The 57024-nt window shown below is 69.2% G+C and carries 48 protein-coding genes, 1 tRNA gene and 2 rRNA genes (1 of these 51 only partly in view); 19 read left to right on the top strand and 32 right to left on the bottom strand.

All coding sequences use genetic code 11. The features are described 5' to 3' along the window. Positions 1 to 282, bottom strand: partial view of a tRNA (adenosine(37)-N6)-dimethylallyltransferase MiaA gene (gene miaA / locus ACZ3H8_RS00255; RefSeq protein WP_467395707.1) — the beginning only. 657 nt of this gene lie to the left of the window's left edge; only the first 282 of its 939 coding nucleotides appear in the window; the start codon lies at positions 280 to 282; the stop codon falls past the left edge of the window. A 182-nt stretch (positions 283 to 464) separates the two neighbouring features. Between miaA and ACZ3H8_RS00250 the strand changes: the two genes are divergently transcribed. After that, entirely contained in the window at positions 465 to 731 is a 267-nt protein-coding gene (locus ACZ3H8_RS00250) for a hypothetical protein (RefSeq protein WP_467395705.1), read from the top strand. Between the two features lie 19 nt (positions 732 to 750). Further along, on the top strand, positions 751 to 987 hold the full coding sequence (locus tag ACZ3H8_RS00245) for an antitoxin (RefSeq protein WP_467395703.1): 237 nt from the start codon (positions 751 to 753) through the stop codon (positions 985 to 987). A gap of 92 nt (positions 988 to 1079) precedes the next feature. On the opposite strand, the gene ACZ3H8_RS00240 is transcribed toward ACZ3H8_RS00245, so the two are convergent. From ACZ3H8_RS00240 to ACZ3H8_RS00200, 9 genes are all read right to left on the bottom strand, one after another. Further along, complete coding sequence (locus ACZ3H8_RS00240) at positions 1080 to 1787, bottom strand: class III extradiol dioxygenase subunit B-like domain-containing protein (RefSeq protein ID WP_467395701.1); 708 nt, start codon at positions 1785 to 1787, stop codon at positions 1080 to 1082. Positions 1788 to 1876: 89 nt separating this feature from the next. Further along, positions 1877 to 3370 carry a tRNA (N6-isopentenyl adenosine(37)-C2)-methylthiotransferase MiaB gene (miaB, locus tag ACZ3H8_RS00235; protein ID WP_467397858.1) on the bottom strand — a complete coding sequence of 498 codons (1494 nt, stop codon included), beginning with the start codon at positions 3368 to 3370 and terminating at the stop codon, positions 1877 to 1879. A gap of 73 nt (positions 3371 to 3443) precedes the next feature. Further along, positions 3444 to 4064: a GTP-binding protein gene (locus ACZ3H8_RS00230; protein WP_307660710.1), complete on the bottom strand. Its 621-nt coding sequence runs from the start codon at positions 4062 to 4064 to the stop codon at positions 3444 to 3446. Next, positions 4045 to 4419 carry a DUF742 domain-containing protein gene (locus ACZ3H8_RS00225; RefSeq protein ID WP_467395697.1) on the bottom strand — a complete coding sequence of 125 codons (375 nt, stop codon included), beginning with the start codon at positions 4417 to 4419 and terminating at the stop codon, positions 4045 to 4047. Before ACZ3H8_RS00225 ends, ACZ3H8_RS00230 begins: the two co-directional genes overlap by 20 nt. Next, complete coding sequence (locus ACZ3H8_RS00220; protein WP_467395695.1) at positions 4412 to 4843, bottom strand: roadblock/LC7 domain-containing protein; 432 nt, start codon at positions 4841 to 4843, stop codon at positions 4412 to 4414. Before ACZ3H8_RS00220 ends, ACZ3H8_RS00225 begins: the two co-directional genes overlap by 8 nt. Positions 4844 to 4879: 36 nt before the next feature. Continuing rightward, a complete protein-coding gene (locus ACZ3H8_RS00215; protein WP_467395693.1) occupies positions 4880 to 7270 on the bottom strand; it encodes a sensor histidine kinase in 2391 nt (796 codons plus the stop codon). A gap of 283 nt (positions 7271 to 7553) precedes the next feature. After that, entirely contained in the window at positions 7554 to 8738 is a 1185-nt protein-coding gene (locus ACZ3H8_RS00210; RefSeq protein WP_467395691.1) for an NAD(P)/FAD-dependent oxidoreductase, read from the bottom strand. Positions 8739 to 8866: 128 nt separating this feature from the next. After that, positions 8867 to 10459 (bottom strand): amino acid adenylation domain-containing protein, encoded by a 1593-nt coding sequence (locus ACZ3H8_RS00205; protein ID WP_467395689.1) that lies wholly within the window; start codon positions 10457 to 10459, stop codon positions 8867 to 8869. Further along, complete coding sequence (locus ACZ3H8_RS00200; protein WP_467395687.1) at positions 10456 to 12414, bottom strand: type I polyketide synthase; 1959 nt, start codon at positions 12412 to 12414, stop codon at positions 10456 to 10458. The genes ACZ3H8_RS00205 and ACZ3H8_RS00200 overlap by 4 nt, the downstream gene beginning before the upstream one ends. A gap of 944 nt (positions 12415 to 13358) precedes the next feature. Between ACZ3H8_RS00200 and ACZ3H8_RS00195 the strand changes: the two genes are divergently transcribed. Together ACZ3H8_RS00195 and ACZ3H8_RS00190 are read left to right on the top strand one after the other, a co-directional pair. Continuing rightward, the gene (locus ACZ3H8_RS00195) at positions 13359 to 14387 is read left to right on the top strand and encodes a GAF domain-containing protein (RefSeq protein WP_467395685.1); all 1029 of its coding nucleotides are present in this window, start codon (positions 13359 to 13361) and stop codon (positions 14385 to 14387) included. Between the two features lie 153 nt (positions 14388 to 14540). Next, positions 14541 to 15539 (top strand): TAXI family TRAP transporter solute-binding subunit, encoded by a 999-nt coding sequence (locus ACZ3H8_RS00190; protein WP_467395683.1) that lies wholly within the window; start codon positions 14541 to 14543, stop codon positions 15537 to 15539. Here the strand turns inward: ACZ3H8_RS00190 and ACZ3H8_RS00185 are convergent. Together ACZ3H8_RS00185 and ACZ3H8_RS00180 are read right to left on the bottom strand one after the other, a co-directional pair. Then, entirely contained in the window at positions 15529 to 16926 is a 1398-nt protein-coding gene (locus tag ACZ3H8_RS00185; protein ID WP_467395681.1) for a sensor histidine kinase, read from the bottom strand. The two genes, ACZ3H8_RS00190 and ACZ3H8_RS00185, sit on opposite strands and share 11 nt — an antisense overlap. A 15-nt stretch (positions 16927 to 16941) precedes the next feature. Continuing rightward, positions 16942 to 17649, bottom strand: coding sequence for a response regulator transcription factor (locus ACZ3H8_RS00180; protein ID WP_356225786.1), 708 nt, complete (start codon positions 17647 to 17649; stop codon positions 16942 to 16944). A 264-nt stretch (positions 17650 to 17913) separates the two neighbouring features. On the opposite strand from ACZ3H8_RS00180, the gene ACZ3H8_RS00175 reads away from it, so the two are divergent. From ACZ3H8_RS00175 to ACZ3H8_RS00140, 8 genes are all read left to right on the top strand, one after another. Further along, complete coding sequence (locus ACZ3H8_RS00175; protein WP_467395678.1) at positions 17914 to 18699, top strand: amino acid ABC transporter ATP-binding protein; 786 nt, start codon at positions 17914 to 17916, stop codon at positions 18697 to 18699. 57 nt (positions 18700 to 18756) lie between these two features. Continuing rightward, a complete protein-coding gene (locus ACZ3H8_RS00170) occupies positions 18757 to 19587 on the top strand; it encodes a glutamate ABC transporter substrate-binding protein (protein WP_467395676.1) in 831 nt (276 codons plus the stop codon). 74 nt (positions 19588 to 19661) lie between these two features. Next, a complete protein-coding gene (locus ACZ3H8_RS00165) occupies positions 19662 to 20336 on the top strand; it encodes an amino acid ABC transporter permease (RefSeq protein ID WP_307660723.1) in 675 nt (224 codons plus the stop codon). After that, positions 20333 to 21214 carry an amino acid ABC transporter permease gene (locus ACZ3H8_RS00160; RefSeq protein WP_467395673.1) on the top strand — a complete coding sequence of 294 codons (882 nt, stop codon included), beginning with the start codon at positions 20333 to 20335 and terminating at the stop codon, positions 21212 to 21214. The genes ACZ3H8_RS00165 and ACZ3H8_RS00160 overlap by 4 nt, the downstream gene beginning before the upstream one ends. A gap of 171 nt (positions 21215 to 21385) precedes the next feature. Then, the gene (locus ACZ3H8_RS00155) at positions 21386 to 22981 is read left to right on the top strand and encodes an FAD-dependent monooxygenase (RefSeq protein ID WP_467395671.1); all 1596 of its coding nucleotides are present in this window, start codon (positions 21386 to 21388) and stop codon (positions 22979 to 22981) included. A 32-nt stretch (positions 22982 to 23013) separates the two neighbouring features. Beyond that, entirely contained in the window at positions 23014 to 23100 is an 87-nt protein-coding gene (locus ACZ3H8_RS00150; protein WP_311605579.1) for a putative leader peptide, read from the top strand. Between the two features lie 70 nt (positions 23101 to 23170). Then, positions 23171 to 23737, top strand: coding sequence for a cupin domain-containing protein (locus ACZ3H8_RS00145; RefSeq protein ID WP_467395669.1), 567 nt, complete (start codon positions 23171 to 23173; stop codon positions 23735 to 23737). Then, positions 23734 to 24123 carry a rhodanese-like domain-containing protein gene (locus ACZ3H8_RS00140; RefSeq protein ID WP_467395667.1) on the top strand — a complete coding sequence of 130 codons (390 nt, stop codon included), beginning with the start codon at positions 23734 to 23736 and terminating at the stop codon, positions 24121 to 24123. The genes ACZ3H8_RS00145 and ACZ3H8_RS00140 overlap by 4 nt, the downstream gene beginning before the upstream one ends. 349 nt (positions 24124 to 24472) lie before the next feature. On the opposite strand, the gene recX is transcribed toward ACZ3H8_RS00140, so the two are convergent. Next, complete coding sequence (recX, locus tag ACZ3H8_RS00135; protein ID WP_467395665.1) at positions 24473 to 25045, bottom strand: recombination regulator RecX; 573 nt, start codon at positions 25043 to 25045, stop codon at positions 24473 to 24475. Positions 25046 to 25048: 3 nt separating this feature from the next. Further along, positions 25049 to 26176: a recombinase RecA gene (gene recA / locus ACZ3H8_RS00130; protein WP_467395663.1), complete on the bottom strand. Its 1128-nt coding sequence runs from the start codon at positions 26174 to 26176 to the stop codon at positions 25049 to 25051. A 281-nt stretch (positions 26177 to 26457) separates the two neighbouring features. Between recA and ACZ3H8_RS00125 the strand changes: the two genes are divergently transcribed. Beyond that, positions 26458 to 26814, top strand: coding sequence for a DUF805 domain-containing protein (locus ACZ3H8_RS00125; protein WP_467397856.1), 357 nt, complete (start codon positions 26458 to 26460; stop codon positions 26812 to 26814). 134 nt (positions 26815 to 26948) lie between these two features. Here the strand turns inward: ACZ3H8_RS00125 and ACZ3H8_RS00120 are convergent, their stop codons facing one another. Then, positions 26949 to 28196 (bottom strand): AI-2E family transporter, encoded by a 1248-nt coding sequence (locus tag ACZ3H8_RS00120; protein WP_467395660.1) that lies wholly within the window; start codon positions 28194 to 28196, stop codon positions 26949 to 26951. Positions 28197 to 28220: 24 nt separating this feature from the next. Beyond that, a complete protein-coding gene (locus ACZ3H8_RS00115; protein WP_307660730.1) occupies positions 28221 to 28415 on the bottom strand; it encodes a DUF3046 domain-containing protein in 195 nt (64 codons plus the stop codon). A 79-nt stretch (positions 28416 to 28494) separates the two neighbouring features. On the opposite strand from ACZ3H8_RS00115, the gene ACZ3H8_RS00110 reads away from it, so the two are divergent. Continuing rightward, positions 28495 to 29430, top strand: a complete 936-nt coding sequence (locus tag ACZ3H8_RS00110) for a hypothetical protein (RefSeq protein WP_467395656.1) — start codon at positions 28495 to 28497, stop codon at positions 29428 to 29430. A gap of 22 nt (positions 29431 to 29452) precedes the next feature. Here ACZ3H8_RS00110 and ACZ3H8_RS00105 read toward each other — a convergent pair whose 3' ends face one another. From ACZ3H8_RS00105 to ACZ3H8_RS00095, 3 genes are read right to left on the bottom strand one after another with little or no spacing between them, the layout of a single operon-like run. Continuing rightward, positions 29453 to 29761: an AzlD domain-containing protein gene (locus tag ACZ3H8_RS00105; protein WP_467395654.1), complete on the bottom strand. Its 309-nt coding sequence runs from the start codon at positions 29759 to 29761 to the stop codon at positions 29453 to 29455. Continuing rightward, positions 29758 to 30552 (bottom strand): AzlC family ABC transporter permease, encoded by a 795-nt coding sequence (locus ACZ3H8_RS00100; protein ID WP_467395652.1) that lies wholly within the window; start codon positions 30550 to 30552, stop codon positions 29758 to 29760. The genes ACZ3H8_RS00105 and ACZ3H8_RS00100 overlap by 4 nt, the downstream gene beginning before the upstream one ends. A 10-nt stretch (positions 30553 to 30562) precedes the next feature. After that, complete coding sequence (locus ACZ3H8_RS00095; RefSeq protein ID WP_467395650.1) at positions 30563 to 31423, bottom strand: AraC family transcriptional regulator; 861 nt, start codon at positions 31421 to 31423, stop codon at positions 30563 to 30565. A gap of 92 nt (positions 31424 to 31515) precedes the next feature. Here ACZ3H8_RS00095 and ACZ3H8_RS00090 point away from each other — a divergent pair, with 92 nt between their 5' ends. The 3 genes from ACZ3H8_RS00090 (at position 31516) to ACZ3H8_RS00080 (ending at position 37958) form a co-directional block, all read left to right on the top strand. Further along, on the top strand, positions 31516 to 36135 hold the full coding sequence (locus ACZ3H8_RS00090) for an ATP-dependent helicase (protein WP_467395648.1): 4620 nt from the start codon (positions 31516 to 31518) through the stop codon (positions 36133 to 36135). A 195-nt stretch (positions 36136 to 36330) separates the two neighbouring features. Then, positions 36331 to 37152, top strand: coding sequence for an Fpg/Nei family DNA glycosylase (locus ACZ3H8_RS00085; RefSeq protein ID WP_467395647.1), 822 nt, complete (start codon positions 36331 to 36333; stop codon positions 37150 to 37152). Positions 37153 to 37184: 32 nt separating this feature from the next. Then, a complete protein-coding gene (locus tag ACZ3H8_RS00080; RefSeq protein WP_467395645.1) occupies positions 37185 to 37958 on the top strand; it encodes an SDR family NAD(P)-dependent oxidoreductase in 774 nt (257 codons plus the stop codon). On the opposite strand, the gene ACZ3H8_RS00075 is transcribed toward ACZ3H8_RS00080, so the two are convergent. The 10 genes from ACZ3H8_RS00075 to ACZ3H8_RS00030 form a co-directional block, all read right to left on the bottom strand. Continuing rightward, complete coding sequence (locus ACZ3H8_RS00075; protein WP_467395643.1) at positions 37906 to 38160, bottom strand: hypothetical protein; 255 nt, start codon at positions 38158 to 38160, stop codon at positions 37906 to 37908. The two genes, ACZ3H8_RS00080 and ACZ3H8_RS00075, sit on opposite strands and share 53 nt — an antisense overlap. Before the next feature lie 146 nt (positions 38161 to 38306). Continuing rightward, complete coding sequence (locus tag ACZ3H8_RS00070) at positions 38307 to 38777, bottom strand: Dps family protein (protein ID WP_467395641.1); 471 nt, start codon at positions 38775 to 38777, stop codon at positions 38307 to 38309. A 155-nt stretch (positions 38778 to 38932) separates the two neighbouring features. Further along, a complete protein-coding gene (locus ACZ3H8_RS00065) occupies positions 38933 to 39316 on the bottom strand; it encodes a helix-turn-helix domain-containing protein (RefSeq protein ID WP_019889909.1) in 384 nt (127 codons plus the stop codon). A gap of 109 nt (positions 39317 to 39425) precedes the next feature. Beyond that, entirely contained in the window at positions 39426 to 39935 is a 510-nt protein-coding gene (locus ACZ3H8_RS00060) for a CinA family protein (RefSeq protein WP_467395636.1), read from the bottom strand. After that, a complete protein-coding gene (pgsA, locus tag ACZ3H8_RS00055) occupies positions 39932 to 40630 on the bottom strand; it encodes a CDP-diacylglycerol--glycerol-3-phosphate 3-phosphatidyltransferase (RefSeq protein WP_467395634.1) in 699 nt (232 codons plus the stop codon). Before pgsA ends, ACZ3H8_RS00060 begins: the two co-directional genes overlap by 4 nt. Next, a complete protein-coding gene (gene rimO, locus ACZ3H8_RS00050) occupies positions 40627 to 42090 on the bottom strand; it encodes a 30S ribosomal protein S12 methylthiotransferase RimO (protein ID WP_398990853.1) in 1464 nt (487 codons plus the stop codon). Before rimO ends, pgsA begins: the two co-directional genes overlap by 4 nt. Before the next feature lie 72 nt (positions 42091 to 42162). After that, complete coding sequence (locus tag ACZ3H8_RS00045; protein WP_467397854.1) at positions 42163 to 43029, bottom strand: helix-turn-helix domain-containing protein; 867 nt, start codon at positions 43027 to 43029, stop codon at positions 42163 to 42165. A 188-nt stretch (positions 43030 to 43217) separates the two neighbouring features. After that, positions 43218 to 45965: a DNA translocase FtsK gene (locus ACZ3H8_RS00040; protein ID WP_467395630.1), complete on the bottom strand. Its 2748-nt coding sequence runs from the start codon at positions 45963 to 45965 to the stop codon at positions 43218 to 43220. A 136-nt stretch (positions 45966 to 46101) separates the two neighbouring features. Then, a complete protein-coding gene (locus ACZ3H8_RS00035) occupies positions 46102 to 46788 on the bottom strand; it encodes a response regulator (protein ID WP_467395628.1) in 687 nt (228 codons plus the stop codon). 244 nt (positions 46789 to 47032) lie between these two features. Continuing rightward, positions 47033 to 52510 (bottom strand): HAMP domain-containing protein, encoded by a 5478-nt coding sequence (locus ACZ3H8_RS00030; protein ID WP_467397851.1) that lies wholly within the window; start codon positions 52508 to 52510, stop codon positions 47033 to 47035. A 282-nt stretch (positions 52511 to 52792) separates the two neighbouring features. Here ACZ3H8_RS00030 and ACZ3H8_RS00025 point away from each other — a divergent pair, with 282 nt between their 5' ends. Further along, complete coding sequence (locus tag ACZ3H8_RS00025; RefSeq protein WP_467395626.1) at positions 52793 to 55447, top strand: SpoIIE family protein phosphatase; 2655 nt, start codon at positions 52793 to 52795, stop codon at positions 55445 to 55447. Positions 55448 to 55494: 47 nt separating this feature from the next. Here the strand turns inward: ACZ3H8_RS00025 and ACZ3H8_RS00020 are convergent. Further along, positions 55495 to 55567 (bottom strand) — tRNA-Thr (locus tag ACZ3H8_RS00020). A 515-nt stretch (positions 55568 to 56082) separates the two neighbouring features. Between ACZ3H8_RS00020 and ACZ3H8_RS00015 the strand changes: the two genes are divergently transcribed. Continuing rightward, positions 56083 to 56400 carry a hypothetical protein gene (locus ACZ3H8_RS00015; RefSeq protein ID WP_467395624.1) on the top strand — a complete coding sequence of 106 codons (318 nt, stop codon included), beginning with the start codon at positions 56083 to 56085 and terminating at the stop codon, positions 56398 to 56400. 53 nt (positions 56401 to 56453) lie between these two features. Here the strand turns inward: ACZ3H8_RS00015 and rrf are convergent. Together rrf and ACZ3H8_RS00005 are read right to left on the bottom strand one after the other, a co-directional pair. Then, a 5S ribosomal RNA gene (gene rrf / locus ACZ3H8_RS00010) occupies positions 56454 to 56570 on the bottom strand. 86 nt (positions 56571 to 56656) lie between these two features. Further along, positions 56657 to 57024: ribosomal RNA gene (locus ACZ3H8_RS00005) — 23S ribosomal RNA — on the bottom strand; the annotation flags it as partial.

Genomic DNA, 57024 nt, shown 5'->3' with positions numbered 1-57024 from the left:
GAGAAGGCGGTCGATCTCCGCTCTGGCCAGCTTCTGGTACTCGGCGACGCTCGCGGTCTCGGTGACGTCCCAGATGTCGAGGAGCTGGTGCGGGATCCCGCCGCGCTCGTCGGCCGTCAGCTTTGCGGTGCCAATATCCATCCCTCGGTAGAGCTGCATGGAGTCGGCGTTGACGACTTCGCCGCCCAACCGCCGGGCGAGGAAAACGCCCAGATCGGACTTTCCGGCCGCGGTAGGACCGACAACTGCGATGACCCGCGAGGCGGGAGCTGCGCTTCTCACTGTCACAGTCTCGCAAACCCACGGACGTGTCCCCGAACGAGCGAGGTGACGACACAAGGGCGGGTTCGTTGCCTGTTGCGAGGTTCCGAACGCCGGTTTCTCGACCGGTGCCCGCGGGCGGCGCAATGGGACGCTCGGGGCGACGCGGAACTTCGCCCTCACGAGTAGGCTATGGAGTAGATATGGGCGTTTTTTCACGGTTTCGTCGTAAGTCCAAGACGGCCGCCGAGGCGTCAACCGAGGAGGCGGCCGCCAGTACTCTGACGGCCGACTCCCCGGTTGAGTGCGGTTCCGAGGCCGAGGCGTCGACGGATGCTGCGGAGGAGGTCACCGAAGCTGCGGAGGCCGAGGGCTCCGAGACCGCTGCCGCCGAAGGCGTGGAGATTCCGAAGCAGCAGTCGGCCGAGGAGGCGGCGGACAACGAAGCCGGCGAGGGCGCCCGCAAATAGTCCCGAGGGAAGGTGGCCCATGGGCTTCATGGACACGTTGAAGGCCAAGCTCGCCCCGGCCAAGGACAAGGTCTCTGACCTCGCGCAGCAGCACGGGGGCAAGATCGAGCACGGTCTGGAAAAGGCCGCGAAGACGGTCGACACAAAGACCAAGGGCAAGTACAGCAGCAAGATCGAGTCTGGCACCGGCAAGGCCAAGGAGGCCCTGGACCGCATTGCCCACAAGGACGACGGCACTACGCCGCCGGCTTCCTGACATTCACCGACGGAAGGCCGCGGAACAACTCGTTCCGCGGCCTTCCGCCGTCGCGGTCCGCCGCTAAAGAATCCGCCGCCGGCCGGGATCCGCTACGACCAGGCGGCCACGAAGTAGCCGACGCCGTACGGGGCGTCCTCGTAGAGCAGCTGCCCGGCCAGGCCCGCCCCCTCGGCGGCTCCCGCGAGCACCTGCCAGGGAGCCCGGCCCGCCGCCTTGAGTTCGTACGCCAGTGACTCGTCCAGCGCCTTGAGCGCATCGACATCGGCCGCACCCAGTGCCCGGGCGGCCTCCCGGTCGAAGCCGGCCGCCCGCTCGTCCAGATAGCCGGGGGCTTTCAGCGTGCGGCACGCACTGCCGTCGCCCATCACCAGCAGGGCGACGCGCTCCGCCCGGGCGCCCAGTTCCCGCCCGACGGCCAGGCAGCGGTCACCGGCGAGGTGATCGCCGACGCCGAGACCCTCCACCGGGGCATCCGCCCACTGCGCGCGGCCGAGCAGCCAGGCGGCGACTGCCAGGGACGGCGGCAGCGGCCGCTCCTGGTCCGCGCCCACTCCGAGCCGTACGTCGATGTCCACACCGAAGCCATGGAAGGACCCGGTCGCGCCCGCGAGGTGCGGGCCGCGGCCGTCCTGCTCGGCGGGTCCGACCACGAACAGCAAGTCGGGCCGGGCGGCGGCGAGCACCCCCAGGGCGTCGGCGCACGCGCTCCGCGCCGCGTCGAGTTCGGGCGCGGCTCCCGCGGCGACGTCGGGCACGAGCAGCGGCGGGCAGGGGCACACGGCGGCGGCGACAAGCATGATCGCCAGCCTAATGCGTGGTCAGGCGTGCGTCCGTGTTCAGGTCCGGGCCCGGATGAAGTGCCTGCGTCCCCCGCCGCGCCCGTCCGTCAGTCGCAGCCGCACCCCGGTGCCGCGGCCACCGGCAGCGGCTCCGGCACACCGATCCTGGGCAGTCCCAGCATCACTCCGGCCGGCTTCCCGGCCTCGGCGGCGTTGCGCTTCTCCCACGCGTCGCCGGCGCGGGTGCGTCGTACGGACTTCGCGGCGCCCTCCGCCAGCAGGTGGTGCGGGGCGGCGTAGGTGATCTCGACGGTCACCACATCGCCCGGGCGCACGTCCTCGTCCGGCTTCGTGAAGTGGACGAGACGGTTGTCCGGGGCGCGCCCCGACAACCGGTGCGTGGCGCCGTCCTTGCGGCCCTCGCCCTCGGCGACCATGACCTCCAGCATCCGGCCGACCTGCTTCTTGTTCTCCTCCCAGGAGATCTCCTCCTGGAGGGCGACGAGGCGCATATAGCGCTCCTGGACGACCTCCTTGGGGATCTGGCCGTCCATCTCCGCCGCCGGGGTGCCGGGGCGCTTGGAGTACTGGAACGTGAACGCGTTCGCGAAGCGGGCCTCGCGCACGGCATGCATGGTCTGCTCGAAGTCCTCCTCGGTCTCGCCGGGGAAGCCCACGATGATGTCGGTGGAGATGGCGGCGTGCGGAATCGCGGCGCGCACCTTCTCGATGATCCCGAGGAAGCGCTCCTGCCGGTACGAGCGGCGCATCGCCTTCAGGATCGGGTCCGAGCCCGACTGGAGCGGCATGTGCAGCTGCGGCATGACGTTCGGCGTCTCGGCCATCGCGGCGATCACGTCGTCCGTGAAGTCGCGCGGGTGCGGCGAGGTGAAGCGGACCCGCTCCAGGCCCGCGATCTTTCCGCAGGCGCGCAGCAGCTTGCTGAATGCCTCGCGGTCGCCGATGTCGGAGCCGTACGCGTTGACGTTCTGGCCGAGCAGCGTGATCTCGGAGACGCCCTCGGCGACGAGTGCCTCGACCTCGGCCAGGATGTCACCGGGCCTGCGGTCCTTCTCCTTGCCGCGCAGCGCCGGGACGATGCAGAAGGTGCAGGTGTTGTTGCAGCCGACCGAGATGGAGACCCACGCGGCGTACGCGGACTCACGGCGGGTCGGCAGCGTCGAGGGGAAGGCCTCGAGCGACTCCGCGATCTCGACCTGCGCCTCTTCCTGGATACGGGCGCGCTCCAGCAGCACCGGCAGCTTCCCGATGTTGTGCGTGCCGAAGACGACGTCGACCCACGGTGCCTTGGAGACGATGGTGTCGCGGTCCTTCTGGGCCAGGCAGCCGCCGACGGCAATCTGCATTCCGGGCCGCCTGGTCTTCATCGGCGCGAGCCTGCCGAGATTGCCGTACAGCTTGTTGTCGGCGTTCTCCCGGACCGCGCAGGTGTTGAAGACGACGACGTCGGCGTCACCGTCGGCGCCCTCGGGCGCGCGGACATAGCCGGCGTCCTCCAGCAGGCCCGACAGCCGCTCGGAATCGTGAACGTTCATCTGGCACCCGTAGGTGCGCACCTCGTACGTTTTCAAACCGTCCACTACTCCGCCAACCACGTCGTTACCGCTCACCCGTCCAGGGTAAGGGCTCCGGTCGGGCCGCAATGCTGAAGACCTACGCCGGCCTCCATGCCGCCCGGTCAGCGGCCGGCACAGGCGTCAGGCGAGCGGATGCCTGCGCTCGCGCCACCTCCAGCAGGGCAAGGAGCACCGTCTTACTGGAGCTGCGATCGCGGACGTCACACAGGATGACGGGTGTGGTGGGTTCGAGGGCCAGTGCCTGTCGCACCTGCTGGCTCGTGCATTCCCGTCTGCCGTCGAAGCAATTGACGCCCACGGCGAAGGGGATTCCACGCTCCTCGAAGAAATCCACTGAGGCGAAGGAGGAATCCAGACGTCGGGTATCAGCGAGTACCACAGCTCCCAGGGCGCCGAGAGCCAAGTCGTCCCACATGAACCAGAAGCGATCCTGGCCGGGGGTTCCGAACAGGTAGAGCACCAGCTCCGGGGCGATGGTGATCCGGCCGAAGTCCATGGCGACGGTGGTCGAATACTTGCCTTCCACACCCGCCAGATCGTCGATCCCCAGGCTCGCCTCGGTGATGCGCTCCTCGGTCTCCAGTGGGGGCACCTCGCTCACTGAGCCCACCATGGTGGTCTTGCCCACGCCGAAGCCGCCCGCAATCAGGATCTTCACTGCTGTCGGCATGATCGGCTCAGAGCTGACGGATACCATCCATCACCCTTTCGATGAGTTCCACGCTCGGTTTGTCCGCCTCCGCAGGCGGCGCCTGGACCAAAATCATCGAGTCGTTCAGTAAGTCCCCGCAGAGAACTTTCACCACGCTCACCGGAAGATCCAGGTGGGCAGCTATCTCAGCGACTGCCACCGCGCGATCCCGGCAGAAATGCAGGATTTCGGCTGACTCCGGCTCCAAGGGTTCCTGGTTGACCTCATGAAGGGACCGTGTGACAACCAGCGTGATCAGCGTGAAAGTGTGCTGACTGTGGCGGGTACGTCCGCCGGTAATGGCGTATGGCCGGACGTGACGTCCGGCCCCTTCATCGTCGAACCATCGCGAGTCAGGCATCCTGAATGTAACCGCGGGGGGAGGCCTGCACGCGGGGCGCGGCGCTGAGGTACTTGCCTACCTGTTTGACGAGCGTGCCCATCTCGAAGGCCATCATCCCGACATCCACTTCCTCGGAAGCGATCGCGGCAAGGCGTGCTCCCCTGCCGGCGGCGGTGACAAAGAGGAATGCTTTTTCCATCTGGATGACCGTCTGCTGAACCTCTCCGCCATGGAAGTGGCGCGCAGCGCCACGGGCGAGGCTGTGCATCCCCGATCCGACCGCGGACAGGTGCTCGGCGTCGTCCCGGCCGAGGCCCTTCGATTTGCCGATAAGGAGCCCGTCCCCGGACAGCACGATGGCGCAGCGAATCTCTGGAATCTGGTCCACGAGGCTGTCCAGGAGCCAGTCCAGCTGGGGAGCGGCGTGTACCTGCTCAGTCATTACTGAATGTTCCCTCACAGTTAGTTGGCGCTGCGGCTAGTTGGCGCTGCGGCCACGCGACTCCGCCTGACTGTCCACACCGGCCGACTCGTCGGCCTCAGCGATCTGGGCCCGCTTCATCCCCTGTTGGATGGCCATCATGGTGCGGGCTGACTCGCCGGGGGAGATAGCGCCGGTCTCGCCCTCGTCATCCTGCTGGGTTTGCGCATGCGCCGCCTCCTTGCGCAACTGCTGCGCGAGGCTCGCTCCTCGTGTCCTTTGTGGAAGGACACGAGGGGTCACCAGTGGTGGGGATGCATCCTGTGCGTCCTCATACGTGGCGGGTTCGGGATGCCGGACTTCGGGATCGGGATGCTCTTGGGGAGGCGTCCACTCCGGCGGCGCTGGAGCCTGCGCTCCCGGGTGAGCTGATGCGGCCGGCAACAGACCTGCACCTCCATACTCGGGATACCCGTGGTGGTCTTGGAGTTGAGCCTGCACGGTGGCGTCTGCGCTGCCGCCCAGTGCGCCCGCCGCCGAGGCTGCTGAGGCTGCTGATTTGAGCTGCTCCAGCAGCGGGGAATCGTGCTCCTCAAGCAGGGCTGCGGGAAGAAGCACGATGGCGAGGGTCCCGCCGTAGACGGACTCGCGCAGTTCCACCTTGATCTTGTGTCGCTCCGCGAGCCGGGCCACCACGAAGTGCCCGAGGCGCGGGTCCGCGCCCAGCGTCATCATGTCGAGCTCGGGCGGGTGCGCGAGAAGCTGGTTGGCGCCGACGCGGTGGTCCTCCGGCATTCCGAGCCCGTGGTCCTCGACATGGAGCGCCAGGCCCCTGGCGACCTTCGTTGCGCTGACGAACACCTGGGTGTCCGGCGGGGAGAAGCTCGTGCCGTTCTCGATGAGCTCAGCGAGCAGGTGGGTGACGTCGGCGACGGCCCGGCCGGCGAGAGATACCCGTCGGCCCGGGGGGAGGTTCTTCACCTTGACCCGGGTGTAGTGCTCAGTCTCCGCCACCGCGCTGCGCATCACGTCAGTGATGGAAACAGCAGCGGTCATGCGGCGGGTGGGCGGGGATCCGCCGAGGATCACGAGGTTTTCCGAGTGGCGCCGCACGCGGGTGGCGAGGTGATCGACCTTGAAGATGTCCTTCAGCAGGTCCGAGTCTTCGTGTTTGCGCTCGAGGTCGTCCAGGAGGGAGATGAGCCGGTGGATCAGGGTTTGGGTGCGGCGGATGAGCTTGGAGAAGACCTTTTCCGTTCCCTCGCGGCCGAGGGACTGATGGACGACCGTGTCCACGGCGACGCGTGCCAGGTGGTCGATTGCCGCATCGAGCCGTTCCAACTCGTCTGTGGCGTGGTGCCTGCGAGGTAGAAGTGCGGTCGGGTCGACTTGTTCTCCTCGCTCGAGTTGGGCGACGAGCTGGGGCAGCCGGGTGCCGGCCAGGTCCTCGGTCTTCTGCTGGAGCTGGGAGAGCCGGCTGATCACCGAGCGCCAGACACGCAGGGCCAGCGCCCCGACGACAGCCAGGGCGGCCAGAGTGGCGATGGAGCCCAGGATCAGGCCCAGCAAGAGACCGTCGGCTCGTTCCTTGCCGGTGTGGGCCAGGTTCTCGAGGGAGTCCGAGTTCAGCTTCTGCAGATCGTTGACGACGGTGTCGGCGGCGTCTGGCCACGCTGTGGCCTGGTTGGGCAGTTTCGTGCCGCCGCTGATCGCAACAGCGTCTTCGATCGATGCCAGTGAGGTCCATCGGGGGCTGTCGGTGATGCTTGCATAGGCGGTGGCATCGTCTGCGAGGAGGTCACGGGCGTCCAGGCCGTTGCCGGCTTCTCGCTGGATCGCCAGGTACTGGCTGAACTGAGCGCGGGGCGTGGAGGCCATGCGGCCGGACGGCAGTGCGGCGGAGATCAACGCGTCCTCGCGCGAGAGCATCTCGGTGACCTGCACCAGGGACGTCGCGGCGACGGCGTGCGCGGTGCGCCCCTCGTCGGTACGTGTGGCATCGGTGAGCAGGCCGGCGCCGTCAGCGATGGAGTCCGTGAAGTACTGGAAGGCGTCGGCGCTGGTGAGGGTGCGATCGTCGATCGCATCGCGACGCTTGGACAACGTGTCCAGCGAGTCGTTCAGCTCCTTGGCCCGGCTCTTCAACGCCGTGGTGTCCAGCCCGGAGGGGGACATCCGGCGGAACTCCTCGACGGCAGCGTCGGTACTGCTTCGGGCGTCGTCCAGGGCGGCGCGAGAGGAGCTGGTGCGTGTGGCCTGCCAGGCAGCGGTGAGCCGGCGCTCGTCCTGCAGACGGGCCAGCACGCCGTGGGCAGGCCGGACCGTGGACACGACCCGGTCCACATCGGCACGCAGCTGGATTTGCTCGTCGACAAGCCCGGTCGCCGTGTAGCTCCACAGTCCGGTGAGGAAGAGCGCCGGAACGACAAGGGGTAGGGCAAACGACAATCGGAGAGATCTGCGAGGGGCGGACCTATGACTTGTCCGCCGGTCGCGGGTGCCTGGCATCTGATTCCTCGTACGGCAGCGAAACAATGATGGCAGTAAGGGATGGTTCGAAATGCCCAACTTCCCCCCGCACGCGACGCCCTGACTCACAGTCACCAGAGGTCGGCGGTCGGTGGAACCGTACCAGGATCATGCCGCACCCTTCATAAAAATGCTCCGGTCGGGTGAATCTTCTAGGGCATCGTGCGTGGTCGGAGCCCCCGAACGCTCCTGAGGGATCTGGTTAGAGGAGGGCGATCAGCTTTGGGGTGTAAAGGGCGCTGACAGTCTCAATTCCGGCGACCATGTCGAAATAGATCGCTGTGAGGTCCGGGTCCGTCTCTACTGCGCGCAGCAGTGAGAGCCGCTGCTCGTGCTGTGCCAGTTGCGCCACCGCCAGCGTCGACTCGTAGGCCGGAGCGAGCGAGGTGTCTCGGTCCTCGGCGTAGTCCAGGAGTGCTTGGTCGAGCCGCTGCGGGTCGCCGCCGAGTCGGTCGCCCACACGCCGCGCGAGGGATTCTGCCTGTAGGAACGCGTCGCTGATCCCGCGTGCGGTGATGGAGTCCTTGTGGTGTCCGGCGTCGCCCACCAGGGCCCAGCCGGGGCCGGTTGCCTGCCGGAAGAAGTTCTGCTGGTCACCTGTGCCGCGCAGACGTTCGATGCGGCGTTTTCCCTGGAGCCGCTCGTACAGCGCCGGCGCGGTGGTGCGTATCTGTCCCAGGTAGGCGTGGCGCGTGTCGGTGCGGACTTCTTCGAATCGGGACTGCGGGAAGTAGGCCAGGACGAGGGTCGCGTCGTCGTTGGTCGGTACGGCGGCCACCCAACTCGAGGGTTTCTCATACAGTTCGAGGGCGGCCGGCACGTCTTCCCAGTACCCGTAGTAGGCGCAGGTCAGTTTCGGGTCCTGAACGGTGTAGCGCGCCCGGCTGAGCCTGGCGACCGTGGAGCGCATTCCGTCCGCGCCGATCACCAGGTGGGCTCGTTCGCTGAAGGAGCTGCCGCGGTGCTTGCCCTCCACGCCAATGACGCGTCCGGTGTCGTCGCGCAGGAGGCGGGTCACCGAGGTCCGGTCGCGGAAGTCGACGCCGGCCGCGACGGCTGCGTCCACCAGGATGGCGTCCAGGACGTGGCGGCGGGGGGCGTATCCGGCGCGCTGTCCCTCGACGCCTCGGGCGCAGCCTTCGAGGCGGATGTCGGCCACTTCGTAGACCGCGCGGTCAAGGGGCGGGCAGCCTGAGGCGCGTACGGTCTCGAGCAGGCCCCAGCGGGCGAGCGCCGCGACGCCGGGTTGGTGGATGAGGTGGGTGGAGAGGGTGTCGGAAGGGAATGCCGCCCGGTCGAGCATGAGTACCCGGCATCCCGCGCGGGCGAGCAGCATGGCTGTGGGAGCTCCGGCGCAACGCGCCCCTACCACGATGGCGTCGAACATGTGCGTGCCTCACAGACATCGGGACTGGGTGGGAGCCGCGATGCCGCGTGGGGGGGGCAGCCTCGGGCGACAGCTCCGGACGAGGGACGGGACGTGCGCCTATGTGTGTGGACATTCCGGCATTGGATTCAGTGACGGCGCCCGAGTTCGGCGAGCAGGGCGTGCCGGTCGATCTTGCCATTCGGGTTGAGCGGCAGTTCGTCGAGGATGACGATCCGGCGCGGGAGCATGTACGGCGGCAGGCTGTCGCCCAGTGCGGAATACAGCTGCTGGGTGGCACACTCGGCGCCGCTGACCGCGGCCTCCAGTTCCGGCTCGCCGTCAGAAGCGTGCACAGCGAGGACGATCGCGTCGCGTACGCCGGGCTGCTCCCTGAGCATGGACTCGATCTCCCCCAGTTCGATCCGGTGGCCTCGGATCTTGACCTGGTGATCGGTCCGTCCCAGGTGGACCAGGTGGCCGTCGTGCATGGTGGCCCGGTCTCCGGTGCGGTACCAGTGCTGATCGGTCAGCGACGTGGCTCCGGTGTGGATTGGGGTCTCCCGTGCTCGAGCGGAGCCGAGAGCTTGGGGAAGGACGGCGACGCTGTCGTCGAAGGGCAGGAACCGGCCATCGTTGTTGGCCGGTTCCAGGTAGCCGGGGAACCGCTGCGGACCGCGGATGCAGAGCTCGCCGGTCTCGGCCGGCCTGCCGTTCTCGTCCAGCAGGAGGAGATCCAATGTCGGGTAGCAAGTCCCGATCGGCAGCGTCCCGTTGGCTGTTTTCGGCCAGTCCGCCCGGCTGCGAGGCAGCCGATAGGCGGTGCAGGAGATGGTGAGCTCCGTCGGGCCGTAGAGGACTTCCAGAGTGCTTCTCGGCGCGGCCGCCTGCCATTCCTGCGCCGCCGCCAGGGGCAGCGGTTCGCCGCCGAACACGCTCCAGCGCAGGGTGGGCATGCTGTTGGGCGCCAGCGTGCCCAGGCGTGAGGCGAAGGTGATCAGTGACGGCACCGAGAACCAGTGGGTGAGCCGCTGGTCATTGATCGTTTTCACCGGTGACAGGAGTTGGCTGCGCCTCGGCACCACCAGCGTGCCTCCGGATGCCCAGGCGACGAACAGGTCGTGCACGGAGCCGTCGAAGGTGAGGTCGAAGGTCTGAGAGAGTCGGCTGCCCGGCCCGACGTCGTACCGGGACGCCACGTGGCCGAGATAGGCGGAGAGGTTGCGGTGCAGGATCGGCACTCCCTTGGGGGTGCCGGTCGACCCGGACGTGAAGATGATGTACGCGACATCGTCCGGGTTCGCTTCCGGGTGGGGCAGCTCGGGGGGCGGCTCGGTTGTGAGGGCGTCCAGCTCCTTGGGGCCCGCCACGAGCAGTGGGATCCCGAGGTCGGCGCAGGCTTCGGGGGTGTCTGCCAGGGCCAGCTCCAGACCCGCGGCCTTGGCAATGTGGGCGGTGCGGGCGGGCGGGTGCTCCGGGTTGAGGGGCACGATGGCCGCGCCAGTCCGCAGGATGGCGAGGTAGCCGGCGTACGCGGTCACCGAGCGGCTTGCCAGCAGCCCCACACGCCGGGGCGTCTCGCCGCCGTTGGCTGCGACCAGCCGGGCCGCGAGCCGCTCCGCCAGGTCGCGCAGTTCGCCGTAGGTCAGTCGCTCCTCGCCCACTTCCAGGGCGGTGCAGTCGTGGCCGAAGGTGTCGGCGGAGCGGGCGAACCATGCATACGCGGTCTGCGGATTACTCATGACGCGTGTGCCTCCAGTGCGTGGACCCACTCGCGCAGCGCGCCGACCGTGCGCAGCCGGCCGAAGTCCTCGGGGTCGACGTCGCGGCCGGACTTCTTGGACAGCTGCACGATGAGCCGCAGCTTCGCCAGCGAGTCGATCCCGATCGCGTCGAGCGTGGAGCCGTCGTCGAAGGGGGTGCGCGCGTGCTCGCGCAGCACCCAGGAAGCCAGGTCGCCGCCGTCCTCGTCCCAATCCTCGCCGGGCCAGTAGCGCTTTGTCTGCCAGGGATAGCCGGGCAGCGGCACGAAGCGGCCATGCTCCCCGAACACCTCGTCCCAGGCCACCGTCTCGCCCTTGCTGTAGCGGTCCGCGGCCTCGGCCAGTACCGCGGGAGTCGGGCCTGATGCCGGTGTTCCTCCGGTCCCGCTGAGCGCGGCTGCCATCTCCTGATGGGAGGACCCGATGACCGCCAGGCGCTGTTCGTGATGATGACGGCGGGTGGCTGCGCTGTAGCAGATGTCGCGAAGGGACAACGTGGCGCCTTGCCCGTCGGGACCGAGGTAGGCGGTGTAGGAACGGGCCAGGGCGTCCAGGGCTGCGGGGGTGCGGGCGGAGAGCACCAGTACGTACGGTGCGCCGCTCGCCGCTGCCGTGGCGTCGGCCGGGCGGGTGTCGCCCTGTCGGATCACCACGTGCGCGTTGAGGGACGAGGAGCCCTGCCCGGAGATCCCGGCGATGGCCGGCCGGTCGCGGTCGGGCAGGTCATAGAGCTTCCCTGGTATCACCAGGGGCAGCTCGTCCCAGGTGATCCGGGGATGTGGGGTGTTGAGATGGAGGCTGGGCGGGATCTGGCCGTGTTCCAGGCACAGCACGGCTTTGATCAGTCCGGCCATGCCGCCGGCGGCCTCCGCGTGGCCGATATTCGTCTTGATCGAGCCGACCAGCAGCGGTCTGTCCGATGGCCGGCCCTCACCCAGGACCTCGCCCAGTGCGCTGATCTCCAGCGGGTCGAGTGTGGGTGAGCCGACCCCGTGCGCCTCTACGTAGTCCACATCGGCCGGGGCCACCCCGGCATCCTCGTACGCCCACCGGAGCGCCTCGACCTGTCCGGTCATCGACGGGTTCAGCAGCGAGTCGCTCGTGCGGCCGTCGTTGCTGACCGCGCTGCCCTGGATGACGGCTCGTATTCGGTCGCCGTCGGCCAGGGCGTCGGCGAGAGGCTTGAGGACGACGACACCCACTCCGTCGCTCGGCGCGTGGCCGTCAGCGCTCGCGTCGCCGAACTTGCTCCGGCCGTCGGCAGCCAGGGCCCCGGCCTGCGTCATCATGACGCCCTCATCCGGGCGGAGCTTGAGGTTCACACCCGCGGCCAGCGCGAGGGGACTCTCGCGTGCGCGCAGGCTCTGCACGGCACTGTGGACGGCCACCAGCGAGGAGGAGCAGGCCGTGTCCACCACAACGCTGGGGCCGCGGAAGTCGAAGACGTAGGACAGGCGGGCCGGCAGCAGCGAGCGGAAGTTGTTGAACTGCGAGGGCGTCACTGCTTCCAGGCCCTCGCGGAACTGGATCTCCAGGTAGTCCGAGCGGGCGTTGCCGACGAAGACCCCGGTCCGGCTGCCGGCCAGCTCGTCGGGTCGCTGGCCCGCGTCTTCCAGGGCGTCCCAGGCCGTCATCAGCAGCAGCCGTTGCTGCGGGTCGAGTTCCACCGCCTCGGTGGAGGACATCTCGAAGAACTCCGCGTCGAACTCCGCCACTCCGTCCACGTAACCCGCGCGACGGCTGCCGATCATCCCTGGCCCCGGCTGTGGGGAGTAGAGGGCGTCCACGTCGTAGCGTTCAGGCGGTGTCTCGCTTGTGGCGTCCACACCGTCTCGGAGCAATTCCCACAGCTCATCGGTCCCTGATGCGCCAGGAAGCCGGCAGGCCATGCCGATCACTGCCACCGACCGTGCGTCCACGTCCGACCTGTTCATCAGAACACTCCTTCGATGCTTTCCCGATGTCCGTGTGCGTTGGTGCAGTTCACGTTGCTCCATGGCGCTCCCCAGAGCGTCGGCCATGGATCTCTCTGAGCTGTCTGCCACGCGCCATACCGCTGGAAGCCCCCCGGATCCAGGCGGTTGAGAACGGGTCACTGGGTGAAACGAGCCCTGACGTCATCGTGCAGGGCTCGATACTCGAGCAGGCAAGTCGACTGTCGTGGTGCCTCACCGACCGGCACAGGCGCCGCCCGCGGGCGCTGAAGTCCCCGCCCAGCACGCAACTTGAGGCGCCGTCCATAACTCAGTCGATGGGTGGTGGCGGCGGATGCGGCACCGTGCTCCTGCGGGCAGCGCCGACGTGTGTACGGCATGCGGCGTGACCACGAGGGCGCCGGCTCCGGATCGCGGCGTCAACCCCGCAGCGGCGGATCTTGGCGTGACATCGTGCAGAGCACCATGGCCGACAGGGCGCTGCTGCCAACGCCTGCGGCAGTACGCCCACAGCCCGAACTGCACTTGACCCACGGCGCTGTACCCCTCCCCGAAGTCACTCGGCACAACTCCATTCCATCCACGGGCCTCGACGGGAGAGCGCCCACCACCTGCCCCCCTGCGCCGGACGCCCGAACCTGGGTTCGCAGTCCGATACCGCGTAAGAGCGCACACTCCATCGCCGCAAACAAGCCTGCCCACCGCACGATTGTCATATGCACAACCGTTTCTGCTCGTCCCGGCATCAAGGATTGGCGGGAAGTGATCGCCCGAGGTTGAAACCTTGCCCAGTTTGAACAGGATCCAGGATTGGGCATCTGCAGGCACCCGCCAGGACCGGGGGCGGCCACGCGGGCGCCGAGGCGATGTCGGTGTGACAAGTGATACAGAAATGATTCCAGTGCGGCAATCCTCAGCTCCCGGATCTGATTTCATCTGGAAACATGGATCCCCTGACATCTGATCAGACCCGGCTCGCGGGCGAGCAGCGGAGACTTCGGCTGCAGGTTCTCGGCCTCAACAGCGTTGAGGCCGAGGCCACGTTCGACCGTGTCGCGCGGCTTGCGGCCAGCTTCACTCAGGCACCCCTGGCCATGGTCAACTTCATCAACGACGAGCGACAGATGTTCCGCGGCATGTACGTCCCACCCACCTCGCCCGACGACAAGGCGAACACCGATGGCCGCGGCATCGTCTTCGACCTCAGCGACATCGCCCGCGAAGCGCCCAGTGACTACGGCTTCTGCCCCCATGTGGTGGCCCAGGGGTCCCAGCTGGCCCTGGACGATGTCTTCGACTACCCGCGGTTCAGAGGCAACCCACTGGTCAACGACATGGGCGTTCGTTCCTACCTCGGCACCCCGCTCCGGGACAACACCGGCATGATCCTCGGCACCGTGTGCGTGGCCGACATGGTGGCCCGTACCTGGGATCGCAAGCTCAAGGAGGGCATGCAGGAACTCACCGAGACCCTGCTGTCGGACTTCAAGTTGCGTGACAGCCTGCTCGCCCAGCAGCAGGAGCTGTTCGCCGTCTTCGACGGCGCCCCCTTCCCCATCATGCTCACCGAAGGACCGAACCACCTGCTGCGCTACGCCAACGGCAAGCAGGGCGCGGCTTTCGGCATGGTCCCGCAGTTCAGCCCAGGGCGGCAGGTCCTGACCGGGCTCGAAGCCATCGGTGTCTTCAACGCGATGGACGAGGCCTTCCACACCGGTCAGACCACCACGCTTCCCCGGGCGTCGATCAGCACGTACGACTCCCCCTCACCCCAGGACTTCAGCTTCCTCTGCACTCCGGTGCGGACGTCACCCAACGCACCGGTCAGCGGAGTACTGACGGTGGCCATGAACGCCGGCCAGCAGTTTTATCCCGGCAATGAGCAGCGGGTATTCGCGGCCAATGTCCAGGAGCGGTTCGAGCAGCTGGGCTCAAGCGGCTTCCGGGGGACAATCCCGGGCCAACGAGGATAAAACACCGAAAACGTACGGTAACCCCTCACCGTCGACCGTGCTTCCCGGCCGCGCCACGCGGCCGGGAAGCAACGTCGCCACCCAGAGGCGCCCGCGCCCCTTCCGCGCGGCAGGGCCTGGCCATTACGGCCGGTGAGCTGGCAGGATCGCGCCATGCTCTCGTCCCTGTCCCGCATCAGCCGCCGCCGTGCCCTCCAGGGCTCGGCGGTCGCACTGGCGCTGTTCGGGCTGCTGATGTGGTGGCTGCTACCGATCGGGAATTCGTCGCCGAGCGGCGCCCTGACCTTCAGCACGGGATCACAGAATGGCGTCTATCAGCGGTACGGCGTGCTGCTGGAGGAGGCGCTCGCCCGCGATCTGCCGGACGTGACGATCGACCTGAAGACCAGCGAGGGCTCGCAGCAGAATCTCGCGCGGGTGGCGGTCGGCGAGGCAGACTTCACCATCGCCACGGCCGACGCGGTCGCCAAGTACATACGGGACAAAAAGCCCGGAGCCGACCGGCTGCGCGGCTGCGCAAGGCTGTACGACGACTATGTCCAGCTGGTCGTCCCCAGGGGTTCCCCCGTGCTGTCGGTGCGTGATCTGCGAGGCAAGCGGGTGGGCATCGGGCAGGAGGGTTCCGGTGTGCGGCTGACCGCCGATCGGCTGCTGAAGGCCGCGGGGATCGACCCGAAGCGGGACATCAAACCGCTCGCCGCCGGGATCGACACTGTGCCGGGGCGGCTGGAGGCACGCGAGCTGGACGCGTTCTTCTGGTCGGGAGGCCTGCCCACGGCGGCCGTCGAGGAGCTGTCCGAGCGCTTCCAGATCCGGCTGGTGTCGCTGGAGGCCGACCTCATCGACAAGCTGCACGCCCCCGGCGAGGCGACCAGCTACTACCGCTCCGCCGTGATGCCCGCCGACGCCTACCGGGAGGCGCAGAACGGGGAGCCCGTGCCGACGGTGGCAGTGGCGAATCTGCTGGTCACGACCGACCGGATGGACCCGGCGATGACCGAAGGCTTCACCCGTACGGTGATCAAGAGCCGCGACCGGATCGGCAACACGGTGCACCCGGCGCAGCTGGTGGATCTGCGGACCGCTGTCTACACGGACCCGCTGCCGCTGCACGAAGGCGCGAGGCGCTACTACCGCTCGGTCAAGCCGTAGGGGACGTACGCGGGACGGTGACGGTCACCCGCAGACCCTGCGGTTCGTGGTGGGCGTACGCGATCGAGCCACCGCCCGCCGCCAGCAGGGCGCGCGAGATGGACAGGCCGAGCCCCGAGCCCTTGACGTTCTGGTGGCGGCCGCTGCGCCAGAAGCGGTCGCCGATACGAGCCAGTTCCTCATCGGTCAGGCCCGGGCCGCCATCGGTGATCACGATGGTGGAGCTCTCGCCGTTCGAGGCGACCGAGACGGTGACCTCCTCGCCCTGCGGTGTGAACTTCAGGGCGTTGTCGATCACCGCGTCGAGGGCACTGGAGAGCGCGACCGGGTCGGACCAGGCGGTGACCGCGGCCCTGTGCTCGGTCAGCCGGACGCCCTTCTCATCCGCGAGTGGACGCCAGGCCGCGACGCGCTCGGCCGCCAGTGCGCCAATGTCGGTGAGCTGGAGGTCGGCGGCGGCATGCTCGGCCAGCGCCAGGTCCAGCAGGTCGTCGAGGACCTGGGCGAGGCGCTTGCCCTCGGTGCGGACCGAGGCGATCTCCTCGTTCCCTTCGGGGAGTTCGAGTGCGAGGAGCTCGATACGCAGCAGCAGTGCGGCGAGCGGGTTGCGCAGTTGGTGGGAGGCGTCGGCGACGAACGCCCGCTGCTGTTCCAGTACTTCTTCGACGTTGTCCGCCATCTCGTTGAACGAGCGAGCCAGGCGTCTGAGTTCCGGCGGGCCGCCGGCAGCCGCCACGCGCGAGTTCATCTGCCCGGTGGCGATGTCGTGGGTGGCCGCGTCCAGAATCCGTACGGGCCGCAGCACCCAGCCCGTGAGGCGGAAGGCGGCGCCGACGGCCACCAGCATCGCCGCGCACTCGCCTGCCGCTATCAGCAGCCAGTTCCGCAGTACGAGTGAGCGCAGCTGGCTGGTGGGCGAGTCGGTGAACACGACGGCGACGACGTCCCCGTCCCGTACGACGGGTGAGGCGACGACCAGCCGGCCGCCGTGCTGCCACGGCCAGACCTGCGGCGGGTCCTGGCTGCGCCGCCCGGTCAGCGCCTCCTTGAACGCCTCACGGCCCTCGCCGCTCTGCGGCACCGTCCAGCTCTCGGGGGCGCGCGCCATGGCGTCACCATCGCGATAGAAGACGCCGGCCCTGATGCCGTACGTGTCGTGGTAGCGGTCGAGCTGCTCCTGAAGCATGGAGCGCCGCTTGTCGAGGCTCAAGCCCGAGCGCTCGGTGACGAACTGCGCGAGCGCCGCGAAGCGCACCGTGTCGTCGATCCGGTCGACGACGACCCGCTGCTGCTGCGCGGCGGCGACGCTCACGGCCAGGGGGAAGCCGAGCGCGAGCAGCACGCCCGCCATGAGGACGATGAGCAGCGGGAGAAGTCGGGTACGCACCGGGGTTTACGGGCCTTACGCGTCGGCGGGCGCGACGAGCCGGTAGCCGACGCCGCGCACGGTCTCGATCAGGGCGGGCATCCGCAGCTTGGAGCGCAGCGACGCCACATGCACCTCGAGGGTGCGGCCGGTCCCTTCCCAACTGGTTCGCCACACCTCGCTGATGATCTGCTCCCGGCGGAAGACGACGCCCGGCCGCTGCGCGAGCAGCGCCAGCAGGTCGAATTCCTTGCGGGTCAGCTGGACCGCGGCACCGTCGACGCTGACGCGCCGGGTGGGCAGCTCGATGGTGACCGGGCCGAGCCGCAGCGCGTGCTCGGACGCGGCCCCTGCGGCGTCGTCAGCACCGGCGTTGCGCCGGCTCACGGCGTGGATGCGGGCCAGCAACTCCCCGGTGTCGTACGGCTTGACGACATAGTCGTCGGCCCCGAGGTTGAGCCCGTGTATCCGGGAGCGTACGTCGGCCCGCGCGGTCACCATGATCACGGGTGTCGTTGTGAGCTTCCGGATCTTGCCGCACACCTGGTAGCCGTCCTGGTCGGGCAGCCCCAGATCGAGAAGTACGACCCCGAAGGGCGGCTTCTCGGGATGCGTGGCGGGCAGCACTGCCTTCAGCGCCTCTTCGCCGTTGCGGGCGTGCACCACCTCGAAGCCGTGCTTGGCGAGCACCGCGGACAGGGCGGCGGCGACATGGTTGTCGTCCTCGACGAGCAGCAGTCTCATAGCCCCCCTTCGGTCGTGCGGTCGTATGGCATACCTCGTGCGATGTACCAGGGCATCAAGGCGGATCCTCGCCCCGACAGTCAAGTGCCTACCCGTTACATGCCTGTTTCCGTTACCCACCCGGTACGCCGATCACCACCCTGTTCACGCATAGTGTCCGGTTGCGGCCGGATCGTTATGCTCAATTTCCCCTCAGATGTAATGACGCTGGTCGCAGCGCGTGACTAAGGTCCTCCCAACCGAGGAGGACGGAGCAAGAAGCCGATGAGCGGAGTTTCAGTGACCAAGGGCGCCGAGGACGCTGTGCCCACCGGGGGCGACCTGGTCGTGCTGAGCAACGTCAACAAGCACTTCGGCGCGCTGCATGTGCTCCAGGACATCGACCTGACCATCGCCCGTGGCGAGGTTGTGGTCGTCATCGGGCCCTCCGGGTCCGGAAAGTCCACGCTGTGCCGCACCATCAACCGCCTGGAGACGATCGACTCCGGCGCGATCTCGATCGACGGGAAGGCACTGCCCCATGAGGGCAGGGAGCTGGCCCGGCTGCGCGCCGACGTGGGCATGGTCTTCCAGTCCTTCAACCTCTTCGCACACAAGACTGTGCTGGAGAACGTGATGCTGGGCCAGGTCAAGGTCCGCAAGGCCGACAAGAAGGCCGCCGAGCAGAAGGCGCGCACGCTGCTCGACCGGGTCGGCGTCGGCTCGCAGGCCGAGAAGTACCCGGCGCAGCTCTCCGGCGGCCAGCAGCAGCGCGTCGCGATCGCGCGAGCGTTGGCGATGGACCCCAAGGTCATGCTCTTCGACGAGCCCACATCGGCGCTCGACCCCGAGATGATCAACGAGGTTCTCGAGGTCATGCAGCAGTTGGCGCGCGACGGGATGACGATGGTTGTAGTCACCCACGAGATGGGCTTTGCCCGCTCCGCCGCGAACCGCGTCGTCTTCATGGCGGACGGCAAGATCGTCGAGGAGGCCACGCCGGACGAGTTCTTCAGCAATCCGCGCAGCGATCGTGCTAAGGACTTCCTTTCGAAGATCCTGCACCACTGACGACCGGCGATCCCCACCACTGACGACCGGCGAGTTACGACACAAGGGATGTTCATCATGAAGCTGCACAAGGCAAGCGCCGCGGCCGCCGCGGCCCTCGTCCTCTCCCTGACCGCGACCGCTTGTGGTGGCGACAGCGACTCGGGCGGCGACGGCGGCAAGAAGATCACCGTCGGCATCAAGTACGACCAGCCCGGCCTCGGCCTGAAGACCCCGGACGGCAAGTTCGCGGGCTTCGACGTCGACGTCGCCACGTACGTGGCGAAGGAGCTCGGTTACGACGCCAAGGACATCACCTTCAAGCAGGCGCCCAGCGCCGAGCGCGAGAACCTGATCAAGAACGGTGACGTCAAGTTCGTCGTCGCCAGCTACTCGATCAACGACAAGCGCAAGGCGGAGGTCGACTTCGCCGGACCGTACTTCCTGGCCCACCAGGACCTGCTGGTCCGCGCGGACGACAACTCCATCACCAAGGCCACCGACCTCAACTCCAAGAAGCTGTGCTCGGTGACCGGCTCCACCTCGGCGCAGAACGTCAAGGACAAGCTCGCGCCCAAGGCCGACCTGCTGGAGCAGGGCGGCTACTCGGAGTGCCTGACCGGCCTGGAGAACAAGTCCGTCGACGCGCTCACCACTGATAACTCCATCCTGGCCGGCTACGCGGCGCAGAAGGAGCACCAGGGCAAGTTCAAGCTGGTGGGCCTCAGCCTGAGCGATGAGAACTACGGCATCGGCCTGAAGAAGGGCGACAAGGATCTTCAGACGAAGATCAACGCGGCGCTCAAGAAGATGGTCGACGACGGGTCCTGGGACAAGTTCGTGAAGGCGAACTTCGGCCCGGCGAACTACAAGAACGAGCCTGCCCCGAAGATCACTGAAGGCAGCTGAGTCAGCGGTGGCGCGCTGTCGGCCGACGCCGGCGGCGCGCCCCACCAGCCAACCTGGGGAGAGCGCGGGGCAACGTGTTCGATTTTCTTGAGTCCGGGCAGTACGACCTGCTCGGCGCCTTCTGGGTGACAGTTCAGCTCACCCTCTACTCGGCCGTGGGTTCCCTGATCTGGGGCACGATCCTGGCCGGTATGCGGGTCAGCCCGGTTCCGCTGATGCGGGCCTTCGGCACCGTCTACATCAACTGCGTCCGTAACACGCCGCTGACCGTGATCATCGTCTCCTGCTCGCTGGTCCTGAACCAGACACTGGGCTTCGCACTCGGCGGCGACAACTTCAAGGACATCGGCTTCCGGCTGGCCGTCCTCGGTTTTATCGCCTACACCGGCACGTTCGTCTGCGAGGCGATCCGGTCCGGGATCAACACCGTGCCCGTCGGCCAGGCGGAGGCGGCCCGCGCACTGGGGCTGAGCTTCTTCCAGGTGCTGACCCTCATCGTGCTCCCGCAGGCGTTCCGCTCGGTCGTCGCACCGCTGGCGAACGTACTGATCGCGCTCACGAAGAACACCACGGTGGCCGCATCGATCGGTGTCGCCGAGGCTGCGCTGCTGATGAAGGAAATGCTCGAGAACGAGGCCGACGCGCTCTTCGCCGTCTTCGCGGTCATCGCCTTCGGATTCATCGTTCTTACCCTCCCGACTGGCCTGATCCTGGGCTGGGTGGCCAAGCGTGTGGCGGTGAAACGATGACCTCCGTTCTCTACGACGCACCCGGCCCCCGCGCCAAGCGGCGCAACGTCCTCTTCACGATCGTGTTCCTGGTCGTTCTCGGGCTCGTCATCTGGTGGGCGCTGTCGGTCATGGCCGACAAGGGCCAGCTGGCGGCGAACAAGTGGGATCCGTTCGTCACGGACTCCGAGGTGTGGTCGACCTATCTGCTGCCCGGTCTCTGGGTGACCGTGAAGGCGGCGGCGTTCGCCATCGTGATCGCGCTGCCACTCGGTGCGATCCTCGGCATCGGCCGGCTTTCGGACCACCGGTGGATCAGTGTTCCGGTGGGTGCCGTGGTCGAGTTCTTCCGCGCCATCCCGGTGCTGATCCTGATGTTCTTCGCCAGCGCGATGTTCGTGCAGTTCACGGACATCGAGTCGGAGATCCGGCCGATGTACGCGGTGGTGACCGGCCTGGTGCTCTACAACGCCTCGGTCATCGCCGAGATCGTACGGGCCGGCATCCTCTCGCTGCCGTCCGGCCAGACGGACGCCGCCAAGGCGATCGGCATGCGCAAGGGCCAGACCATGTCGTACGTGCTGCTGCCGCAGGCGGTCACGGCGATGCTGCCGGCTCTCGTCAGCCAGATTGTGGTGATCGTCAAGGACACCGCGCTCGGTGGCGCCCTGCTCGGCCTCGCCGACCTGATGTCGCAGAGCCGCACGATCCCGGCGAACTACGGCGCGAACACCATCGCCTCGTTCACTGTGATCGCGCTGATCTACATCGCGCTCAACTTCCTGCTCACCAGCGCCGCGGGCTGGCTGGAGGGCCGGGCGCGCCGGACGAAGAAGGGCACCGGAGCCGTGCTGCACCCCGAAGACGTCGAAGCCAAACTCGACGGCGGGGGCGTGTAACACCGGCAGGGCACTTACTGGAGGGGCGGCGGCAGCAATGCGGCCGCCCCTCGCCGCATTCAGCCGTCACTTGACGCCAGCACCCGCAGTGGGTTGCATACGTTCTGTGATCGCGCACCGGGCTCCAACCACACGTTTCCGCATGACCCTTCGGGCCCCAGGAGTCACGCCGTGGACCCGGTGATCATCGTGGGCGCGGGGCCTGTCGGGCTCGCGCTCTCGCTGGCCCTTGCGCAACAAGACGTCCCCTCGGTCGTGCTCGACGAAGGCGCGGGCAACGACGAGCAGCGGCCCGCCCGTACGGTCGTGCTGCGGCCCGACACCGCAGCCATGGTGGAACGGCTCGGCTGCGCAACTGGCCGTGACGAAGGTTCCCGCTGGACCGGCTGGCGCTCGATGCGGCGCCGGCAGGACGTACGGCAGCTCGCCCTCGGCGACGACCGCGCACCCGCGCCGCTGCACATCCCCCAGCACGCCCTCGCGCGCGGACTGCGGGACGCCGTCGCCTCGCAGCAGCTGGTCCGGATCGTCACCGAGAGTCGCGTCGACTCGCTGGAGCAGGACGCGACCGGGATCAGCGTGCACACCCGGGGGCCCGGAGCGACCTGGTGGCGCGGCAGTCATCTGGTCGGCTGCGACGGGGCCAGGTCGACGGTCCGCAAGCTCCTCGGCATCCGCTTCCCGGGGCGTACGGCGGTGGAACGGCATGCCGTCGCCGCCCTGCGCACCGAACTCCCCTGGCCCGACGAGGCGTTGCTGCACCGCCAGCCGCCCTGGCGCACAGGCGGCGACGAGGTCACCGCCCGGCCGCTGCCGGACGGCGTCTGGCGGCTCGACTGGCTGCTGCCCTCCCGCGGCGAACTGGTCACCCCCGACGCCCTGGTGGCGCGCGTACGGGACACCCTGGCCGGCTGGTGCGGCCAGACGCCTCCGTATGAGCTCCTCGACACCGGCGTCTACACGCTGCACCATCGACTCGCGCGCCGCTGGCGCGTGGACCGGGCCTTTCTCGCGGGCGATGCCGCGCATCTGCTCGGGGCGCTCGGCACGCAGGGGCTCGATGAAGGGCTGCGGGACGCCGACAACCTCGCGTGGAAGCTGGCGCACAGCTGGCACCATGGCGTGTCCGAGCCGCTGCTCGACAGCTATCAGGCGGAGCGGCGGGCGGCCGTCGCCTCGCGGCTGCGCGCTGCCGACCAGTCGCTGCCGATACTGCGTGGCGGCAGCGGGCTGCGTACGTATCTTCCGGGTGCCGCGCGCGGGCACGACACTCTGCTGACCGACGGCCATCTGGGGCAGGGCCCACTGGGCGCGCCCCCCGTTTATACGCACTCCCCCCTCGCACCCGAACACGCCCCTTCGCAGACCTTCGTGGGCACAGAGGCGGGCGCTCCGGTCTCGGATGTACGGGTGACCGCGCCGGACGGCACCAGCGCGCGGCTGCGGGACCGGCTTGGGCGGGGGCGGCTGCTGGTGGTGCTGGTCGCTCCGGGTACGGGGGTGTGGGACCGGCGGCACTGGGTGAGCGCGGGCGTGATGCCGCGGCTGGCCGCGGCGGTCACCGCGCTGCCGGTGCGGTCGGAGCTGCTGGTCACGGAGAGCTACCCGGGCGCTTCGGCGCACACAGTGCTGCTGGTGCGGCCGGACGGGCACCTGGTCGCCTCGTTTGCGGGGGTGCGGCCTGCGGAGCTGTACTCGGCGGCGGACGCGGCGCGCGGCGGTGCCCCGTCAGCGGCGCGCAGTGACCGTACTGCGGACATCAATTGACCCTCGAGGACCTGCATGGTGTACTCCGGAGCGTGACCGACACCGATGTGCGCCTGTGGCGGAGGGTCCATATGGACCTCGTCCGCTATGCGGGCTGCGTGTGTCGCCCGTCCTGCTGAATTCGCCTTCTCCTCGCGCTGTGGCCTGATGGGCCCGCGCGCCCTCCAGCGAACTTCCAGGACGGTTTCCGTGTCCCAGCCTGTCTCCACCCCGGTCACTGCTGCCTCTGCGCGTACTGAAGTGCCGGCGCGTACGGAAGCGTCGGCGCCGACCGCCGCCGAGCTGCTCGACTTCGTGCGTCACTCCGCCGCCGACAAGGACCTCATCGCCTCGATCCCGCTCGATCCCGAGGGCCGTACGTGGGTACGGCTCGAAGGGCCCGGCGGCAGTGAGGCCTGGCTGATCGCCTGGCCGCCGGGCACGGGTACCGGCTGGCACGACCACGCCGAGTCGTTCGGCGCGTTCGCCACGGCCGCAGGCGAGTTGAAGGAGTACTCCCTCGCCGTGCGGCTCCCCGCGAGCGGCTGGAAGACCCTGGAGCTGAGCGAAGGGGTCGACCGCGAGCGGGAGTTGGGGGCCGGCCGGGGCAGGGCCTTCGGGAAACACCATGTGCACGAGGTGCTGAACGAGTCGGCCGCCGGGCATGCCGTCTCGGTCCATGCGTACTACCCGCCGCTGCCGCTGATCCGGCGCTTCAGCCGGTCCGGCGCGGTGCTCCGTCTTGAGCAGGTCGAGCGTCCGGAGGACTGGCAGTGAGCGGGGAACAGGTGAGGATCGACGAGCTCCTGGAGCGTGTACGGGAGGACCTGGACCGGGTCGAGCCGAAGGAGGCCTTCGAGGCGGCCGAGGCCGGCGCACTGCTGGTGGACATCCGGTACGCGGCGCTGCGCGAGCGGGACGGTCTGATTCCGGGTGCGCTGGTCGTGGAACGCAACGAGCTGGAGTGGCGACTGGACCCCCAGGGCAGCCACCGCGCACCGGAGGCGGTCAGCCACGATCTGCGGGTCGTGGTGATCTGCGACGAGGGCTACGCGTCGTCGCTGGCGGCGGTGTCCCTACGACAGTTGGGTCTGCACCGCGCGACGGACCTCGTGGGGGGCTTCCAGGCATGGAGGGCGGCGGAACTGCCGGTGCGACGGTAGTCCGCGGCGCGGTCCTTGAGCGCGGGCGCGACCGGATGGCGGCGGGCCGCGGGCGGCCTGGGCCGGGTGGCGGCCTGGGCCGGGTGGCGGCTCGGGTTGCGGTGGCGTACGGCTGGGCTGGCGGCGCGGGCGGGCGCGGGCGCGCCAGGCGGAGCCGTGTCCTTCTGGCGGCGGCCATCTCCCCCCGGCGGCCGCGACGTTGAACGGCGCGCGGGCGCGGAGCAGTGCGCAGCGGAGCGGTCCTGAGCGCCGCGCGGGTGCGGGCGGCCCGGCGCCGGGCGGCAGCTGTGTCCAGCATCCGGGCGACCCCGCACCGCGGGCGCGGGCTAGCCGCGGGTCCTGGCCCGGGCTAGAAGTCACCGCCCTCGTCCAAGTCCTCCGTGTCCTCGCCCTCTTCTTCGAGCGCGCGCTTGACCACCCTGAGGGCCAGGCCCTCGGGGTAGCCCTTCCTGGCGAGCATGCCCGCCAGACGGCGCAGACGGCGGTCGCGGTCCAGGCCGCGGGTCGAGCGGAGTCTGCGTGCGACCAGCTCGCGGGCGGTCTCCTCCTCCTGCTCGGAGTCGAGCTGCCCGACCGCCTCGTCGATCAGCGCGGAGTCCACGCCCTTCGTCCGCAGTTCCCGCGCGAGCGCCCGCCGGGCGAGGCCCCGGCCGTGGTGCCGGGACTCCACCCATGCATCCGCGAAGGCCGCGTCGTTGATCAGCCCCACGTCCTCGAAGCGGGAGAGGACCTCCTCGGCCACCTCCGAGGGGATCTCACGCTTGTGCAGCGCGTCCGCGAGCTGCTTGCGGGTGCGCGGGGTCCCGGTGAGCAGCCGCAGGCAGATCGCCCGCGCCCGCTCGGCCGGATCCTGGGGCGACAGCTCCTTCTCGGCCCTCGACGAGTCGGCGCTGTCGCCCGGCCATTCGGTTCGCCGGGCCATTTGCTAGCCCTTGGCCGCCGCCGTCTTGGCCGCCTTGGCCTTGGACGCGGGCGCTGACTTCGCGGCGTCCTCGGCCGGAGCCGCTGCACCGGCGCCGGCAGCGTCCGCGCCGGGCTCGGCCGCCAGGGCCTCCGGCCTCACGCCGACGCCCAGCTTCTCCAGGATCTTCTTCTCGATCTCATTGGCGAGATCGGGGTTGTCCTTCAGGAAGTTGCGGGCGTTCTCCTTGCCCTGGCCCAGCTGGTCGCCCTCGTACGTGTACCAGGCGCCCGCCTTGCGGACGAAGCCGTGCTCCACGCCCATATCGATCAGACCGCCCTCGCGGCTGATGCCCTGGCCGTAGAGGATGTCGAACTCGGCCTGCTTGAAGGGCGGCGCGACCTTGTTCTTCACGACCTTGACACGGGTGCGGTTGCCGACCGCGTCGGTGCCGTCCTTGAGGGTCTCGATGCGGCGGATGTCGAGCCGCACAGAGGCGTAGAACTTCAGCGCGCGGCCACCGGTCGTGGTCTCCGGCGAGCCGAACATCACGCCGATCTTCTCTCGGAGCTGGTTGATGAAGATCGCGGTGGTCTTCGACTGGTTCAGCGCACTGGTGATCTTCCGGAGCGCCTGGCTCATCAGCCGCGCCTGCAGACCCACGTGCGAGTCGCCCATCTCGCCCTCGATCTCCGCGCGCGGCACGAGGGCCGCGACGGAGTCGATGACGATCAGGTCGAGCGCGCCGGAGCGGACGAGCATGTCGACGATCTCGAGTGCCTGCTCGCCGTTGTCCGGCTGAGAAAGGATCAGGTTGTCGATGTCGACGCCGAGCTTCTTCGCGTACTCGGGGTCAAGGGCGTGCTCGGCGTCGATGAAGGCCACCGAGCCGCCGAGCTTCTGGGCGTTGGCCACGGCGTGCAGCGTGAGGGTCGTCTTACCGGAGGACTCCGGGCCGTACACCTCCACCACACGGCCGCGCGGAAGGCCGCCGACGCCGAGCGCGACGTCGAGCGCGGTCGACCCGGTGGGGATGACCTCGATGGGCTCGTTCGGCCGCTCGCCCAGGCGCATCACCGCGCCCTTGCCGAATTGCCGTTCAATCTGTGCGAGCGCGGCGTCGAGCGCCTTCTCGCGGTCGGTTCCTGCCATGGGTTCCACCCGATTTGCTTGAGTCGATCGCTTCACGTCAAAGACGCTAACCCCTGCCACTGACAATGGGCCCCGACGTCCATCCAGCCTGTGGATAACTCCCGGAAACCGAGGCCGGAATCCCATGAGAATGGATGTTCGATTTTGGTGTCAAGCGCACCGCGCAGCCCGGGTCCGGCCGCCCCCAGGTAACGGTTTGACCCGCACACTTCAAGCCACATAGGTTCTGCTCGGCCAGGTCCATGAGGACTGGCCCAATCGCGATCCTTTGGGGGGACGCAGTGCACTGGTATGTGGACGTACTCAAGAAATATGCGGTATTCAGCGGGCGGGCACGCCGCCAGGAGTACTGGATGTTCGTTCTGTTCAGCGTGATCATCAGCATCGTGCTGTCGATCATCGACAATGTTGCCGGCACGAGCCCGGTCCTCGGGGCGATCTACAGCCTCGCCGTGTTCCTTCCCAGCCTCGGTGTCGCCGTCCGTCGGCTGCACGACACCGACCGGTCGGGCTGGTGGGTGCTCATCGCGCTGGTCCCGCTCGTGGGCGCGATCATCCTGCTGGTGTTCCTGGCCAGTGACGGCAAGCCGCACGAGAACAGCCACGGCCCGAACCCCAAGCTGGTTCCGGCCCACTGACGCTCGTGCGTCGGCCGACGGGAACCGCTCCCTCGACGACCGACGAGCAAGCCGAGTTCTGAGCGCTGTAGTTGGCGAAGCCCGTCAACTACAGCGCTCCGTCACAACCGGGGCCGGAACTCCGCCCCGCCATCTCAGGCGCCGTCCCCCGGGGGCGGCGCCTGGTCCCGCTTCGCACGGAGCACACCGCGCAGCCGCGCGAGGGCCTTGCCCCCGTGGCGCCGCCGGTGGCCGTGGACGCGCGGGTCGTCGGTCACGGCGTACCGCTTCACATACGCGCCGAGGAACGCCTGGAGCGTGGCGATCGCCGGGATCGCGATCAGCGCGCCGACCGGCCCCAGCAGCGCCGTGCCCGCGACGACCGAGCCGAAGGCCACCGCGGGGTGAATGTCGACCGTCTTGGACGTGAGCTTGGGCTGCAGCACATAGTTCTCGAACTGCTGGTAGACCACGACGAATCCGAGCACCCACAGCGCGTACCAGGGATTGACGGTGAAGGCGATCAGCATCGGCAGCGCGCCCGCCAGATACGTGCCGATGGTCGGGATGAACTGCGAGACCAGACCGACCCAGACAGCGAGCGCCGGAGCGTACGGCACGCCCAGGATCTCCAGCAGGATGTAGTGCGCGCCGCCGGAGATCAGCGCCATCAGGCCGCGCGAGTAGAGATAGCCGCCCGTCTTGTCGACGGCGATCTCCCAGGCGCGCAGCACCTCGGTCTGCTTGGCCGGCGGCAGTACGGAGCAGAGCGCGCGGCGCAGCCGGGGCCCGTCGGCGGCGAAGTAGAACGAGAACAGGAAGATCGTCAGCAGTTTGAACAGTCCGCCGAGCACGGTGGCGGAGACGTCCAGAACGCCGCTCGCGCTGTTCTGGACGTACTTCCGCAGCCAGTCCGAGCGCAGCACACTGTCCTGGACCTCGACCCGTGAGAGGTCGGTGTGGAAGGTGCTGTTGATCCAGCGGATCACCGAGTCGAGGTATTTGGGGAAGTCCTCGACCATGTCGACGATCTGGCCGGCCAGCATCGAGCCGAGGAGGACGACGAACCCGACGCCCACGGCGATCACGGCGAAGAAGACGATAAAGGTGGCAAGGCCGCGGCGCATGCCACGGGCCGCCATCCTGCCCACCGCAGGCTCGATCGCCAGCGCCAGGAAGAAGGCGATCAGGATATTGATCAGCAGGCCGATGAGCTGGTGGAAGGCCCAGCTGCCGAGCTGGAAGCAGGCGTACAGGGCCAGCCCGAGCACCATGGCGCGCGGCAGCCAGCGAGGTATGCGGGCCGGACTGTGGGATCCGCCCGCCGGTGCGGGAGGCGGCGCGTTCGGCGGGGGCACGTCCTCAGCGGGCGTGTCCTGCGCGGTCTTGTCGGTCTGGGCCACGAGATTCAGTGTCACCCACCGGTCTCACTGCTTGTCGGCCGGGACGCCCACCGCGGCGCAGACCCCGCGCCATACGTCCTTCGCCTCCCAGCCGGCGGCCAGCGCCTCATGCACCGTACGGCCCCCGAGCTCGGCCATCACATGGTCGCGGGCAAAGGAATCGGCGTAGGCCTGACCGAAGTGGTCCGCCATCCGCTCCCAGAAAATCGTCAACCGCATGACGTCAGTATCCCGCCCCTGGGGGTGCAGCCGTGTCCCTCCGGCTTGCCGAAAGCCCTTTCCGCCCTACGGTCGGAACATGGCTGGAACCGGAGCAACCCCCTCACCCTCGCTCGCGTCACCCCTCGCCCGCGCCGAGCAGTTCATCTGGCTGACTGCCCGGGTTCTGGAGCAGCGGCGGTTCGAGTACCACTTCCTGGGCGGCGGCTCGGAAACCGTCGAGACCGCCCTGGCCGCGTACCTCAATGAGGACGGCGGCTACGGCCACGCCCTCGAACCCGATCTGCGAGGCCCGGTCAGCCAGCCGCTGCACACCGCGCACGCCCTGCGCATCCTCGACTCCATCGGCCGCTGCGGCGGACTGCGGGTGGAGCGGATGTGCCGCTACCTCACCGAGGTGTCGACGCACGACGGGGCGCTGCCCGCGATCCACCCCTCCCAGCGCGGCTATCCGGCCGCGCCGTTCATCCCGATCGTCGACGACCCTCCCAGCGAGCTGCTCGCGACGGGCCCGGTGGTCGGGCTGCTGCACCGCAATCAGGTATGGCACGCCTGGCTGTTCAGGGCCACGGACTTCTGCTGGGCCGCCGTCGCAGGGCTTGAGAAGTCCCATCCGTACGAGATCGAGGCCGCGGTCGCCTTCCTGGACGGGGTTCCGGACCGCTCGCGCGCCGAGGCCGCTGCGGACCGGCTCGGCCGGCTGGTGCGCGAGCAGGGCCTGGCGGTCCTCGACCCGGACCGGCTCGAGGAGTACCCGCTCGCTCCCGGCTATGCGGCGGGCGAGCGCCACTTCCCGTACGACTATGCCCGTACCCCCCAGTCGCTCGCCCGCCGCTGGTTCACCGACGAGGAGATGGCGCGCTCGCTGGAGCATCTCTCGAGCGAGCAGCGCGAGGACGGCGGCTGGCCGGTCAACTGGCGGCAGTGGGCACCCGGCACGGCCCTGGAGGCGCGGCCGATCGTGACCATCGAGGCGCTGCGGACGCTACGGGCACACGGCCGAGCGATCGCCTGACCCGCCCGGTCTGTCCCCCGGCTCAGCCGCCGAGCGCGCGCACGCCCGCCGTGACTGCCACCGCGGCCCCGACGACCACCAGGAAGGGGGCGCGCAGCACCAGCGCGAGCGCCGCGGCCGCAAGTCCTGCCGCCCGTGCGTCGAGGACGAGGGAGCTGTCGGTGCTGAACGTCTGTTGCGCGGTGAGCGCGGCGAGCAGGGCGACGGGAAGGAGCGCGGCGAGCCGCTGGACGAGGGGGCGTTCAAGGGCGCCGGCCGGTACCAGCAGGCCGGCCAGCTTGACGAGGTAGCAGCCGACGGCGGTCGCCGCGATCGCGATCCAGATACTCATCGGTCCTCACCCTTCGTACGGTCTGCATTGCTGCGGGCTATAGAGCGTCCCTTGAACCACAGGACGGCGGGGGCGGCCAGGGCGGCCACCAACACCGGCACCCCGGCGGGCAGCACCGGCAGGAATGCGAGCCCCAGCACCACGGCGAGCCCGGCGACTGCTCGCTCGGTCGTCGTACGGAGCATCGGCGCGAGGAGCGCGAGGAAGACGGCCGGGCCCGCGGCATCCAGACCCCACGCGTCGGTGTCGCCGAGGGCCTCGGCGCCCAGCACCCCGCCGAGCGTGGTCAGGTTCCACAGGACGTAGAGCGTCAGCCCGGTGACGGTGAAGCCGAGGCGCGCGGCGCGCCGCGTGGGCTGGGCGAGGGCGACGGCCGTGGTCTCGTCGATGACCCAGTGCGCGGCGAGGGGGCGTACGAAGCGCGGCAGGGCGAGAAGCTGCGACAGCCGCAGCCCGTAGAAGGCGTTGCGTACGCCGAGGAAGAAGGCGCCGGCCGCCGCGGCGAGCGGGTTGCCGCCGGCCGCGAGCGCGCCGACCAGCGCGAACTGCGAGGCGCCGGTGAAGACCAGCAGGCTGAGCGCGCAGGTCTGCAGGAGACTGAGGCCTGCGCCGGCGGAAGTCACGCCAAAGGCGAATCCGGACAGGCCGACGGCGATGCCGACGCCGAGCGCATCGCGCACGACCGCCGAATCCGGCTTGGGCACCCGCTCAGCGGCGGCTGCGGATATCCCTGCGGACGTCCCTGCGGGAGTCTTCGGGCGAGACTCTGGATGAGCTGTCTGTTCTGCCACGCCTTCGACGCTACGCGGGGCGCTCACCGGCGGTCTTGTACGTTCTTGCGCGCTCCCTGCGGTACGCGCCGGGCGGGACGCCGACGATCCGCGTGAAGTGCCGGTTCAGATGCGGCTGGTCGGTGAATCCGACGGCGACGGCCGCATCGGCGGGCGCGGTCCCGGCGTCCAGAAGGTGGCGCGCGCGCCGCACGCGCGCATCGGTGAGCCAGGTGTGCGGCGGCATACCGTACGCCGCCTTGAAGGCACGCAGCAGCGCGAAGGGGCTCGTGCCGAGCTCCTTCGCAAGCCCCTCCAGGGAGGGCGGCTCACCCATCCGCTCCTCGAGGAACTGCTTGGCGAGGGCGGCCGTGCGGGCGCCTGAGGCCTGGGGCGTACGCGAGGGGAGAGCGCTGCCGTAACGGCCCAGCATCCGGGCGACGGCGATCCGCAGCAGGCTGTCGGCGGCGAGCGCGTTGCCTTCCTCCGCCGCCCGGTGCACGCCGCGTATCAACTGGGCGGTCTGCGGGTCCTCGACGATCGTCTCGGCGAACCCCGGGGTGCCGCGCAGGCTGGTGACCGCTCCGCCGATCTCCGAGACGAGCTCCACGGAGGGGTAGAGCGTCGAGTACGTCCAGCCTTCAGGAACGCCGGCCCGGGCGGAGTGCGGCACCTCCGGGTTGATCATGACAACCGTGCCAGGGCCCGCCCGGACAAGGCCCTTCGGCAGGCTCACGTCCTCGACCCCGCCGGTGACCGCGCCGAAGGTGAATCCCTCGTGGCTGTGGCGGGGGAAGGTGTGCCGGACATAGCGGGCGCGCAGCAGATCGAGGCCCGGCAGCTCCTCGTACTGCCAGTGCCTCGCCCACTCGTGCTCCGTCAGCCGTCCCATCCGGCCATTGTCCCCCGGTGGCCCTTGCCGCTGACCTGCGCGTCCATGACCTGGACAGCTGATTGTCAGTGGTGCGGTGCACGATGGGGGGCATGGCCAGGACTGCGCTCGACTCCTTCTCTCCCGCGACCCGGAGCTGGTTCACGGGAGCCTTCAGCGCGCCCACCGCCGCGCAGGAGGGCGCCTGGCAGGCCATCGGGGAGGGCTCGGACGTGCTGGTCGTGGCCCCGACGGGCTCCGGCAAGACCCTGGCCGCGTTCCTCGCCGCGCTGGACCGGCTGGCGTCCGCCCCACCGCCCGCGGACCCGAAGATGCGCTGCCGCGTGCTGTATGTGTCTCCGCTCAAGGCCCTCGCGGTCGATGTGGAGCGCAACCTCCGCAGTCCGCTCACCGGAATCCGGCAGGAGTCGGTGCGGCTCGGGCTGCCTGAGCCGGAGGTGCGGGTCGGCATCCGCTCGGGCGACACCCCGGCCGCCGAGCGGCGCTCCCTGGCCACCAAGCCTCCGGACATCCTGATCACGACACCCGAGTCGCTGTTCCTGATGCTCACCTCCTCGACCCGCGACGCGCTGGCGGGCATCGAGACGGTGATCCTGGACGAGGTGCACGCCGTCGCGGGGACGAAGCGGGGCGCACATCTCGCCGTATCGCTGGAGCGCCTCGACGAGCTGCTGCCGCGCCCTGCCCGGCGGATCGGCCTGTCGGCGACGGTGCGGCCGGTGGACGAGGTGGCCCGCTATCTCTCGCCACAGCGCAAGGTGGAGATCGTCCAGCCGCCCTCGGGCAAGGAGTTCGACCTGTCCGTGGTCGTACCGGTGGAGGATCTGGGCGAATTGGGCGGCTCTCCCGCCTCCGAGTCGGACGGCGGAGAGAAGCCGTCGATCTGGCCGCATGTCGAGGAGAAGATCGCCGACCTCGTCCAGGCGCACCGCTCGACGATCGTCTTCGCCAACTCCCGCCGCCTCGCCGAGCGGCTGTGCAACCGCCTCAACGAGATCGCGTACGAGCGTGCCACGGGCCAGACGATGCCCGAAGGGGCACCACCGGCCGAGATCATGGCGCAGTCGGGGGCCGCGCAGGGCGCACCCGCCCTCCTCGCCCGCGCGCACCACGGCTCGGTCTCCAAGGAACAGCGCGCCCTGGTCGAAGAGGACCTCAAGGCAGGCCGGCTGCCCGCCGTCGTCGCCACCTCCAGCCTGGAGCTGGGCATCGACATGGGCGCGGTGGATCTGGTCGTCCAGGTCGAGTCACCGCCGTCCGTCGCCTCCGGCCTGCAGCGGGTCGGCCGCGCGGGACACCAGGTGGGCGCGGTCTCCACGGGCGTCGTCTTCCCCAAGTACCGCGGCGATCTGGTGCAGGCGGCAGTGGTCACCGAGCGGATGCGCAGCGGCTCGATCGAAGCGCTGCGCATCCCGTCCAACCCCCTGGACGTGCTGGCCCAGCAGCTGGTCGCCATGGTCGCCCTGGACACCTGGCAGGTCGACGATCTGCTGGCGCTGGCGCGGCGGGCCGCGCCGTTCGCCTCGCTCCCCGAGTCGGCCTTCACCGCCGTTCTCGACATGCTCGCCGGGCGCTATCCCTCCGATGCCTTCGCCGAGTTGCGCCCCCGCGTGGTGTGGGACCGCGTCGCCGGTACGGTCACGGGCCGGCCGGGGGCGCAGCGCCTCGCGGTCACCTCCGGCGGCACCATCCCCGACCGCGGGCTGTTCGGGGTGTTCCTCGCCGGGGCGGATCCCAAGAAGGGCGGCGGCCGCGTCGGCGAGCTGGACGAGGAGATGGTGTACGAGTCCCGGGTGGGCGATGTCTTCACCCTCGGCACCACCTCCTGGCGTATCGAGGACATCACCCGCGACCGGGTGCTGGTCTCGCCCGCCCCCGGGGTGCCGGGCCGGCTCCCGTTCTGGAAGGGCGATCAGCTGGGCCGCCCGCTCGAACTGGGCCGCGCGGTGGGCGCGTTCTTGCGGGAGGTCGGCGGCCTGAGCACCGAGGACGCCCGGCTGCGCCTGCTGGCTGCCGGCCTCGACGCCTGGGCTGCCGACAATGTCCTCGGCTATCTGGACGAGCAGCGCCGTGCGTGCGGCCATGTCCCCGACGACCGGACGATCCTCGTCGAGCGTTTCCGGGACGAGCTGGGCGACTGGCGGGTCGTCATCCACTCCCCGTTCGGCGCCCAGGTGCACGCCCCGTGGGCGCTGGCGCTCGGCGCCCGGCTCGGCGAGCGGTACGGCATGGACGCGCAGGTCATGCACGCCGACGACGGCATCGTGCTGCGGCTGCCCGACGCCGATCTGATGGGCCTGGACCTGCTCGACCAGGACCCAGTCCACCTCGACACGACATTCGACAGCGAGCAGGCCCCGGTCGGCGCGGCGGACACCGTCTTCGACAAGGGCGAAATCAATCAGATCGTCACCGACCAGGTGGGCGGCTCCGCGCTGTTCGCCTCCCGGTTCCGGGAGTGCGCCGCGCGTGCACTGCTGCTGCCCCGGCGCAATCCCGGCAAGCGCACCCCGCTGTGGCAGCAGCGCCAGCGCGCGGCCCAACTGCTCCAGGTGGCGAGCGAGTTCGGGTCCTTCCCGATCGTCCTCGAAGCGGTCCGCGAGTGCCTCCAGGACGTGTTCGACGTCCCGGGGCTCACGGAGCTGATGGGCGACATCGAGTCCCGCCGGGTCAGGCTGGTCGAGGTCACCACGCCCGAGCCCTCGCCGTTCGCCCGCTCGCTGCTCTTCGGCTATGTCGCGCAGTTCCTGTACGAGGGGGACTCGCCCCTTGCCGAGCGGCGCGCCGCGGCCCTCTCCCTCGACTCCCGGCTGCTCGCCGAGCTGCTCGGCCAGGCCGAGCTGCGCGAACTGCTCGATCCCGAGGTGCTGACCGAGCTGGAGCGGGAGCTGCAATGGCTCACCGAGGACCGCCGGATCAAGGACGAGGAGGGCGTTGCCGACCTGCTGCGGATCCTCGGCCCGCTGACCGACGCCGAGTTGGCCGAGCGCGGCGGCGACCCGGAGTGGCCGCGGGACCTGGCCGCATCGCGCCGCGCCATCCGGGTCAGGATCGCGGGCGCCGACCACTGGGCTGCGGTCGAGGACGCGGGCCGGCTGCGCGACGCGCTGGGCACGGCGCTCCCGGTGGGCGTGCCGGAGGCTTTCACCGAGCCGGTCAAGGACCCGCTCGGCGACCTCCTCGCCCGGTTCGCGCGTACGCACGGGCCGTTCACCTCGACCCAGGCGGCGGCTCGCTTCGGCCTCGGCGTGGCCGTCACAGAGGGCGCGCTGCAACGGCTCGCGGCGAACGGACGGGTCGTACAGGGCGAGTTCCACCCCTCCGGCATCGGCCAGGAATGGTGCGACGCGACCGTGCTGCGCCGGCTGCGCCGCCGCTCGCTGGCAGCGCTGCGCCATGAGCTGGAGCCGGTCCCGCCCGCCGCGCTCGCGACGTTCCTCCCGAAGTGGCAGCACATGGGCAGCAACAGCCTGCGCGGCATCGACGGCCTTGCCCGCGCGGTCGAGCAGCTCCAGGGGGCCGCGGTCCCGGCCTCCGCCCTCGAGAAGCTGATCCTCCCGTCCCGCGTCCTTGGGTACGCTCCCGGACTCCTGGACGAACTGACCACGACCGGCGAGGTCGTCTGGGCCGGAGCGGGCTCGCTGCCCGGCAAGGACGGCTGGATCTCCCTCTACCTCGCCGACGCCGCGCCCCTGCTCCTGCCGCAGCCCCATCCGCTGGAACTCACCGCGCTCCACGAGTCCGTGCTCAGCGCCCTGTCCCCCGGCTACGGCCTGTTCTTCCGTCAGATCGCCGACCAGGTCAGGGCCACCACCCACCCCGACACCACCGATCCCCAACTGGCCGACGCCGTCTGGGACCTGGCCTGGTCCGGTCGGCTCACCAACGACACCCTGGCGCCGCTGCGTTCGCTGCTCGGCTCGGGCCGGACCGCAGGGTCGACGGCCCATCGCGCCAAACGGACGGTGCCGCGCGGGCGGTACGGCAGCCTCACGGCGGCCGCCCGTCCCGCTTCCCGTACCGGGCCGCCGACGGTGAGCGGGCGCTGGTCGCTGCTGCCGACCGCCGAGCCCGATCCGACCCACCGGGCGCACGCCCTCGCCCGCACCCTGCTGGACCGCCATGGCGTGGTGACCCGGGGCGCAGTGGCGGCCGAGGGCGTGGAGGGCGGCTTCTCGGCCACGTACCGCATCCTCTCCGCCTTCGAGGACAGCGGTCAGGCGCGGCGCGGCTATGTGGTGGAGGGGCTGGGCGCGGCCCAGTTCGCGATGGACGGCGCGGTCGACCGCCTCCGCGCGGCGGCCACAGCGAGAGACCGGGCCGACGGGCAGACGGCGCCGCACTCCGTGGTGCTGGCCGCCGCCGACCCCGCCAATGCGTACGGCGCGGCGCTGCCCTGGCCCGAGCCGCCGACCGGCGCCGGCCACAAGCCCGGCCGGAAGGCGGGCTCCCTGGTCGTCCTGGTCGACGGCGAGCTCACGCTGTACATGGAGCGCGGCGGCAAGACTCTGCTGGCCTGGGCGACCGACCCGGACTCCGCCGCGCTCCATGCGGCGGCCGAGGCGCTGGCACACGCGGCCCGGGCGGGCGCGCTCGGCACGGTCACCGTCGAGCGCGCCAACGGCATACCGGCGCTCACCTCGCCGCTGGCCCGCGCCCTGGAGACGGTGGGCTTCCACGCCACCCCCAGAGGCCTTCGGCTGCGCCCCTGACGGACGCCTGCGGCGGGCCTTGATCCCTCCCCGCCCCTTCCCGCTGTATCGATTTGCGGCTCCGCCGCGTGGGGGGGCTCCACCTCCAGACCCCCGTATGCGACCTTCGGCCGCATGTCCTCAATCCCCCATTCGTCCGGGGGACCCCCACGGGCTGAGGGCGCGCCCGCCCCCGCCACCCCCATCATGGATGCCATGCCCGAAGGAGACACCGTCTGGCTGACCGCCCAGCGCCTGCACACCGCCCTCGCCGGGCAGGTCCTCACCCGGTCCGACCTCCGAGTCCCGCGCTTCGCGACCGCCGATCTCACCGGGCGAGCCGTCCTGGACGTCACGCCGCGCGGCAAGCATCTGCTGACCCGCATCGAGGGCGGCCTCACCCTCCACTCCCACCTCCGTATGGACGGCTCCTGGCAGGTGTACGGCTCCGGCGAACGCTGGCGCGGCCCCGCGCACCAGATCCGCGCGATCCTCGGCAACGCCGACCACACCGCCGTCGGCTACCGCCTCCCCGTCCTGGAGCTGCTGCGCACCGCCGACGAGGCCAGGGCCGTGGGCCATCTCGGCCCGGATCTGCTGGGCCCCGACTGGGACGCGGACACCGCCGTCGCGAATCTCCTCGCCGACCCGGACCGCCCCCTCGGCGAGGCCCTGCTCGACCAGCGCAATCTCGCCGGAATCGGCAATGTCTACAAGTCGGAGCTGGCCTTCCTGGCCCGTGTGACGCCCTGGCTGCCCGTCGGCGAGCTGCCCGCCGACACCGCTCAACGGCTCGTCGTCACCGCCCACCGACTCCTCGAAGCGAACAAGAACCGCTTCGACCGCACCACCACGGCCACGGACCGCCGAGGCGCCACGAGTGGCCGCCGCCCCGGCCCCCGGCTTCATGTCTACGGCCGCGAAGGCCAGCCATGCCTGCGCTGCGGGACCCTGATCCGTAAGGCCGACCAGGGCGACGGCAGCCGCGAACGCCCCACCTACTGGTGCCCGGGCTGCCAATCCGGGCCCACTAGTTGACGACCCGTCAGATTCAGTCGTACCGTCCCCGCATGCCCCTCAAGGCGTACGACCTCACCGGCCGCACCGCGTTCGTCACCGGCGCGGCCGGCGGCATAGGCCGCGCCTCGGCCGCCCTCCTCGCCGAGGCGGGAGCCACTGTCCACTGCGCCGACATCGACGAGAAGGGCCTCCACGAGACACGCACCCAGATCGCCGACGCGGGCGGCACGGCGCACACCCACCCCCTCGACGTCACCGACCGCGCCCAGCTCAAGGCCGCGATCGACTACATAGAGAGCACCGGCCGGCTCGACATCCTGGCCGCCATCGCCGGAATCATGCACAGCAGCCCCGTCCTGGAGACGAGGGACGAGGACCTCGACCGCGTCCTCGCGGTCAACTTCAAAGGGATTCTGTACGCCTGCCAGGAGTCGGCCCGCGCCATGATCGCCGCGGGCACCCCCGGCTCCATCGTCACCATGGCCTCCGGCGCCGTGGACGCCGCGAACGCCGGTCTGCTCTGCTACAGCGCGGCCAAAGCGGCAGTCGTCCAGCTCACCAAGACCCTCGCGACCGAACTCGGCCCGCACTCCATCCGCGTCAACGCCGTCGCCCCCGGCTGGATCCGCACCCCCATGACCGACCGGCACGACGCCACGCTCCAGCACAAGGCCGAGGCGGCGATGGTCCGGATCTCCCCGCTCCGCCGCGTCGGCGAGCCCGAGGACATCGCCCATACGGTCCTTCACCTGGCGTCCGACGCGTCCGCCTTCACGACGGGCCAGATCCTCCGCCCGAACGGCGGCGTCGCGATGCCCTGGTGATCCCACCGCGCGTGCCCCCACGGGACGCCGTGACATGCACCGGCAGCAGGCTGAGCCCCCACCCGCCTGCCGCCACTGCCCCTTCGACGAGCCCCGCCTGCTGCGGCACGAGCACCAGCCGCAGCACGGCCCACCACCACAGCCCGCCGGCCACGAGCCCGAGGGCGACCAGCGGCACGAGGATGACACCGCGTACTGCCATGGCTGCCTCCTCCGGCCCACGCTAGACCGGCGCGATCACCCACCGGGAGGGCGCACCGGATGCACACCCCGGCGCGCGGGGCACCGGCCACCTCACTCCAGACAGCCCGCGACCCCGACCGCGTGCCGGGGCCGCAGCGCCAACACCTACGGGCTCTCGGCCTGGAACATCCACGCGTGCTTCTCGAGGTCCGCCGTGAGCCCTATCAGCACATCCTGAGTCACCGGATCCGGATCCCCGGTCGCCGCGATCCGCTCCCGCATGCGCCCGATCACCGCGCCGAGCGCGTTCACCAGGGTCTGCACGGCGTCCACGTCCTTGATCAAGCCCTCCGGCACCGCGCCGATCGCACTCTGCGCCGCCACCGTCGCGGCCCGAGCATCCGGCGTCACCCCGAGCGCCGACGCACGCTCGGCCACCGTGTCGGAGTGCATCCGCGCCGTGTCCACGACCTCGTCGAGCTGGAGATGTACGGACCGGAAGCGGGGCCCGACGACATTCCAGTGGACCTGCTTCGCCACCAGTGAGAGATCCACCAGGTCGACGAGCGCGCCCCTCAGCGCATCGCCGACCGTCTTGAGGTCCGACTCGTTCAGAGGGCTCTTCACGACAGACATCGATGTCCTCCACTCGGTTCGCAGATACCCGTCCACCATGGCACAAGTACCCCAAACCAGGCATTCGCCGACAAAGCGAAAGCCCCGGCCCTCCGCCCCGCAGGGGCAGTAGACCGGGGCTCAGCTGCAAACGAAGCCGTGCAGAGCCGTACGGATCAGGCGGCGACGACGTCCACCGCCTCCGCAGGCGCCTTGATCGTCACCCGCTCCGTCGGCACACCCGCCACCGACGTCACGGAGACGGAATTGAGCATCGGGCGTACTGGCGCAGGCACTGGCTCACTCGCCGCTGCCGACTCGGCCAGCTCGGCCAACGACAGCTCGTCGCTGACTTCACGCATGAGCTCGGACATCCGTACGTCAAGCGCGTCGCAGATCGCGGAGAGCAGCTCGGAGGAAGCCTCCTTCTGCCCCCGCTCCACCTCGGAGAGATAGCCGAGCGATACCCGGGCGGACGAGGAGACTTCGCGCAGAGTACGGCCCTGGCGCTGGCGCTGCCGACGCAGCACGTCACCAAGCAGGCGACGGAGCAGAATCATCGGTGGCTCCCTCCTCGGTCCGCGTAGCCGCATCCTTCACGCCCCACCGTACCGCCTCGTGCCGCGGCCGTGCGGGGAGCGATGTCGTGTTCACTCAGGGCTGCAAACATCAAGTCCCCCCGTTCTGTTCCGTATCCTGTGTCCGCGCATTTTCGTGCAGTTCGCCCGAGAGCAGCTCGAGCACGCTCCGTACACTCTCTCTACGGATTTCCGCCCGGTCGCCGTTCAACCGCAACTCAGCCACTTTCCCGGCGCCGCCCGGCCCCGCGACGGCCAGATAGACCGTCCCGACGGGCTGCCCGTCCTGTGGTTCCGGCCCGGCCACACCCGTGGTCGCGATGCCCCAGCCGGCGCCCAGCGCCTGCCGTACCCCCGCCGCCATCTGCCGTGCGACCTCGGGATCCACCGCGCCGCGCTCCGCCAGGAGGGTCCCGTCGACGCCGAGAACATCCCTCTTGAGAGTGGTTGCGTACGCCGTGACGGACCCGCGGAAGGACTTCGAGGCACCTGGTACAGAAGTGAGCTCGGCGGCCACCAGGCCGCCGGTCAGCGACTCGGCGACGGCCAGCGTCTCGCCACGCTCCGCAAGCAGCGCCAGCACCCGAGCCGCGGTCTTCACCGCTTTTTCCCTGCGTTCCCGGCGTTGTTCGCCGCCTCGTCGGCTGCCGCCGCCCGCTGGGCGGCCAGTCCCCTGCGCCTCAGCACGATCGCCTGTCGCACATAGTCCAGACCGGTGACCACCGTCAGCACGACAGCCAGCGCCATCACCCAGAAGCGCAGGGTGGCCAGCGGACCGGTCAGCGCCAGGACGTACATCCCGACCGCCGTGCCCTGCGCGAGGGTCTTCATCTTGCCGCCGCGACTGGCCGGAATGACCCCGTGCCGGATCACCCAGAACCGCATCAGCGTGATCCCGAGCTCACGGAAAAGAATGACTCCGGTCACCCACCACGGCAGATCCCCGAGCGCCGACAGACAGATCAGTCCGGCGGCCATGATCGCCTTGTCGGCGATCGGGTCGGCGATCTTCCCGAAGTCGGTGACCAGGTTGTACGTACGCGCCAGATGACCGTCGAAGATGTCGGTGATCATGGCGACGGCGAACGCCGCCCACGCCCAGGCCCGCCAGGCCGGGTCGTATCCGCCGTCCTGCAGCATCAGCATGACGAAGCCGGGCACGAGCACCAGGCGGATCATGGTGAGGATGTTGGCGATGTTCCAGAGGCTGGCCTGATTGACGGCCGCAGCGCCCAGCTTGCCGCCGGGCGCGGGCCTGCCGGTGCCGCCCCCCGCGGATGCCGGCACTCCGGTCATGTGCCAACCTCCTCAAGACATTCGGCCACCAGGTCGACGCCTTCCGTACCCACGGCCTTTGCCACGACGATACGACCGGGCACTAGCCCCTCGCTCGAAGTGAAGACCACCTGCCCGTCCGTCTCCGGCGCCTGGTGCGCCGCACGGCCCACCGCACCGTCCTCGCCGTCCACGGACTCGACCAGCACCTCAAGGGCCTCGCCGAGCCGCTCCTCGGCGCGCTGCGCGGTCAGCTCCTCCGCGAGCCGCGACAGATGCTCAAGACGCTCGGCAATGACGTCGGCGTCCAGCTTGTTGTCGTACGAGACGGCCTCGGTGCCGTCCTCGTCCGAGTAGCCGAAGACGCCGATGGCATCCAGGCGCGCATCGGTGAGGAAGCTTTCCAGCTCGGCGAAGTCCGCCTCGGTCTCGCCGGGGAAGCCGACGATGAAGTTGGACCGCACGCCCGCCTGCGGGGCCTTGCCGCGGATGGTCGCCAGCAGCTCCAGGAACCTCTCGGTGTCGCCGAAGCGCCGCATCGCGCGCAGCACACCCGGCGCCGAGTGCTGGAAGGACAGGTCGAAGTACGGAGCGATCTTCGGCGTCGAGGTGAGGACGTCGATCAGCCCGGGCCGCATCTCGGCGGGCTGCAGATAGCTGACCCGCACCCGCTCGATGCCGTCGACCTCGGCCAGCTCCGGCAGCAGGGTCTCCAGGAGACGGATGTCGCCGAGGTCCTTGCCGTACGAGGTGTTGTTCTCGGAGACCAGCATGACCTCCTTCACGCCCTGCTCGGCCAGCCAGCGCGTCTCGCCGAGGACATCGCTGGGCCGCCGCGAGATGAACGAGCCGCGGAAGGACGGAATGGCGCAGAAAGAGCAACGCCGGTCGCAGCCGGAGGCGAGCTTCACCGAGGCGACGGGGCTGGTGCCGAGACGGCGACGCAGGGGCGCACGCGGCCCGGACACCGGTGCGACCCCCTCCGGCAGATCCTCGGGGGCGGGCGCGATGTCACCATGGCCGGGCAGCGCCACATCGGACGCCTCCTGCCGTTCGACCGGGCTCAGCGGCAGCAGCTTGCGGCGGTCGCGCGGAGTGTGCGAGGCGTGGACGCCGCCGTTCAGGATGGTCTGGAGGCGGTCGGAGATGTCGGCGTAGTCGTCGAAGCCGAGCACGCCGTCCGCCTCGGGCAGCGCTTCGGCCAGCTCCTTGCCGTACCGCTCGGCCATGCAGCCGACCGCGACCACAGCCTGGGTCTTGCCGTGGTCCTTGAGATCGTTGGCTTCGAGCAGGGCGTCGACGGAGTCCTTCTTGGCGGCCTCGACGAACCCGCAGGTGTTGACGACTGCGACATCCGCGTCGGCGGCTTCCTCGACGAGCTCCCAGCCGTCCGCTGCCAAGCGGCCTGCGAGCTCCTCCGAGTCCACCTCGTTACGGGCGCAGCCAAGAGTGACAAGGGCGACGGTACGGCGTTCGGGCATGGGCTCAAGACTACTTTGTCCTGACCCACGCCCCGGCCCCGAGGGTTCCCGGGGCCACACGGCCCATCCGGGCTAGCCGACCTCGGGGTCGCCCTTCGTGTACGACAGCCGCTCGACCTGGCCCGCCTCGAACCGGTCCTCGACCTTCTTGCCGTTCACGAACAGCTCGATCGCCCCGGCGTTTCCGAGGATCAGATCGACCCGCTCGTCGTCCTGGAAGGTCTTGGACTCGCCCTTGAGCAGCAGCCCGTCGAAGAGCAGCTTGCCGTTGTGCGACTTGGCCGAGATCCAGCTCTTGTCGTCCAGAGCGGAGAGCTTCACCGTCACCTTGTCCTTCGGCACCGCCGCGATGGCGCTGTCCGACGGGTCGGGCTTCGGTGGGGCGGGCTTACTCGTGGACGGATCAGCCGGGCTCGGCTTCTGCTCGGACGCCGACCCCTCGGCCACACTGCTGCCCTTGCCGCCGTCCTCGCCGCTGAAGAGCGTGAAGCCGACGAAGCCGATCACGGCGACGATCGCGGCGACCATGGCGGCCGTCCAGTTGGGGCGGCGCGCATCAGGACGGATGCGCTCGGCCTCGAAGAGCGGCGCGGCAGGGGTGGGCGAAGGACGTCCGCCGTGGTCCGCGTCGTACTGCGCGACGAGCGGATCGGGATCGAGGCCGACGGCACGCGCGACCGTGCGGATATGACCGCGCGCGTAGACATCGCCGCCACAGCGGGAGAAGTCGTCCTGCTCGATCGCTTGCACGATCGGGATGCGCACCCGGGTGGAGGAACTGACTTCGTCAACGGTCAGACCTGCGGCGATGCGGGCTTGCTGGAGCGCATGACCGATCGAAGGCCGGTCGTCTTCGTTCGAAGACCGGTCGTCTTCAAGCGAAGGCTGGTCGTCGTCGATTGAAGGCCGGTCGTCTTCGGGGGAGTTGCCGATGGACACGGGGGCGCCTTTCGAGCGTGTAGCCACCTGCTGGAGGTTCAGTCTATGGGTGGAACGAAAGGGTGGGGCAACCGGGCGAGGGACTTTGTACGCCAACAGAATGGCCGGTCATCCTGATGGTGGGACATCTGACTGTCCCTCCCTCCAACTTGACGTACGGCTGAGGGAAACGGTTGCTCTCCAAACCCTTACGAGTGAGACTCCCCGCGGATCACGGCAAGCACTCCATCGAGTTCATCCGGTTTCACCAGGACATCGCGTGCCTTGGAGCCCTCACTCGGCCCGACGATGTTCCGTGACTCCATCAGATCCATCAGCCGACCCGCCTTCGCGAAGCCCACGCGCAGCTTGCGCTGGAGCATCGACGTCGACCCGAACTGGGTGGATACCACCAGCTCAGCGGCCTGACAGAGCAGATCGAGGTCGTCGCCGATGTCCTCGTCGATCTCCTTCTTCTGCTTCGTGCCGACCACGACGTCCTCCCGGAAGACCGGGGCCATCTGATCCTTGCAGTGCTGGACGACTACCGCGACCTCGTCCTCGGTGACGAAGGCGCCCTGCATACGGGTCGGCTTGTTCGCACCCATCGGGAGGAACAAGCCGTCGCCCTTGCCGATCAGCTTCTCCGCGCCCGGCTGGTCGAGGATGACCCGGCTGTCGGCGAGCGAGGAGGTCGCGAAGGCGAGCCGCGAGGGCACATTCGCCTTGATCAGACCGGTGACGACGTCGACCGATGGCCGCTGGGTCGCCAGTACCAGATGGATGCCGGCGGCGCGCGCCAGCTGGGTGATCCGGACGATGGCGTCCTCGACGTCGCGCGGCGCCACCATCATCAGGTCGGCGAGCTCGTCCACGATGACCAGCAGATACGGGTACGGGGTGAGCTCGCGCTCGCTCCCCTCCGGCGGCTTGACCTTGCCGTTCCTGATGGCCTGGTTGAAGTCGTCGATGTGCCGGTAGCCATACGCCGCGAGGTCGTCGTAGCGCAGATCCATCTCCCGCACGACCCACTGCAGCGCCTCGGCGGCCCGCTTGGGGTTGGTGATGATCGGGGTGATCAGGTGCGGAATGCCCTCGTACGCGGTGAGCTCGACCCGCTTGGGGTCGACGAGCACCATCCGTACGTCCTCCGGCGTCGCCCGCACCATCACGGAGGTGATCAGGCAGTTGATACAGGAGGATTTGCCTGAGCCGGTCGCGCCCGCGACCAGGACGTGCGGCATCTTCGCCAGGTTGGCCATCACATAGCCGCCCTCGACGTCCTTGCCGAGCGCGACCAGCATCGGGTGCTCGTCGCCCGCGGCGTCCGCGAGGCGCAGTACATCGCCCAGGTTGACCATCTCGCGGTCGGAGTTCGGGATCTCGATGCCGACCGCGGACTTGCCGGGGATCGGGGAGATGATCCGTACGTCGGGGCTGGCGACGGCGTACGCGATGTTCTTGGTGAGAGCGGTGATCCGCTCGACCTTCACGGCCGGGCCCAGTTCCACCTCGTACCGGGTGACCGTCGGGCCGCGGGTGAAGCCGGTGACAGCCGCGTCGACCTTGAACTCCATGAAGACATTGCTGAGCGAGGCGACGACCGCGTCATTGGCGGCGCTGCGCGTCTTGCCGGGGCCGCCGCGCTCCAGCAGGTCCAGGGAGGGCAGGGCGTAGGTGATGTCGCCGGAGAGCTGGAGCTGCTCGGCGCGCGGCGGCAGAGGCTGGGACTCATCGGGTACCGGCGCGGACTTCGTCAGATCCGGTACGGACGCCTTCGATCCGCTCTCCTTCGGCCCGGGCTCCTCGGGCTCTCGCGCGCTCGGCACAGGGCTGGCGGCCCGCTGCCGGTCGGCGGTGACGTCCCGGGTGAGGTCGGCGACGAGCGGCGACGGCGGCATGCCGTTCAGTACGGCTCCGTCGAGCGCCGCGGCGGCCGCCGCTGCCACATCCACCGCGTCCATCGGACGATCCATGGCGGGCTGCACGGAGGCCCTGCGCGGCCGCCTGCGCTTGGAGAGCGCTGCCTCCTCGGCAGGGTCCGGGTCGAAGTCCGCGGGCGCTTCGCCCCGGCGCGCGGACGAGCGGCGCGCCCGCCCGGGCACGGCCTCGCGCCACTGGTCCTCGTACCGCTCGTCGTCCTCGCTGTCCGCCCCCGGCTCGTACGGCGGCTCAACGATGCCCAGCTTGGAGCCGAGCAGCCGCAGCCGCTGCGGAATGGCGTTGACGGGCGTCGCGGTGACCACGAGCAGGCCGAAGAGCGTGAGCAGCACGAGCAGCGGTACGGCGAGGACCTCACCCATGGTGAAGATCAGCGGCTTGGACGCGGCCCAGCCGATCAGCCCGCCAGCGTCCTGCATCGCCTCGGTGCCCTCCCCGCGGCCGGGAGAACCGCAGGCGATGTGGACCTGCCCGAGCACGCCGACGACGAGCGCGGACAGACCGATCACGATCCGGCCGTTGGCCTCTGGCTTCTCGGGATAAAGGATCAGGCGTACGGCGATCACGCCCAGCAGTAGCGGCGCGAGCAGATCGAGCCGGCCGAACGCGCCGGTCACCAGCATCTCGACGAGATCGCCGACCGGGCCGCGCAGATTGGACCAGGTGCCGGCGGCGACGACCAGCGCCACACCGAGGAGCAGCAGCGCAAGGCCATCCTTGCGGTGCGCCGGGTCGAGCCCCTTCGCTCCCCGTCCTATGCCACGGAACAGAGCGCCCACAGTGTGCGCCAGACCGAGCCAGAGGGCGCGCGCGAGGCGGTACACGCCCCCTGTGGGGGACGGTGCGGGCTTGGGCGCCGCCTTCTTGGCGGGCGCTTTTTTCGCGGGTGCTGTCTTCTTGGCGGCAGCTTTCTTGGCGGGCGCCGCCTTCTTCGCGGCGCCGGTCGTACGGCCGACGCGCGGCTTCGCGGTGCCCGCCGCGCCCTGGGAACCCTTGCCGGACGTGCGTGAGGCCATGGTGGTGAGGTTACCGGTGTCGACGGCAGCGGACACGTGTGCCCACTGCTTCACTCGTTCGTGTCGTGCCGGTGGGGCGGGAAGCTGACGCCCTGGGGGCGGGAAGCTGACGCTCCCTCAAGCCCCGGGCGGCCGTTCAGTTCTGCGAAGGCAGCGACGGCGTACCGCCGCCGGTACCCGGTTCCAGCGCGTCGAGCGCCCGGCGCAAACCGGTGAGTTTGCGCTCGAGATGGGCCGCGGTGGCGACCGCGGCGGCGTCCGCCGCGTCGTCATCGAGCTGTTTGGACAGCGCTTCCGCCTGCTCCTCAACTGCCGCGAGCCGCGCGGAAAGCTCGGCGAGCAGCCCCGCGGGCTCCTTGCTGTCGCCCGCGCTCGCGTGCCCGCCGCCGCCCTCCAGCTGGAGCCGCAGGAGCGCGGCCTGCTCACGCAGTTGGCAGTTCTTCATGTACAGCTCGACGAAGACCGAGACCTTGGCGCGCAGCACCCAGGGGTCGAACGGCTTGGAGATGTAGTCGACCGCGCCCGCGGCGTAACCCCGGAAGGTGTGGTGCGGGCCGTGGTTGATCGCGGTGAGGAAGATGATCGGGATGTCCCGGGTCCGTTCCCGCCGCTTGATATGTGCGGCCGTCTCGAATCCATCCATACCGGGCATCTGGACATCCAGCAGAATGACCGCGAAGTCGTCCGTCAGCAGCGCTTTGAGCGCCTCCTCCCCGGACGATGCCCGCACCAGTGTCTGATCGAGCGCAGAGAGGATGGCCTCCAGCGCCAGCAGATTCTCCGGCCGGTCATCGACCAGGAGGATCTTGGCCTTCTGCACCATGGCCCGCCCTCCTCGCCCCGGATGTGCACCGGGCGCCGCCCCAGGGGACGACTCCCTTACGTCGCCCGCCCTTGTGCCGGTCATGGTAGCCGCACCCCGCCTGTCGCCACACCCTGTCACCGCGATGTCACTGTGCACGTAGCAGAAACGTAGCGGGAGACCAGAAGGTTCCCCGAATACCGCCGTCTCACACGCCTTCGGCCACAGTCAGTCAGCAACTCGCACAGAACCGGGCAGGCGTCGCTCACTCCCCGCGCATCCATTGCTCCATCACCGAGAGCAAATGGTCGGGATCCACCGGCTTGGTGACATAGTCGGAAGCGCCCGACTCAATGGCCTTCTCCCGGTCGCCCTTCATCGCCTTGGCGGTCAGCGCGATGATCGGCAGACCGGCGAACTGCGGCATCCTGCGGATCGCGGTCGTCGTCGCGTACCCGTCCATTTCCGGCATCATGATGTCCATCAGCACGACCGTCACATCGTCGTGCTGCTCCAGGACTTCGATGCCCTCACGGCCGTTCTCCGCGTACAGCACCGAGAGCCCATGCTGCTCCAGCACACTGGTGAGCGCGAAGACATTGCGGATGTCGTCGTCAACGATCAGCACCTTCTCGCCGTCGAAGGCGAAGGTGCGCCGCTCCTCCAGCGGCGCCTCCTGGCCGGCGTTCGCCCCGGCCCACTGCTCCGCGCCCACCGACGCACCGCCCGCCTGGCCGGGCAGCGCGCGCCGCTGGTCCATCGAGCCCAGCGCCTTGCGCCGCCGCCGGAACAGCGCGGCCGGGCCGGCGTGGGCGTCCACGGGCGCGGGCGCATCGTGCCGCGCCTGCGGAAGCCCGTTCTCCGATGCGTCCTCGGCGGTGTCGGCCTGCTGGCCGGAGGCGCCGGGGGTGAGCTGCGGGTAACCCTGCGGCGGCAGTTCGCTGGGGTGAAGGGGCAAGTAGAGGGTGAACGTCGAGCCGCGGCCCGGTTCGCTCGCCGCATGGATCTCGCCGCCCAGCAGCCGGGCGATCTCGCGGCTGATGGACAGTCCGAGGCCCGTACCGCCGTACTTCCGGCTGGTCGTGCCATCGGCCTGCTTGAACGCCTCGAAGATGACGCGCATCTTGCCGGCCGCGATCCCGATCCCGGTGTCCGTGACCGAGAAGGCGATCAGATCTCCGTCCGCGTCCCGCAGCGACCCCGCCTCCAGCAGCTGCTCGCGGATCGACTGGGGCACATCGGCGCTCGCGGGCCGGATCACCAGCTCCACCGCGCCGCTGTCGGTGAACTTCACCGCGTTGGACAGAAGGTTGCGCAGCACCTGCAGCAGCCGCTGCTCGTCGGTGTGCAGCGTCGCGGGCAGCTCCGGCGACACCCGTACGGAGAAGTCGAGCCCCTTCTCCGCGGTCAGCGGCCGGAAGGTCGCCTCCACATAGTCGACGAGCTGAACCAACGCGATACGGGTCGGGCTGACGTCCATCTTGCCCGCCTCGACCTTCGACAGGTCGAGGATGTCGTTGATCAGCTGGAGCAGGTCGGAGCCGGCCCCGTGGATCGTTTCGGCGAACTCCACCTGCTTCGGCGAGAGGTTCCCCTCCGCGTTGTCCGCGAGCAACTTGGCAAGGATCAGCAGGGAGTTGAGCGGCGTACGCAGCTCGTGCGACATGTTCGCCAGGAACTCCGACTTGTAGCGCATCGAGACCGCGAGCTGCTCGGCACGCTCCTCGAGCACCTGCCTCGCCTCTTCGATCTCGGTGTTCTTCACCTCGATGTCGCGGTTCTGCTGCGCCAGCAGCTCGGCCTTCTCCTCCAGTTCGGCGTTGGATGCCTGCAGCGCCTTCTGCCGGTTCTCCAGCTCGGCCGAGCGCTCACGCAGCTGCTCCGTCAGCTCCTGCGACTGCTTGAGCAGTACCTCGGTCTTCGTGTTGACGCTGATGGTGTTGACGCTCGTCGCGATCATTTCGGCGATCTGGTTGAGGAAGTCCCGCTGGATCTGCGTGAACGGCTGGAAAGACGCCAGCTCGATCACACCGAGGACCTTCCCTTCGAAGAGCACCGGCAGCACGATCACATACGCGGGCGATGCCTCGCCGAGACCTGAGGAAATCCGGAGATAGCCCGGCGGCACATTGACCTGGATGGTCCGCTTCTCCTCGGCCGCGGTGCCGATCAGTGTCTCGCCCGGCCGGAAGGATGTCGGCATCAGGCCGGCGGAGTAGCCGTAACTGCCGCGCATGCACAGCTCGTACGACATCTCCCCGCCCGGCGAGACGTCCGAGCCGCCGCCCGTCGGCATCGCCAGGAAGAACGCGCCGTGCTGCGCGGAGACGACCGGAGTGAGCTCGCTCATGATCAGCGAGGCCACGTCATGGAGGTCGCGCCGGCCCTGCATCAGACCGGAGATACGGGCCAGGTTGCCCTTGAGCCAGTCCTGCTCCTCGTTGGCGAGGGTGGTGTCGCGAAGGTTCGCGATCATCGTGTTGATGTTGTCCTGCAGCACCTGGATCTCGCCGGCAGCGTCCACATCGATCTTGAGGTTCAGATCGCCGCGGGTCACCGCGGTCGCGACGGCCGCGATCGCGCGCACCTGACGGGTGAGGTTCCCGGCCATCTCGTTCACCGACTCGGTGAGGTCGCGCCAGGTTCCGTCAACGTCCCGCACCCGGGCCTGACCGCCCAGCTGCCCGTCCGTGCCCACCTCGCGGGCCACCCGGGTGACCTCCTCGGCGAACGACGACAGCTGGTCCACCATCGTGTTGATGGTGGTCTTCAGCTCCAGGATCTCGCCGCGCGCATCGATGTCGATCTTCCTGGTGAGATCGCCCTTGGCGATGGCGGTGGTGACCGTGGCGATCTGCCGCACCTGGCCGGTCAGATTGGACGCCATCGAGTTCACGGACTCGGTGAGGTCCTTCCACGTACCAGATACGCCCGGCACATGCGCCTGGCCGCCCAGCTCGCCCTCCGTGCCCACCTCGCGGGCCACCCGGGTCACCTCGTCGGCGAACGACGACAGCGTCGTCACCATCGTGTTGACGGTCTCGGCCAGCTCCGCGACCTCGCCGCGCGCCTCGACCGTGACCTTCTTCGTCAGATCGCCGTTGGCGACCGCCGCGGAAACCCGCGCGATGTTACGCACCTGATTGGTGAGGTTGTTGGCCATCAGGTTGACGTTGTCGCTGAGGTCCTTCCAGATACCGGTGACGCCACGCACCCGCGCCTGACCGCCCAGTACACCTTCCGTACCCACCTCACGGGCGACCCTGGTCACCTCGTCGGCGAAGTCCAGCAGCTGGTCGACCATCGTGTTGACCGTCGTCACCAGTTCGAGGATCTCGCCCTTGGCGTCAACGGTGATCTTCTTCGACAGGTCGCCCTTGGCGACCGCCGTCGTCACCTCGGCGATATTGCGCACCTGCGACGTCAGGTTGTTGGCCATGAAGTTGACGGACTGTGTGAGGTCCTTCCAGGTGCCGGAGACTCCCTGCACCTCGGCCTGGCCGCCCAGGATGCCCTCGGTGCCCACCTCGCGCGCCACCCTGGTCACCTGCTCGGCGAAGTTCGAGAGCTGATCCACCATCGTGTTGAGGGTGTTCTTCAGCTCCAGGATCTCGCCGCGCGCATCCACGTCGATCTTCTGCGACAGGTCACCACGGGCCACCGCGGTGGCGACCTGCGCGATGTTACGGACCTGGCCGGTGAGGTTCTCCGCCATGCCGTTCACGGAGTCGGTCAGATCGCGCCACACACCGGCGACACCGGGCACCTGCGCCTGCCCGCCAAGCCGGCCGTCCGTACCCACCTCACGCGCGACCCGCGTCACCTGCTCGGCGAAGGCAGAAAGCTGGTCGACCATCGTGTTGATGGTGTTCTTCAGCTCCAGGATCTCGCCGCGCGCATCCACGTCGATCTTCTGCGACAGGTCACCACGGGCCACCGCGGTCGTCACCTGCGCGATCTGCCGCACCTGCGAAGTCAGGTTCCCCGCCATGAAGTTGACGGAGTCGGTCAGTTCCTTCCACGTACCGCTGACGCCGTCGACACGCGCCTGGCCGCCCAGGCGGCCCTCCGTGCCCACGTCCCGCGCCATCCGCGTGACCTGATCGGCGAACGAGGAGAGCTGCGCCACCATCGTGTTGACGGTGTTCTTCAGCTCCAGCATCTCGCCCGCGACATCAACCGTGACCTTCTGCGACAGATCGCCATTGGCGACCGCCGTCGTCACCTGCGCAATGTCCCGCACCTGGCCGGTGAGGTTACGGAACGCGGTGTTCACCGAGTCCGTGAGGTCCTTCCAGGTCCCGGCCGCGCCCGGCACCTCCGCCTGCCCGCCGAGACGGCCCTCGACGCCGACCTCGCGGGCCACCCGCGTCACCTCGGAACCGAACGACTGCAGCTGGTCCACCATCGTGTTGACGGTGTTCTTCAGCTCCAGCATCTCGCCCGCGACATCGACCGTGACCTTCTGCGACAGATCACCGTTCGCTACCGCCGTCGTCACCTGCGCAATGTCCCGCACCTGGGTGGTCAGGTTGCGGAAGACGGTGTTCACCGAGTCGGTGAGGTCCTTCCAGGTCCCGGCGGCTCCCGGCACCTGCGCCTGGCCGCCGAGCAGACCCTCGGCCCCGACCTCGCTCGCCACACGGGTGACCTCGTCCGCGAACGTACGCAGCGTCTCGGTCATCTGGTTGATGGTTTCGGCGAGTTGGGCCACCTCACCGCGTGCGCTCACCGTGACCTTCTGCGACAGATCACCGTTGGCGACCGCCGTCGTCACCTCGGCGATACCGCGCACCTGCGAGGTCAGATTGCCGGCCATGGTGTTCACCGAATCGGTGAGGTCTTTCCACACACCGGCCACACCGGGCACCGCCGCCTGCCCGCCCAGCTCGCCCTCCGTGCCGACCTCCCGGGCGACCCGGGTCACCTCGGAAGAGAAAGAGGACAGCTGGTCCACCATCGTGTTGACGGTGTTCTTCAGCTGAAGCATCTCGCCGGCCACATGGACGGTGACCTTGCGTGACAGATCACCCTTGGCGACCGCCGTGGTGACGAGAGCAATGTCACGCACCTGAGCGGTCAGCCGGTACGCCATGGTGTTGACCGAATCCGTGAGATCCTTCCACGAACCGGACATACCGCGCACCTGTGCCTGGCCGCCGAGTTTGCCCTCGGTGCCGACCTCCAGCGCCACCCGGGTCACTTCGTCGGTGAACGCCGACAGCTGGTCGACCAGGCTGTTGACCGTACGCGCAACCTTCAGGAATTCGCCGCGCAGCGGCCGTACCGCCGCGTCCGCGCCCTCCACGGAGTGAGAGCGCAGCTCCATCCGCTGCTCCAGGTCGCCCTCGGCGACCGCCGAGAGCACCCGTCCCACCTCGGACACCGGCCGCGCCAGATCGTCCACCAGAGCGTTCGAAGCGTCGATGGCGGCCGCCCAGGAGCCCTCGCAGGCCCCTGTCTCCAGCCGCTCGGTCAGCTTCCCCTCGCGCCCGACCATCCTGCGTACGCGTGCGAGCTCACCCGTGAGGTGGAGATTACGGTCCGCAACCTCGTTGAAGACGGCCGCGATCTCCGCCATCACGTCGTCGCCCGACACGGTCAGACGCCGACGGAAATTGCCGTCCCGCATCGACACCAGGGCCGCAAGCAGCCTGTTCAGAGCTGCCGTATCCACTTCGGTTGTCCCATTGCTCCGGGACCGTCCGCCTTTTGCGCGCGTGTTCTTGCCACGCGCCGCCATGCCAGACTCCACCGTGTCCCTCCCGCAGGGGTTGACCGTACTGCCCAGGCTGTCCAAGGACAGCCTGCCCAGTGTTTCACCATGGCCGAACCAGGCCATAACAGTTCGGCAGCTTCGCATAGCGTCCCCGCCCCCGGAGGGCGGAAACAGCGGCGACCGGCATCCGCTCGGACAGCGAAGGTAAGTAACCTGGCATCCGGCTGTCCAACCGCCCCGGTCCGTCCGGCGGGGGCGGCGTGGCGCAAGTACTACCAATGGGCACCGGGAGGGGCAGGCCGCATCATGGCAGAGCCGGGCGTCGAGACGCGTACGAGGAGTTCTGTGATCACCGCGCGGGCGGCTGCCAGCTTCGACCCTGTCGGGCGGTCCGTCGCGACCGCCCGGGCCTTCGTCCGCGACACCCTCCAGGGGTGGGGGTACTCCGACGTAGTGGACGACGCGGTCGTCCTGACCAGCGAGCTCGTCACCAACGCCGTCGTGCACGCGGGCACCGCCGCCGATGTGCTCTGTCTGCGTACGGACGAAGGTGTACGGGTCGAAGTCGCCGACCGCTATCCCGAGCGCGAGATCCCGATACAGGGCACCGGCCGGTCGCTCGGCAGCCTCGACCGCGAGAACGGGCGCGGACTACTCCTGTGCGCCGCCCTCGCCTCCCGCTGGGGCGTCGAGTACTCCCCCACCTTCAAACAGGTGTGGTTCCAACTCGACCTCCCCCAGCGCCCGGTGGGCACCCGCTCCGCCGGCCCGGTTCTGCCGATCCCGCTCCTACCGGTCGCCGACGAACGCGTACGCGTCGCGGTCACCCAGATCGACCGCAGCGGTTCGATCGCCGTCTGGAACGAAGACGCGGAACACCTCTTCGGATACGCCGCCGAACAGGTCATGGGCAAACCCCTGACGGACTTCGCCGCCTGGCCGCAAACTCCCGGCATCGGCACCGGCATCGCAGAGGCGCTCCAACTCTCCCGCTGGGAGGGCAGTTACGGCATCCGGGGCACCGACGGCCGCGTCGTCCCCGTCTACGCATCGCACCTCCGGGTCCGCGACACCCGTGGCGAGCCGTCCACCGTCTGCCTTCTCGTACGCGACGACGAACGCGCCGTGCTGCAGACCCCGCAGCGCGCCCCCGTGACCGATTCGGGCGCAGAGAGCCACGCCACCGACCCCTTCGAGGTCTTCATCGGCTCCCCGGCGCCCGAAGACCTCGACGGCCTTCTCCAGCGCACCGTCGAGCGCGCCCGCGACATGCTCGACGGCGACGCGGCCTTCCTGCTGCTGGCCACCGACGACGAGACGGAACTCGAAGTACGGGCCACCACCGGCCTTCCGTCGGCCCGTCAGCGCTTCGCCCGCGTCCCGGTCGAGGCCGGCACCGGCCGCTACGGCTCCGCCCGAATGCCCGCCGTCCACGAGGACCTCACAGCCGTCCCGGGTGCCGTCCCGCTCCTCAACTCCACCGGCATGCGCTCCGTCGTCACCGTCCCGCTCAAGGTCGAGGGCCGCCTCACCGGCTCCCTCGGAGTCGCAGCCGAATCCTCGGGCCGCTACTCCAACGAGGAGGCCCTGCGCCTTCAGTTCGCCGCCGACCGCATCGCCCTGGCCGTCGAATCGGCCCGCCTGGGCGAACTGGAACGACTGCGCCGCGGCTCACTCTCCTTCCTCGTCGAGGCCTCCGACCTGCTCGCCGGAACCCTCGACCGGGACCAAACCCTGGCGCTGATGGCCCAGATGACGGTCCCTACCCTCGCCACCTGGTGCGCCGTCTACACCATCGCCGACCAGGCATCCGAGCCGTACCTCAGCTACGTACTCCACGAGGACGAGGAGCGGATCGACGGCCTCAAGGCCCTCCTCTCCAAGATCGACCCGCCCGACCCGGTGCCCACCCCCGGCGCCCGCGTCTGGACCGCCCCCGCCGAGGCCGGCCAGGCGGCCGCACTGCGCACCTCCAAGCGCGAACTCGGTCTCGGCTCCACACCACCGGTCTCCTCCGGTATCGGCACCACCCTCGCCACGGCCGCCGCGGTCGGCGGCGAAACGGTCGTCCTGCCCCTCGTCGCCCGCAACCGCGTCATCGGCATGCTGACTCTCGGCAAGCCGTCCGACGACCACTTCCGCCAGGAGATTCTGGAACTCGCCGAGGACCTCTCCCGCCGGGCGGCCCTCGCTCTCGACAACGCCCGTCTGTACTCCGAACGCATGGCCATCAGCCAGTCCCTCCAACGCAGCCTGCTGCCGCCGGAACTCCCTCAGATCCCGGGCGTAGAGGTCGAGGTCATCTACCGCGCGGCCGGCGAAGGCAATGAAGTCGGCGGCGACTTCTACGACCTCTTCCCGATCCGCGACGGCGCGTACGGCTTCGCCATCGGCGACGTCTGCGGTACGGGCCCGGAAGCCGCGGCGGTCACCGGCCTGGCCCGCCACGCCCTGCGCCTGCTCGCCCGCGAGGGCTTCGGCGGCCCCGCCGTCCTGGAGCGCCTGAACGCCGCGATCCTTGACGAAGGGGCCCGCAGCCGCTTTCTGACGCTCCTTTATGGCGAGTTGTGGCCACAGGACGATGGCAGCGCGGTCCTCAAGGTCGTCTGCGCCGGCCACCCCCTCCCACTCCGCCTGCGCCAGGACGGCAGCGTGGAACCCGCGGCCGAACCGCAGCCGCTTCTCGGCGTCATGGACGACCTGGAGCTGTACGAGCAGATGGTGACCCTCGACCCGGGCGACGTTCTGCTCTGCGTCACGGACGGCGTGACCGAACGCCGCGAGGGGACACGCATGCTGGGCGACGACGGACTCGTCGACGTTCTCACCACGTGCACGGGCCTCACGGCCGGCGCGGTCGCCTCCCGCGTCCTGCGCGCGGTCGAACGCTTCGCCGCCGAACCGGCCTCCGACGACATGGCGATCCTCGCGATGCGCGTCCCGGAGCCCCGCAAGCCCTGAACACGAAGAAGGCCCCCGCCAGTTGGCGTGGGCCTTCTTCGCTACTGAGCCCCAATACGGAATCGAACCGTAGACCTTCTCCTTACCATGGAGACGCTCTACCGACTGAGCTATTGGGGCCTGCCGCGCTGCGGCAACGGGACAGATCATACCCCGAACGCACAGCTGCTTCGAACCAGCCATTCCTCTGGACCGCCCGATCCCGTCCTGCCACCATGCGCCAATGCTTACAGGCCCGAGAACGCCCAAGGTTGCCGTCGCCGTCGCCGTGGCCCTCCTGTTGGCCGGCTGCGGCTCGGACGGCGATGACGATGGCACGAAGACGAAGCCCAAAGCGCCCCCTGCGGCCAAGGAGTCCCCGCGCCCCGGCGACCAGCGCGTGACAATCACCTGGAAAGGCAAGAAGCGTGTGTACGCGGTCCACGCCCCGCCTACGTACACCCCGGCCAAAAAGCTGCCCTTGGTCATCGCCATGCATCCGTACCCGAGCGACGGCGCCTATGCCGCCAAGCTGACCGGCCTCAATGCCAAGGCCGACAAGGAAGGCTTCCTCGTCGCCTACCCCGACGGCCTCAATCAGGCCTACAACGCACTGACGCTGCGGCGCCGAGGACGACGTCGGCTTCATCTCCACCATGACGAAGCGCCTCCTCACCACCTGGCAGGCCGATCCGGACCGCGTCTACGCAACAGGCATCAACATCATGGAGATCGGCATCGGCACGTGGCACGAACGCCTTGCCTGCAAGGCCGGCCCAGCAGTGAAGGTCAAGGACACCCGCACGCCCGCGAAGTGCCGGGACCAGTCGGAGTTCCTGACGTACCGCCTCCCGGACATGGGCCACAACTGGCCCGGCAGCAAGGACCCAGGAATGGGCGATCCGGTAACCGGCGTCAATGCCACGGACCTCATATGGGAGTTCTTCAAGGCGCATCCCAGGAAATCTTCCTGAACGCAAAAATGCCTCAGTCCCCGGACAGGGTCCGGGGACTGAGGCTAAAAATTGTTCGGCGGCGTCCTACTCTCCCACAGGGTCCCCCCTGCAGTACCATCGGCGCTGAAAGGCTTAGCTTCCGGGTTCGGAATGTAACCGGGCGTTTCCCTGACGCAATGACCACCGAAACTCTATGAAGATATCGATCCGGAACCCCGGCCATGGGGCTCGACAGTTCGTTACTTCAGAACTGACACAGTGGACGCGAGCAACTGAGGACAAGCCCTCGGCCTATTAGTACCAGTCAGCTCCACCGGTTGCCCGGCTTCCACATCTGGCCTATCAACCCAGTCGTCTACTGGGAGCCTTACCCTCTCAAGGAGGTGGGAGTCCTCATCTCGAAGCAGGCTTCCCGCTTAGATGCTTTCAGCGGTTATCCTTTCCGAACGTAGCCAACCAGCCATGCCCTTGGCAGGACAACTGGCACACCAGAGGTTCGTCCGTCCCGGTCCTCTCGTACTAGGGACAGCCCTTCTCAAGACTCCTACGCGCACAGCGGATAGGGACCGAACTGTCTCACGACGTTCTAAACCCAGCTCGCGTACCGCTTTAATGGGCGAACAGCCCAACCCTTGGGACCGA

It is taken from the genome of Streptomyces sp. NPDC002868, from assembly GCF_055563295.1.
This window is presented reverse-complemented; position numbering and strand designations above follow the sequence as displayed.

What these genes read in the sequence shown, in the direction of transcription:
- ACZ3H8_RS00160 (WP_467395673.1), top strand. Translation starts at nt 20,333, where the DNA reads ATGACCTCCGTTCTCTACGACGCACCCGGCCCCCGCGCCAAGCGGCGC.
- ACZ3H8_RS00195 (WP_467395685.1), top strand. Translation starts at nt 13,359, where the DNA reads ATGGATCCCCTGACATCTGATCAGACCCGGCTCGCGGGCGAGCAGCGG.
- ACZ3H8_RS00030 (WP_467397851.1), bottom strand. Translation starts at nt 52,510, where the DNA reads ATGGCGGCGCGTGGCAAGAACACGCGCGCAAAAGGCGGACGGTCCCGG.
- ACZ3H8_RS00090 (WP_467395648.1), top strand. Translation starts at nt 31,516, where the DNA reads ATGGCCAGGACTGCGCTCGACTCCTTCTCTCCCGCGACCCGGAGCTGG.
- ACZ3H8_RS00085 (WP_467395647.1), top strand. Translation starts at nt 36,331, where the DNA reads ATGCCCGAAGGAGACACCGTCTGGCTGACCGCCCAGCGCCTGCACACC.
- ACZ3H8_RS00040 (WP_467395630.1), bottom strand. Translation starts at nt 45,965, where the DNA reads ATGGCCTCACGCACGTCCGGCAAGGGTTCCCAGGGCGCGGCGGGCACC.
- ACZ3H8_RS00170 (WP_467395676.1), top strand. Translation starts at nt 18,757, where the DNA reads ATGAAGCTGCACAAGGCAAGCGCCGCGGCCGCCGCGGCCCTCGTCCTC.
- ACZ3H8_RS00025 (WP_467395626.1), top strand. Translation starts at nt 52,793, where the DNA reads ATGGCAGAGCCGGGCGTCGAGACGCGTACGAGGAGTTCTGTGATCACC.
- ACZ3H8_RS00210 (WP_467395691.1), bottom strand. Translation starts at nt 8,738, where the DNA reads ATGTTCGACGCCATCGTGGTAGGGGCGCGTTGCGCCGGAGCTCCCACA.
- ACZ3H8_RS00190 (WP_467395683.1), top strand. Translation starts at nt 14,541, where the DNA reads ATGCTCTCGTCCCTGTCCCGCATCAGCCGCCGCCGTGCCCTCCAGGGC.
- pgsA (WP_467395634.1), bottom strand. Translation starts at nt 40,630, where the DNA reads ATGACCGGAGTGCCGGCATCCGCGGGGGGCGGCACCGGCAGGCCCGCG.
- ACZ3H8_RS00245 (WP_467395703.1), top strand. Translation starts at nt 751, where the DNA reads ATGGGCTTCATGGACACGTTGAAGGCCAAGCTCGCCCCGGCCAAGGAC.
- ACZ3H8_RS00205 (WP_467395689.1), bottom strand. Translation starts at nt 10,459, where the DNA reads ATGAGTAATCCGCAGACCGCGTATGCATGGTTCGCCCGCTCCGCCGAC.
- ACZ3H8_RS00115 (WP_307660730.1), bottom strand. Translation starts at nt 28,415, where the DNA reads ATGCGGTTGACGATTTTCTGGGAGCGGATGGCGGACCACTTCGGTCAG.
- recA (WP_467395663.1), bottom strand. Translation starts at nt 26,176, where the DNA reads ATGGCAGGAACCGACCGCGAGAAGGCGCTCGACGCCGCGCTCGCACAG.
- recX (WP_467395665.1), bottom strand. Translation starts at nt 25,045, where the DNA reads ATGGCCCGGCGAACCGAATGGCCGGGCGACAGCGCCGACTCGTCGAGG.
- ACZ3H8_RS00180 (WP_356225786.1), bottom strand. Translation starts at nt 17,649, where the DNA reads ATGAGACTGCTGCTCGTCGAGGACGACAACCATGTCGCCGCCGCCCTG.
- ACZ3H8_RS00240 (WP_467395701.1), bottom strand. Translation starts at nt 1,787, where the DNA reads ATGCTTGTCGCCGCCGCCGTGTGCCCCTGCCCGCCGCTGCTCGTGCCC.
- ACZ3H8_RS00230 (WP_307660710.1), bottom strand. Translation starts at nt 4,064, where the DNA reads ATGGTATCCGTCAGCTCTGAGCCGATCATGCCGACAGCAGTGAAGATC.
- ACZ3H8_RS00065 (WP_019889909.1), bottom strand. Translation starts at nt 39,316, where the DNA reads ATGATTCTGCTCCGTCGCCTGCTTGGTGACGTGCTGCGTCGGCAGCGC.
- ACZ3H8_RS00080 (WP_467395645.1), top strand. Translation starts at nt 37,185, where the DNA reads ATGCCCCTCAAGGCGTACGACCTCACCGGCCGCACCGCGTTCGTCACC.
- ACZ3H8_RS00200 (WP_467395687.1), bottom strand. Translation starts at nt 12,414, where the DNA reads ATGAACAGGTCGGACGTGGACGCACGGTCGGTGGCAGTGATCGGCATG.
- ACZ3H8_RS00225 (WP_467395697.1), bottom strand. Translation starts at nt 4,419, where the DNA reads ATGCCTGACTCGCGATGGTTCGACGATGAAGGGGCCGGACGTCACGTC.
- ACZ3H8_RS00075 (WP_467395643.1), bottom strand. Translation starts at nt 38,160, where the DNA reads ATGGCAGTACGCGGTGTCATCCTCGTGCCGCTGGTCGCCCTCGGGCTC.
- ACZ3H8_RS00095 (WP_467395650.1), bottom strand. Translation starts at nt 31,423, where the DNA reads ATGGGACGGCTGACGGAGCACGAGTGGGCGAGGCACTGGCAGTACGAG.
- ACZ3H8_RS00070 (WP_467395641.1), bottom strand. Translation starts at nt 38,777, where the DNA reads ATGTCTGTCGTGAAGAGCCCTCTGAACGAGTCGGACCTCAAGACGGTC.
- ACZ3H8_RS00220 (WP_467395695.1), bottom strand. Translation starts at nt 4,843, where the DNA reads ATGACTGAGCAGGTACACGCCGCTCCCCAGCTGGACTGGCTCCTGGAC.
- ACZ3H8_RS00035 (WP_467395628.1), bottom strand. Translation starts at nt 46,788, where the DNA reads ATGGTGCAGAAGGCCAAGATCCTCCTGGTCGATGACCGGCCGGAGAAT.
- ACZ3H8_RS00250 (WP_467395705.1), top strand. Translation starts at nt 465, where the DNA reads ATGGGCGTTTTTTCACGGTTTCGTCGTAAGTCCAAGACGGCCGCCGAG.
- ACZ3H8_RS00110 (WP_467395656.1), top strand. Translation starts at nt 28,495, where the DNA reads ATGGCTGGAACCGGAGCAACCCCCTCACCCTCGCTCGCGTCACCCCTC.
- ACZ3H8_RS00105 (WP_467395654.1), bottom strand. Translation starts at nt 29,761, where the DNA reads ATGAGTATCTGGATCGCGATCGCGGCGACCGCCGTCGGCTGCTACCTC.
- ACZ3H8_RS00175 (WP_467395678.1), top strand. Translation starts at nt 17,914, where the DNA reads ATGAGCGGAGTTTCAGTGACCAAGGGCGCCGAGGACGCTGTGCCCACC.
- rimO (WP_398990853.1), bottom strand. Translation starts at nt 42,090, where the DNA reads ATGCCCGAACGCCGTACCGTCGCCCTTGTCACTCTTGGCTGCGCCCGT.
- ACZ3H8_RS00015 (WP_467395624.1), top strand. Translation starts at nt 56,083, where the DNA reads ATGACGAAGCGCCTCCTCACCACCTGGCAGGCCGATCCGGACCGCGTC.